We start from the raw sequence: 56,832 nt of genomic DNA, 5'->3' as shown, positions 1-56,832 counted from the left end.
ACAATATCGCGCAGATAGTTGGGATCCTGCTTGATTTTCGGCTGTTCATTTTTCAGCCGGGTAAAAGTTTTGGCTGCGGCTTCATTCATCAGCTTATACGGGTTGCTCTGATCCGTATCCGCTGCCGTGGCGGCCAGGGGAGCGATTGCCAGCAGGGCAACCATCAGAAAACGTTTCAACATCGTGTTTTACCTCTCTGGATTATTCCGTTGTGGCAGGCGCAGGTGCACGCTCGCCATCCTGTGACTGATTCTCTTTGCTGCCGTCGCCGCTTTTGTAAAGGAACTGACCAATCAAATCCTCAAGCACCAGGGCAGATTTGGTGTCGCGCAACGTTCCGCCATCTTTCAGCATAGCTGAACCGAGATCCGGATCGTCAAAGCCCAGATTCAGCGCCAGAAACTGTTCGCCCAGCAAACCCTGCGTACGAATAGCCAGAGAACTGGTATCCGGGATTTTGTCGACATACTGTTCGCTGATATCCATGGTCACGCGCGGCGACAGGCTTTTCTCATCCAGTGAAATATCCGTTACGCGGCCAATGACGACGCCGCCAATTTTTACAGGTGAACTGATTTTCAGGCCGCCAATATTGTCAAAGGTAGCGTAGAGCTTCCACGTGGGCTCGGTGCCCAGCGATTTGAGATCGGCCACGCGCAGACTGAGAAACAGCAGCGCCACCAGCGCCGCCAGCATAAATACCCCTACCCAAATTTCATTTTTCTTGCTTTGCATTGCATCAGTTCCCAAACATCAGTGCGGTCAGCACAAAATCAAGCCCAAGCACCGCCAGTGAAGCGTGTACGACGGTACGCGTTGTTGCCCGGCTGATACCTTCCGACGTCGGAATCGCATCGTAGCCGTTAAACAGCGCAATCCAGGTTACCGTAATGGCAAAAACTGCGCTCTTGATCAGGCAGTTAAGGACATCATTATGAAAATCTACCGCGCTTTGCATCGCGGACCAGAAAAAGCCGGGATCGATACCTTTCCAGCCAACGCCAACCAGTGCACCACCGGCAATACCGACGGCCGTAAAAATCAGCGTTAACAGCGGCATACTGATAAAACCCGCCCAGAAGCGTGGCGAGACCACGCGGCGCAGCGGATCCACCGCCATCATCTCCATACTGGAGAGCTGCTCTGTGGCTTTCATCAGACCAATCTCTGCCGTCAGCGCCGAGCCGGCTCGTCCGGCAAACAGCAGCGCCGTGACAACCGGCCCCAACTCACGCAGCAGCGACAGCGCCACCAGCATGCCAAGGCTGGTCTCCGCGCTGTAGGTGGTCAGCACCAGATATCCCTGCAGTCCCAGCACCATGCCGATAAACAGACCAGAAACCACAATAATCAGCAGCGAGAGTACGCCAACGCTATAAAGCTGCCTGATCAACAATGGAGCATGGCGGCGAAAAGCGGGTTTTCCCACCAGCGCATGAAACAGCATCAGACCGGCGCGACCAAAGGTCGCACAGCTGTTTATTCCCCGACGCCCGAACGACGCCAGTGCCTGTAACACCATGAGTTTACTCTCTCCCTGTCCGGGTCAAATCACTAAGATAGTCGCCGGCGGCGAAACGAAACGGCACCGGACCATCAGCATGCCCATCAATAAACTGGCGTACGCGCGGATCGGCGTTCTCCTTCAGCTGCCGGGTGCTGCCTTCAGCAATGATTTTTTGCCCGGCAACAATATAGGCGTGATCGGCGATGCTCAGGACTTCAGGCACATCATGCGATACCACAATACAGGTCACGCCCAGCGAGTGGTTCAGCTCATCAATCAGCTTGACCAGCACGCCCATAGTTATTGGATCCTGCCCCACAAACGGCTCATCAAACATAATGAGTTCCGGTTCCAGCGCAATGGCACGTGCCAGCGCAGCACGTCGCGCCATCCCGCCGGAGAGCTCTGCCGGCATAAGTTTTGCCGCGCCGCGCAGTCCGACCGCTTCAAGCTTCATCATCACCGTGCTGTGCAGCAGTTCCGGCGGCAGCTGAGTGTGCTCGCGTAGCGGCCAGGCGACGTTTTCATAGACGTTAAGATCGGTAAAGAGCGCGCCTGACTGAAACAGCATGCTCATTTTCTTACGGGCTTCATAGAGCTTGCGCCGTGACAGGCTGGGAATATTCTGGCCCTGAAACCAGATTTCGCCGTGGTCAGGCTGCAGCTGACCGCCAATCAGGCGTAACAGCGTTGTTTTTCCGATGCCGGAAGGTCCCATAATCGCGGTCACTTTGCCCGCCGGAACCGTAAGTGAAATATCATCGAATATCGTGCGATCGCCACGGGTGAAACTCACACCGCGCACCTCGACCAGATTCGTTTGCTGCTGAGTCATTATTACCTCGTTAAGCGGGTCGGGCGTACTAAATGGGGTGGATGGTAGCCTGGTAAACCGCAATTCACGATAGTTTTACAGAAACTTACCGGTTCAGTGTGGCGAAAACGGTCATTAAATTTACTTTTGTCGCTCAGAGAGTCAAAATCAGCGGCTGACTCTCCCCGCATCTCAGGTTTTTTTGCCGGCCAGGGTCCGCCGGCACCGTATCCATCAAGGATTTTTCATGTTTGTAGCTACCGCCCTGTTGTTTATCGGATTGCTGTTACTGGTTTACGGGGCCGATCGACTGGTCTTCAGCGCCGCCATTCTGTGCCGCTCATTCGGTATTCCGCCGCTGATTATCGGCATGACGGTAGTCAGTATCGGCACATCGCTACCGGAGCTGATTATTTCGTTTTCAGCTGCGCAACATGGACAGATGGATTTGGCCGTAGGCACCGCGCTGGGCTCAAACATTACGAATATCCTGTTAATTCTGGGTGGCGCCGCGCTGCTTCATCCTTTAACCGTACACTCCAATTTGATTCGGCGCGAACTTCCGCTGCTGCTGCTGGTCTCTTTGCTGAGCGGCATTATGCTGTTTGATAATTACCTGAGCCGGCTGGATGGTGTCGCGCTGTTGCTGATGGCGCTGTTCTATCTGCTGATCGTGATCCGCATTGCCCGCCGCGCCGGACATGACAACAGCGATACACTCACCCGGGAACAGCTGGCAGAACTGCCGCGCGATGAAGCGGGTAACACGGTAGCCTTTCTCTGGCTGGCGGTCGCGCTGATTATATTGCCGATGTCGACCCGTATGGTCATCGACAATGCCACCGTCTTTGCTGATTACTTTGGCGTAAGCGAGCTGGTGATGGGGCTGACGCTTATCGCGGTAGGGACCAGCCTTCCGGAGCTGGCCACGGTTGTCGCGGGTGCGCTGAAAGGTGAAGATGATATGGCGATTGGTAATCTGATCGGCGCCAATATTTTCAACCTGGCGATTGTTCTTGGCCTGCCCGCGCTGTTTCATCCGGGCGAGGTCAATCCGCTCGCGTTTAGCCGTGATTACTGGGTCATGCTCGGCGTCAGCGTAGTGTTTGCCCTGTTTTGTCTGCTGCGTAAGCGGCGCGTCGGCCGGATAGCCGGCGCGCTGTTACTGAGCGGATTTCTTCTCTGGGTGCTATGGCTGTGGCTCAGCCCCACCCTTCTTACTGGCTATTAAGGATGCACTGATATGTCACAGCAGCATGCAGAGTTTGATTTTCAGCAGGCGGGTAAAAAGGTTCTGCGCATCGAACGTGAAGGACTTGAACAGCTTGATCAGTATATCAATGACGACTTCAGCCGCGCCTGCCAGCTGCTTTATGCCTGCCAGGGAAAAGTCGTGGTGATGGGCATGGGCAAGTCAGGACATATCGGTAAGAAAATGGCCGCGACCTTTGCCAGCACCGGCACCGCCTCCTTTTTTGTGCATCCGGGTGAGGCGAGCCATGGCGACCTCGGCATGGTGAGCGCCAGCGATGTGGTTATCGCCATCTCGAACAGCGGCGAGTCGGCAGAGATCCTGGCGCTGATCCCGGTGCTGAAGCGACAGAAAGTGCAGCTGATCTGTATGACCAGCCGCCCGGAGAGCGCCATGGGCCGCGCGGCAGATGTTCACCTGTGTGTGAAAGTGCCGCAGGAAGCGTGCCCGCTGGGACTGGCGCCAACGTCCAGCACCACGGCAACGCTGGTGATGGGCGATGCGCTGGCGGTGGCGCTGCTTGAGGCGCGCGGTTTTACGCCAGAGGATTTTGCTCTGTCGCATCCTGGCGGCGCGCTGGGTCGTAAACTGCTGCTGCACGTCAGCGACATTATGCATAGCGGCGATGAAATTCCGCACGTCACGCGCGAGGCGTCGCTGCGTGATGCCCTGCTGGAGATCACGCGCAAAAACCTCGGTCTCACGGTGATCGTTGATGACTTAATGAAAATTGAAGGGATTTTTACCGATGGCGATCTGCGCCGTATTTTTGATATGGGCGTCGATTTTCAGTCAGCGCGTATTCAGGACGTCATGACGCGTGGCGGCATCCGCGTCCGGCCAAATATGCTGGCGGTAGAGGCCTTAAATCTGATGCAAAATAAAAATATCACTGCCGTCCTGGTAGCCGATGAAGATCGGCTGCTGGGCGTCGTCCACATGCATGACATGCTGCGCGCTGGCGTAGTCTGAACAGGAAATGTAAATGAACGCTGAAAATGCGCTGGTTGCCACCTGCTATGGTCCGGTATCAGCTGAAGTCATGGCACGGGCAGCGCAAATCCGCCTGCTGATTTGTGATGTCGATGGCGTCATGTCAGACGGCCTGATCTATATGGGAAACAGCGGTGAAGAGCTGAAGGCGTTTAATGTGCGGGATGGCTACGGCATACGTTGCCTGCTGACCTCCGGCATCGAAGTCGCTATTATAACCGGCCGTCGCGCTAAGCTGCTGGAAGATCGCTGTGAAACGCTGGGCATTACGCATCTTTACCAGGGACAATCAGATAAGCTTTTGGCGTGGCGCGAACTTCTGGATAAACTGTCACTGGACAGCACGCAGGTTGCCTATATTGGCGACGATCTGATCGACTGGCCGGTCATGGCGCAGGCGGGTCTGAGTGTTGCCGTAGCGGATGCACATCCGGTCTTGCTGCCGCGTGCAGACTATGTCACACGCATCGGCGGCGGACGCGGTGCGGTACGCGAAATATGCGACCTGATATTACTGGCGCAGAATAAATTTGAGGATGCCAGAGGGCAATCAGTATGAGTAAAAGCAGGCGTTGGATAACGCTGATTCTGGCTCTGGTCGCGCTGATATTGATCGGCTGGAACCTGACGAATCAGGATGAGAGTGCCACGCCGTTGGCTTCAAACGATCAGGAGCCAACCTACACCAGCGCGAACTCTAATACCGTGGTATACAACCCAACGGGTGCACTGGCCTACAAGCTTGTCTCCGATAAAGTGACCTATTTTTCAGCTGATGAAGTCAGCTGGTTTGATCGTCCCGTTATGACAACCTTTGATGAAAACAAAGTGCCAACCTGGTCAGTACGGGCGGACAAAGCAAAGCTAACGAAAGATCGTATGCTTTATCTGTATGGCCACGTTGAAGTACATACGCTGACGCAGGATTCTCAGCTGGAACGCATTATCACTGATAACGCGCAGGTCAATCTGGTGACCCAGGATGTCATGTCTGACGACCAGGTGACGCTATTTGGCCGCAGTTTTAACTCCACGGGCATGAAGATGCGCGGCAATTTGCGGACAAAAAACGCCGAACTGCTTGAAAAGGTCAAAACCTCTTATGAAATTCAAAATGAACAAAAATAGCGTTAACGCGCTGCTGCTGGGATCGCTGCTGATTGGCAGCCTGCCCGCGCTGGCTGTCACCGGCGACTCAGAAAAACCGGTTAATATCGACTCCGTTAATCAGGCGCTGGATCTGCAGGGCAACGTGGCGACCTTTACCGGCAATGTTATTGTCACGCAGGGCACGATTAAAATTACAGCGGATAAAGTCGTGGTAACCCGTCCCGGCGGCGACAGCAACAAAACTATTGTTGATGCCTATGGCAATCCGGCTACGTTTTATCAGATGCAGGACAACGGCAAGCCGGTTAAAGGCCATGCCGCTAAGCTGCACTATGAGCTGGCCAACGATTTTGTCGAGCTGACCGGTAATGCTTTTATTGAACAGCAGGACAGCAACATCAAAGGCGATCGCATCACCTATCTGGTGAAAGAGCAGAAAATGCAGGCCTATAGTCAGGGTCAAAGCAAACGCGTCACCACGGTGCTGGTTCCTTCACAGCTGCAGGATAAAAACGGTTCCGCTGCGAGCCCTAAAAAGAGTAACTGACCGATGGCAACTTTAGTCGCTGAAAATCTGGCCAAAGCGTATAAAGGCCGCCGCGTAGTGGAAGATGTCAGCCTGCAGGTTAAATCGGGCGAGATTGTCGGACTGCTGGGTCCTAACGGCGCCGGTAAGACCACGACATTTTATATGGTGGTCGGCATTGTCCCGCGCGATGCGGGCCGCATTATTATCGATGATGAGGATATCAGTATCCTGCCCCTGCACGCCCGTGCGCGTCGTGGTATCGGATATCTGCCGCAGGAAGCCTCTATTTTCCGGCGGCTGAGCGTGTATGACAATCTGATGGGCGTGCTGCAGATCCGCGACGATCTGACCGAAGAGCAGCGCCAGGATCGCGCCAATGAGCTGATGGAAGAGTTCCATATTGAGCATCTGCGCAACAGCCTGGGCCAGGCGCTCTCCGGGGGAGAACGTCGCCGCGTTGAAATTGCACGCGCGCTGGCAGCGAATCCAAAGTTCATTCTGCTGGATGAGCCGTTCGCCGGGGTTGACCCCATCTCCGTTATCGATATCAAAAAGATCATCGAACATTTGCGCGACAGCGGCCTCGGTGTCCTGATCACCGACCATAACGTGCGTGAAACGCTGGCTGTTTGCGAACGCGCCTATATTGTCAGCCAGGGCAATCTGATTGCACACGGCACGCCGGATGAAATTCTGGCAGATGAGCAGGTTAAGCGGGTTTATTTGGGCGAAGAGTTCAGACTCTGATAAGGTGTCGATTAACCCGATATTCGCTTAGGACATTCAAGCCGGATTATGAAGCAAGGTTTGCAACTCAGGTTCAGCCAACAGCTGGCGATGACCCCCCAGCTGCAACAGGCCATTCGCCTGCTGCAGCTCTCTACGCTTGAACTCCAGCAGGAGCTCCAGCTGGCGCTGGAGAGCAATCCGCTGCTTGAGCAGACCGATATTCATGATGAAGTGGACGCACGCGAAACGCAGGAAAGCGATACGTTAGATACCCGTGAGGCGCTGGAACAGAAAGAGATGCCTGACGAGCTGCCGCTGGATGCGTCGTGGGATGAAATTTATACCGCCGGCACCCCTTCCGGCACCGGAACAGATTATCAGGATGATGAACTGCCGGTGTATCAGGGAGAAACCACGCAGTCGCTGCAGGATTACCTGATGTGGCAGGTGGAGCTGACCCCGTTTACCGATACCGATCGCGCTATTGCGACATCGATTGTTGATGCGATCGACACGACCGGTTATCTCACCGTGACGCTGCAGGAAATTTGCGACAGTATCGGCGACGATGAGCTGACGCTGGATGAGGTAGAGGCGGTTCTCAAGCGCGTCCAGCGGTTTGATCCGGTTGGCGTAGGCGCGCGCGATCTGCGCGACTGTCTGCTGGTTCAGCTATCGCAATATGCGGCTGACGCTCCTATGCTAAAAGAGGCGCGCCTGATTGTCAGTGAACATCTCGATCTGCTGGCTAATCACGACTTCCGCAGCCTGATGCGGGTGACCCGCCTGAAAGAAGAGGTGCTGAAAGAGGCGATGCTGTTGATACAGTCGCTCGATCCGCGCCCCGGACAATCGATTAATACGGGTGAACCGGAATACGTTATTCCGGATGTGCTGGTGCGCAAAGCGGGCGCACGCTGGATAGTGGAACTGAATGCTGAAAGCCTGCCGCGTCTGCGGATAAACCAGCACTATGCCGCCATGGGCGGTTCAGCGCGCAGCGATAGCGACAGCCAGTTTATTCGCAATAATCTGCAGGAAGCGCGCTGGCTCATTAAAAGCCTGGAGAGTCGTAATGACACTCTGCTCAAGGTTACCCGCTGTATCGTTGCGCAGCAGCAGGCGTTTTTTGAGCAGGGCGAAGAGTATATGCGTCCGATGGTGCTGGCAGATATCGCGCAACAGGTCGATATGCACGAGTCCACCATCTCACGCGTGACCACGCAAAAATATCTGCACAGTCCGCGTGGTATTTTTGAGCTGAAATATTTTTTCTCCAGCCATGTCAGCACGGAAGGCGGCGGCGAAGCCTCGTCTACGGCCATTCGTGCGCTGGTAAAAAAACTGGTCGCGGCAGAAAATCCCGCAAAGCCCTTGAGCGACAGCAAACTGACCGCCATGTTATCTGAACAGGGTATTATGGTAGCGCGACGTACGGTTGCGAAGTATCGCGAGTCTTTATCTATACCGCCATCAAACCAGCGTAAACAGCTGGTTTGACCGAACTCAGAAGGAAGACCTATGCAGCTAAACCTTACCGGACTCAATGTCGAAATCACTGACCCGCTGCGCGAATTTGTGAACAGCAAATTTGGCAAACTTGAACACTATTACGATCGCATCAATCAGGTTTATATTGTTCTGAAAGTGGAGAAAGTGACTCAGATTGCAGAGGCAACTCTGCACGTTAACGGCGGTGAGCTGCACGCCACAGCGGAAGCGGAAGATATGTACGCGGCCATTGACGGGCTGGTTGATAAGCTGGCACGTCAGCTGACCAAACATAAAGACAAACTGAAAAAACACTAACCTTCACGTTTGCAGAGCGCTGACCCGTTCAGCGCTCAGGGAAAAATGGGGCGGAAGAGCGCCCCGTTTTATCATCTGCGCAAGCGCCAGCAGGGCTTTTCGCTCTGTGGCTATGTGAACTCGCAAGTGAAACCACGATGAACAACGATCTGACACTGGAATTGAGCTCGGTTCTGACGCCTGACTGCACCCGCAGCGGCGTACACTGCCAGAGTAAAAAACGCGCGCTGGAGATTATCAGCGAACTGGCGGCTAAGCAGCTCAATCTGCCGCACCAGACGCTTTTCGAAGCGATTCTGACCCGCGAGCGTATGGGCAGTACCGGCATTGGCAACGGCATTGCTATTCCGCATGGCAAACTGGAAGAGGACACGCTGCGGGCGGTGGGGGTGTTTATCAGCCTCGATCAGCCAATTGCTTTTGACGCCGTGGATAATCAGCCGGTCGATCTGCTGTTCGCTCTGCTGGTGCCTGCCGATCAGTGTAAGACGCACCTTCATACCCTGTCGCTGGTCGCAAAACGCCTGGCAGATAAGACGGTCTGCCGTCGCCTGCGTGCGGCCCAGAGTGATCAAGAGCTCTACGCCATTATCACAGAAGCTCAGGAAGCGCATTCGTAATCAGTACATAGCGTTACCGGTCTGCAGGCCGGATAAAACAGGGGAGAATAGTGATGGTGCTGATGATCGTCAGTGGTCGATCAGGCTCAGGTAAATCAGTTGCGCTGCGTGCCCTGGAGGATATGGGCTTTTACTGTGTCGACAATCTGCCGGTAGTCCTGCTGCCTGAGCTGGCGAATACGCTGACAGAGCGGAATATTTCGGCGGCGGTGAGTATTGATGTACGCAACATGCCGGAGTCGCAGGAAGTCTTTGAGCTGGCGTTAAATAATCTGCCTGACTCTTTCTCTCCTCAGCTGCTGTTTCTGGATGCCGATCGCAATACGCTGATCCGGCGCTACAGCGACACCCGTCGCCTGCATCCGCTCTCCAGCAAAAACCTGTCGCTGGAAAGCGCCATTGATGAAGAGAACGATCTGCTGGAGCCGCTGCGCTCGCGTGCCGATCTGATTATTGATACCTCAGAGATGTCAGTGCATGAGCTGGCTGAGATGCTGCGCACCCGCCTGCTGGGCAAGCGCGAACGCGAACTCACGATGGTGTTTGAGTCGTTCGGTTTCAAACACGGTATCCCGATCGATGCCGACTACGTGTTTGACGTGCGCTTTTTGCCTAACCCGCACTGGGATCCCAAGCTGCGTCCGATGACGGGCCTCGATCGACCGGTGGCGGCGTTCCTGGATCGGCATACAGAAGTACATAATTTTATCTACCAGACGCGCAGCTATCTTGAGCTATGGCTGCCGATGCTGGAAACCAACAACCGCAGCTACCTTACTGTGGCGATCGGCTGTACCGGTGGCAAACATCGTTCCGTGTATATCGCCGAGCAGCTGGCTGACTATTTCCGTTCGCGCGGTAAAAACGTGCAGTCGCGTCATCGCACACTGGAAAAGCGTAAATCATGACCGTAAAGCAAACCGTCGAAATCCGTAACAAGCTGGGTATGCATGCGCGCCCGGCGATGAAGCTGTTTGAGCTGGTGCAGAGCTTTGACGCGGATGTTCTGCTGCGCAATGAAGCGGGCACCGAGGCTGAGGCGAGCAGCGTTATTGCGCTGCTGATGCTGGATTCAGCAAAAGGCGGTCATATTGAAATTGAAGCCAGCGGACCGCAGGAAACTGCGGCGCTGGCCGCCGTTATTGAGCTGTTTGAATCGGGCTTTGACGAAGAGTAAAGGTTTTAGTGTAGCCGGTAGCGATTCAGGAAACCCTCCCCTCCCAGCTGGCGCATCTGACGCATGATCCACTGCTGACGCTGGCGAACATAGCCTGAAGGCGCATCCGCGCGAAAACGGATCGGATTAGGCAATACTGCAGCCAGCAGGGCAGCCTCTGCGATAGTCAGGCGGCTGGCGGGCTTATGGAAATAGTGCTGCGCTGCGGCTTCAGCGCCAAAAACGCCGGGACCGAACTCAGCGATATTAAGATAGACCGTCAGAATACGACGTTTACTCCAGACGGTTTCAATGCCAACCGTCATCCCCGCCTCCAGCCCTTTACGTAGCCAGCTACGTCCGTCCCACAAAAAGAGATTTTTCGCGGTCTGCTGAGAAAGCGTTGACGCGCCACGCATGCGCTCGCCGCTGCTGTTGTCGAGCACCTGCTGAATAGCGCCAACGTCAAAACCCCAGTGCTCAGGGAATTTCTGATCTTCGGCGGCAATCACGGCCAGCGCCATCCACGGGGAGATGTTATCCATGCTGACCCACTCTGAATGTGCGACATAACTGATATCTCCGTGCAGCCAGGCGCCTGCCTGACGTTCCGCCATAACCGCGGAAAAAGGCACGGGTAAAAAAGCGAAAACGGCAATTCCTCCGATCCAGAGTACTGCCCATGCCAGCAGACATTTAACCATCAGCGACCTGAAAAGGCTGAACCCTTTCCCTCTGTATTTTTTCATTACCTCTTCCTGTATCCCTTCCCTGTATTAATTAATCACTCTGGTCATGATTGCGTCCAGTGCCCATTGTTATACCTGCCTGCATGCTGCCAGCCGGTTTCCGGAGCTGAAAAAGCGTTCAGGCCAGCCGCGGCTCTTCTGCTGATACCCTGAAACATCAAAGACTTCCATCTTTAAGGAATCGGTTCCATGCATAAAAATCGCGCAAAGCAAACTTCAGACCGCCGTTAACCTGTACTAATAGTCATGTTAATAAGACTTTCATATAGCTTAACATTTGCAAGGAATAGCTTAGCGTTTCCTGACTATCGTCTGCTATGAGATCGGTTTCAGACACATATTATGCTGCCAGAAAGCCGAATCCCCCGGCAATTGTCCGTAAATCAAATTTTACACTCTGACCGGCCTGTTTTTCAGAACGACCGATCTGGAAGTTTAACCGCCTGCTTTCCAAAACGTTTCGGATAAATGTGATGCAATACGGCTATTTTTATTACAAAACAATAGCATAAAGACTATTTTCCTGATAACAATCCGTCCCCGGATAGCTATCCGGGCTTTCGCCGCTTCCCTCAATCCTGATGGCGAAAAATCAGCCAAAACCAGTTGATATTGGTTAAATAACAAACAAATCAGCGGGGAAATTGATTCCCCGCTTGACAGTGTTGTCAAATTAATGTTTTCTGTAGCGGAACGTTGTTCAACATCACACAATTTAATGAATCTTGTCGCGCAGGCTGGCAAATTTGCTAAGGTGATTTTGTAACGTTAACCAATACCTGACTGCTGCTTTTTACTTCAATTAACCATAACAGCAGCAGTCACTTTTTCCCTGGTGTTGGCGCAGTATTCGCGCACCCCGGTTTCGACCGGGGTCATTTTTTTTAGCGCTTCTGATTTTCCCGCCCGGCAACCCATTCACGCAGTACGGCAACATCCTGTCGCCACTCCTGCTTCAGTTCATCGATCCACTCCTGCACATTGTCCCACCAGGCCGGCAGTTCCGGTGACTGGATCTGTTTTGCCAGCTGCTGCAGATGCAGCAAGCCTACCGATCCTGCGGCACCTTTAATTTTGTGCCCCTCTTCGGCAATGCCTTTTTGATCGCGCGCCATCATATTGGAATCAAGCACATCAAGATAACCAGGCATCATCTGTTCAAACATTGTCAGGCTCTGTGTAATCAGGCCAGGCCCGACCAGCTCGATATACTGCTCCAGCATCGCCACATCCAGCAGCATGCGCGACTGCGTATCCGCTACAGGCATATCTGTCTCTTCTGCCTCGCCCTGATAATCCCAGAATTTTTTGATCACCGCCGTCAGCGCCGGCACCGCCAGCGGTTTACTGAGTACTTCATCCATTCCGGCATCGAGATACTCTTTTTTATCTTTAAGTACGTTGGCCGTCAGCGCGACCAGCGGCGGCAGCTGCACGCCCTTATGCTGCTGATGGATAGCGCGCGCAACGTCCAGTCCGGTCATATCCGGCAGCTGAATATCCAGCAGCACCAGGTCAAACTCCTGCGGATCAAACAGGCTTAGCGCGTCATGGCCGTTCATGGCGACCTCAACGCTGCAGCCGAGCTTCTCCAGCACCGAGCGGGCGACAATCACATTCAGTTCAATATCTTCCACCAGCAGTACGTGCAGCGCCGGCAGCGGCAGGCTGTCATCCAGGCCGGTATCTTCCACTTCGTCAGCCACGCGCGGCGCGTTAATCTCAACCACAAAGCAGGAGCCTTTACCCGGCGCGCTGCTGACTGTGATATCTCCGCCCATCGCCTGCGCCAGGCGGCGCGATACCGCCAGCCCGATACCGGTACCGGTCGCGGGTTTGCCGCCGTGCTGATCTTTGACCTGATAATACATGGCAAAGATTTTGTCCTGCTCCTCCTGCGGAATACCCATTCCTGAATCCTGCACTTCAAAGCGCAGCGTTTCATTCGCGCTGTACGCGACCCGCACGACAATCTCTCCCTCGCGGGTGAATTTCACGGCGTTTCCAATCAGGTTCCACAGGATCTGCCGTAAGCGCGTGCCGTCAGCCAGAATTTTATGCGGCAGCGGCAGCGCGGGCTGCATAACAAACTTCAGATCTTTCGGCTGGGCCAGCAGGCCGGATAAGTTTTCGAGATCGGCAAGGAAACCGGTGAAATCAAGCGGCTGGTTATCCAGCTGAACTTTGCGCCGCTCGATTTTGTCCACTTCGATTACATCGTTAAAGATATTGCCCAGCGTAATGGCTGAGACGTGAATCGTTTTCAGGTACTTCAGCTGCTCCTGGCTGAGCTCGGTATCCAGCAGAATACGGCTCAGACCCACGATGCCGTTCAGCGGCGTGCGCAGCTCGTGGCTGATCGTTGAAATAAAGGTGGTTTTCTCCCGGCTGGCGTTCTCCAGCGCATCCTGATAGCGCTTACGCTCCGTGATATCGCGTCCGAATCCCATCAGGCCGCTGCGCTTGCCCACCCGATCGTAATAGGGCACTTTACGGATTTCAAAACAGGCTTTGCGCCCGTCCGGATACTGCAGCCACTGCTCATAGGTGAGCGATACGTTATGGCGAAACACCTTTTCGTCTGTTTCCAGTACCTTGGTCGCTGCCTCATCATCATAAATATCGCGCGGCGTCAGTCCGATCAGCTGTTTTTCACTTAGGCCGGTCAGCAGCTCCATGGCGCGGTTGCAGCCGGAGAACTGTTTGTCGATATTACGGTAGAAGACCAGATCGGGCGATGCATCCAGAAATGAGCGCAGGAAAGAGGATTGCTGCTCCAGCTCAATCTGCGCCTGCTCGCGGCGCGCCATCTCTTCACGCAGCTTATCCATCACCTGTTTACGCGCCTCTTCTGCGCTGATGCGATCGCTGATCTCCTGATTCAGCTGCGTGATGGTCTGTTTCATCTGCTGATTAAGCTCGAGATCGCGCGTGCGCATCTCTTCCAGCTTATCAACCAGCTTCGTTAGCCGCTGACGCGACTCCTCCAGCTGATCGACCACGACTGACAGGAAATAGACCGCCCAGGGCGTAATCAGCAGACCAAAGAAGACCGAGCGCACCACGTCGATACTTTCCACGTGCCCGCGCAGTACCATAGTGACCGCCATCTGGACAATCATCGCCAGCACCACCAGCGCCGACGCCAGCAGCAGTGAAAAGCGCACCAGACCGAGTTTGACCATCAGGTCGACATAATATTGAGCTAACAGACGAATTTGTTTCATGGCAGATCCCCTGAACGAATGGCGCCATCATAACGTAATTAGCCTGCGTCTGCCCGGGCTGACCGGGATATTGCGCCCGCCTGACGCCCCATCATAGTGCATCCGCGCCCGGCCTGAACGTTATCTGGCTCGCGCTGAGTAAAGCACTTGACTAATTTGCACAGGTGAATAATCTGAAAGGCCGTCTGCGCGCAGCTAAGCGTCAGACCTTATTGCTCTCTTTCGCCTGTGGCAGCTGATTTCTCAGCATACTGCCACCCCTCCTTATTGCATACTGATTCACATTTAACGAAATTTTACTCAGTTACCTTCTGATTAGTTTTGCTTATACAGACCTATATTTAATTCAAAACAGACGCCATAAGAAAAACAGATACATGACATGCCGGTCTGCACAGCTACGATATTTTATGCTGCTATAAGCAGCACTGCCAGCAGGGTAAAGTAATATCGCCGCCTGCAGATAGTGAGACGGCTCACACTTAGCAGGGGTTTAAATCGGCGCTTATTGACATAAATTTACTGTTAAAAAACATAAAATTCATAAGGTTAACCTCTTTTTTCTGCAGATATAGGGCTCAGCGCTCTCTATTTGACCTCTGTGCGCTTTCCCGATAAGTTGAAATTCCGCTGGATGCTTTCCAGTCGGGACTGTGTCTCGACATATCTATGCAGCAAGAAGACTCCCTCTGGATGCAAGTTATCTCCCGTTAGAGACCGGATTGAAGAGCAACTCATCAAGGACGTTATACCCGGATCCTGAGAGTCATTGCTCGGTGTGGCGACGCCCGCGTACAGCGCGGAAAAAACCAGTGAAACAGCACGCGTCAGCGCTCTGTGCCTGAAACAGAACAGGCAATGTCTAAAGCAGTTTAAGGAGACTCTCAATGTCCACGCAAAAACCTCATTCCTATGGTTTGTACGACCCGGCCGCAGGCAGCGATAGCTGTGGTGTAGGTTTTATTACCCGCAAGGACGGCGAGCAGACACATGACATTCTGCAGATGGCGCACAGCGCACTCTGCACCGTGCCGCATCGCGGCGGGATGTCCGCAGAGGGTGTCGGTGATGGTGCCGGCGTTAACGTCGATCTCTCGCTTAACTTTTTCCGTAAATTAACCGGCCAGGCGCTGGAAGCTGGCCAGTTTGGCGTAGGCAACTTTTTTGTCCCGAAAGATGCCGCGCTGCGGGCTAATGCCGAACGTCTGGTTGAAGAGACGCTGGCCGCATGGAATTTCCCGGTGCTGCTGAAGCGCGATATGCCGCTGGATAATAGCGTAACCCGCCCTGCCGCCGTGGCGTTTCAGCTGCCGATTGTGCAGTGGGTGTTTGCCGCTCCGCCTGCGCTGACGAATCAGACTGACTTCGAACGTCAGATCTACCGGGCGCTGCTGGATATCGAAGCGCGCGCGTTCACCGAAAGTGAGTTTGGCGGCCTCTATCCGCTCTCACTCTCTTCCCGCACGCAGGTGTTTAAAGCGCGTCTGAACTCGAATGAAGTGATCCCTTACTTTAAAGACCTCACCGACAGCGATCACCAGGTGCGCGGACTCTTTTTCCATACCCGCTTCTCGACCAATACCGATCCCCATACCACTATGGCACAGCCGTTCCGCCTGATGGCGCATAACGGCGAGCTGAATACCGATCGTAAAAACCGCATTGCTGAAGCGGCGCTGATGCTGGCGCGCGGTAAAAAAATTGTCCGCCCTAAAGGCCAGTCTGACAGCTCGCGTCTTGACCAGAGCATCCACAGCCGCCTGATGGAAGACGATCTCGACCTGATCACCGCCGTGGTCTCCATGATGCCCCCGGCGTGGGAGAACGACAGTTCACTCTCCGCTGACGTGCGTGCGATGCTGGAGTACTTTTCGCTGTATGAAGAGAAAAATGATGGTCCGGCCGCGCTGATTTTCGGCAACGGCGAGGTCATCGGTGCCCGTCTGGATCGCCTGGGCCTGCGTCCGCTGCGTTCAGTGGAAACTGCCGACTATATCGGTGCCATGTCAGAAGCGGGCCAGATTGCCTTTCCGCCAGAAAGCGTACTGCGTCGCGGCCGCATCGAAGCGGGCGGTATGCTCTATTACGATCACAAAGAGAAGCGCGCCTATACCACGACCGAAGCGCTGGAAAAACTGGCGGCCGCAAAAGATTATCGTGCCCTGCTGCAGGCGGCGCGCGTCGAGCTGCATGAGCTGCCGGAAATTCCGGCCGAGAAGCTTGGCTCTCCGCTGCGCTATCGCGGCGATCTCAAAACCTACCAGCGTTTTGTCGCCTACTACTACAACCAGGAAAGCTTCAAGTTCATGATGGATCCGATGCTGCAGACCGGTGCGGAGAAGATCTCCGCAATGGGTTACGGCAACGCCATCAACGGCCTTTCCGATCATGAAGGCGGCATGGCGCACTACTTTTCGCAGCGCTTTGCGCAGGTGACCAACCCGCCGCTCGACTCTATCCGTGAAGCTGACGGCATGACGCTGCGCGTGGCGCTGGGCGCAAAACCCCATCTTGGCCGTAGCAAAGGGCAGCAGATTATTGTTCCCAGTCCGATCCTGACCCACCTTGATATGCTGCGCCTGCGCGAGCAGAACGTGGCACCTTACGCGCGCTTTGAAATGCTCTATGAGCCGGTGACCGGCAAAGATATCGTCAGCCGCGCCGCTAATGCCAGCGCGCTGGAAAAAGCGATAGATAATCTGGCTCAGCAGGTGGTGGATTTCGCCCGTACGCAGGGCGGCATTGCCGTGATCACCGATCGTCACGTATCAACCACGCATGCCGCCATGCCGATGCTGCTGGTGATCTCCGCCATTAACCAGCGTCTGGTGCAGGAAGGGCTGCGTCTGGATGTCTCTCTGGTGGTTGAGAGCGGTCAGAGCATCTCGTCGCACCATATCGCTGCCACGCTCGGCTTCGGTGCTTCCGCCGTCTATCCGCTGGGCGTACAGATGCGCGCAGAAGAGAAATTTGGTGAAGGCGAAGAGGGTAATAAGGCGTTCAGGCGCTATGCCAAAGCCGCTGAGAAAGCGCTGATGAAGACCATGGGTAAAGTGGGCCTCTGCACCGTCGAGAGCTACAGCTGCGGTGAGTTTTTTGAGCCTAATTTTCTCGATACTGAAGATCCGGTGCTGAAAAAATATTTTCCGAATATCAAAACCCCGGTGGGTGGCGCAGGCTTCCCGGCGATCGCCCAGATGGCAGTAGACTGGCATCAAAGCGCGCTGAAAATCCAGGGTGAAGCGGAAGTGCCGCTGCTTGGCCTGTTCAAAGAGCGTGCGGAAGGTGCCGGTCACTCCTACGGCACCATCGCCGTGCGAACCTTTATCGATATGACTGAACAGCCGATCCGCTTTGCCGATAAGGCGCGCGAAGAGGATAACTTTATCCGTCTGATGACGCTCGCCAGGCTGGAAAACGCGTTTGGTATTAAAGCGGACGCATTCAAAGAGAGCAGCTTTGAACGGATCCCGAATGCGGTCATCGATACCTTTGCCATTACGCCGGATTACCGTCAGTTCTCCAGCCTGATGCATGCTGAGCGCAAACGCCGTCCGGCAGCGCTGCGTGACATTCTTGCCCTGCCCTGCGATCTGACCCACGTTGACAGTGAAGCGGAGTTTGGCCGCAAGCTGGGCCGCTATTCGCTGGTGAACAATGGTTTCGCCATCCGTGGCCTGCAGTGTCAGACGGTGGCGGGCAGCCTGAACCAGTTTGAACTGCGCCTGATCGACGCGATTGCCGGTCTGAAACCGGAGCAGGAGCGTCTGGCGGCGCTGGCGCGTGCGCTCAGCACCCGCTTCCGGGATGACATTGAGAGCAGCAGCGTGGAAGAGAGCGTGCTGCGCATTACCGCCTATGGTAAGGCCGCAGAGTATCTGGCAAAAATTTTCACGGCGCAGCCTTCGCTGCCGCTGGAGGAGATTCAGCCGGCACACGAAATCACCCGCACCTTCGCTTCCGGTGCAATGAGCCACGGAGCGCTGGTTGCGCCTGCGCATGAAGCCGTCGCGCACGGCACCAATATGGTGGGCGGCATGAGTAACTGCGGTGAAGGCGGCGAGCACTATTCGCGTCACGGCACCATCCGCGCCTCGCGCATTAAACAGCTGGCTTCAGGACGTTTTGGTGTCTGGGCGGCCTACCTGGCCGATCCGATGCTGGAAGAGCTGGAGATCAAAATTGGTCAGGGTGCAAAACCTGGCGAAGGCGGTCAGCTGCCGGCGCCTAAAGTCACGGTAGAGATTGCTGCCGCACGCGGCGGCACGCCGGGTGTGGAGCTGGTGTCGCCTCCGCCTCACCATGACACCTACTCCATTGAGGATCTGGCACAGCTGATCCACGACTGCAAAGCCGCGCGCGTGCGCGTTATTGTCAAACTGGTCTCTTCAGAAGGTATCGGCACCATTGCGGTGGGCGTAGCCAAAGCCGGCGCCGACGTCATTAACGTGGCGGGCAACACCGGCGGAACCGGTGCGGCATCGGTAACCAGCCTGAAATATACCGGCCGCGTGGCAGAAATCGGTATTGCTGAAGTTCATCAGGCGCTGTGCGCCAATGGCCTGCGTGACAAAGTACAGCTCCGCTGCTCCGGCGCGCAGCAGACCGGCAGCGACGTGATTAAATCCGCGCTGCTGGGCGGCGATAGCTTTGAGTTTGGTACCACGGCACTGATGATGCTGAAGTGCGTGATGGCGAAAAACTGCAACGTGAAGTGCCCGGCGGGCTTAACCACCAATGCCGAAGCCTTTGATGGCGATCCGCGTCAGCTGGCGCAGTACTTCATTAACGTGGCGCAGGAAGTGCGCGAGTTTCTCGCCCGCCTCGGCCTGCGCTCGCTGCGTGAGGCGCGCGGCCGGGCCGATCTGCTGCACCTGATGGATCATCCGCTGGAAGTGGGCAAACTCGATCTGCGCGCCATGCTGACGGTAGTACCGGAACAGAAAATCGCGCATCCGGTCTATCTGGAAAAAGATTTTACGCTCGACGACGGCTGGGTAACGGAAGTGACGGCGCAGCTGGTTGAGCAGGCGGGCCGTGAGGTTACTCTGGGCAACGGCGTGACGCTGAATAACCGCAATAAAAGCGTTGGCGGACAGCTGGCTATCGATATCGAGCGCCTGCTGAACCATACGCTACCGGCTGAGCAGCGCCTCCTGCTGCCGGCGGTGCTGAAGGACGATCGCGGGCGCCACTACCTGGCGCCACGTACGGTGCAAATCCATACCCAGGGCGCAGCCGGACAATCATTCGGGGCGTTCTGTAACGACGGCATGCTGATGCAGCACTACGGCACCTGTAACGATGGCGTAGGCAAAGGTCAGTGCGGCGGTGAGCTGGTGGTGATGTCACCAGGCGGCGGCGCACAGGATAGCGATGGCAACGTGCTGATCGGCAACTTTGCGCTGTTTGGTGCCACCGGCGGCCGGCTGTTTGTGCAGGGCCAGGCGGGCGATCGCTTCGCGGTACGTAACTCCGGCGCCACCGCCGTGGTGGAAGGCGTGGGCGATTTCTGCTGTGAATATATGACCAACGGCGCCATCCTTAACCTCGGCACCTTTGGCAAAGGCTTTGGCAACGGCATGAGCGGCGGCTTCGCTTATCAGTATGACCCGTACGGCAACCTTGCCGGCCATGCGGCGGGAGACTCCGTACTCTTTGGTTCCATTGCGGATGATAACGAGATGGCGCGCGTGCATAAGCAGGCGGTACTGACCATGCTGAACTGGCATCTGGAAGCGACCCGCTCGCCACGCGCCGCCTGGCTGCTGGCGAACTGGGAGAGCGAATGTCAGCACTTTGTGTATGTTATGCCGCGTTCGCTGCTGCTCTACCAGGATGGTGGTGAGATCCTGAAAGCAAAATCGCGCAAAGATCTGCTGGAAGAGCTTTCAACCTCGCTGGCTGCGCACCAGGTAGCCAAATTTAAAGCGGCGTGGCGCAGCGGCAAAACCATTGCTGACGGGGCCGTACCCGCCTACGGTGCGACCGATACGCAGGAGATGTTTATCCTGCTTAACAACTACACCGTGCTGAGCTTTGCGCAGCAGCTGGCGCTGGGCAAGCTGCCGAAAGGCACCGCAGTGGAAGATCCGGCGGTTGAAAAAGCGGTACGCAATCTGCTGATGACCGAGGATTTTGCGCTGGTCAGTAAGCTGCAGCGGCACGCCCGCGCGGCAATTGAGAGCTACAGCGATGATGAGCTGGCAAGCCTGATCGCGGCAAAACGCATGGCTGATTACAAAGCGGCATTAACGCAGCGTAATATCCGCTCTATGGATAGCCTGGCGACCTATGGCTGGATCATCTATCAGGATGCGCGCCATCGCGAGGTGCTGGGTCACCTGCCGGACTTTGAAGAGCTGTTTGCGCGTGCAGCGCTGCCGGAAATTGCCGCTGCGGTCGGAAAACTATCCTGATCGCGTCAGCCCGGCATTTGAGCCTTAAGAGTGAACATTACTAACAGGATTGAGTACCCGTATCATGAAGATTCCTTACATTCCTGAAGACGCACCGTTTAACGGTGAGCAGAAATACTGGCTGGCGGGTTTTCTCGCCGGTCTCCACTCGCGCCTGTTAGTGCTGGAAGATAAGCAGACGGCGCCTGCCGCTGGCGCCAGCGCAACTACGCAGCTGCACATTCTGTACGGCTCCCAGACCGGAAATGCCGAAGCGCTGGCCCAGACCGCGGCTAAAGCGGCTCGTGCCAAAGGTCTGGTCCCGGTGGTGCAGGCGCTGGGTGAGGTCGATCTCGAAGTCTTCACCACCATGCGTCATGTGCTGATTGTGACCTCAACCTATGGTGAAGGTGAGATGCCTGACAACGCGCAGCTGTTCTGGCAGGCGATTTCAGCCAGCACCGCACCGCGCCTGGAGCAGATGCACTTTGCCGTGCTGGCAATTGGCGATACCGGCTACGACGGTTTCTGCCAGGCGGGTAAATTCATCGATATGCGTCTTGAACAGCTGGGTGCGCGCCGCGTAGTGGATCGCATCGACTGCGATATCGATTTTGAAGAGCCATCCGATGCCTGGATTGGCAGCGCGATGCCGCAGTTTGCCGCCAGCGCCGGCAGCAGCGGCACCGTGCTGGAGAGCGCACCGGAAGCGCCGGTGATCCCCGGCAGCAATAAGCAGAATCCTTATGCGGCTGCGCTGACCACCAATAAACGCCTCTCCGGCGAACAGTCGGCCAAAGATATCCGCCACTTTGAATTTGATCTCAGCGGTAGCGGTCTGAAATATGAAGCGGGCGATGCGCTGGGGATTATTCCGGTCAACGACGCCGCGCTGGTCACGCTGCTGCTGACTGAGCTAAAAGCGGACTATGAAACACCGGTACCGGGCTTCGATCGTAATCTGGGCGATCTGCTGACCTATCAGTTTGAAATCGCCGAGCCGTCACGCAAGCTCATTGAGTGGATTGGCCAGCACACCGCCAACCAGGAGCTGCTGCATGTGCTGCAGCACGACGATAAAGATACGCTGGCCAACTGGCTGTGGGGCAAAGACAGCCTCGATCTGCTGCAGCTGGAGCTGAAGCGCAGCCTGTCGGTGCCGGAATTTGTGGCGATGCTGCGGCCGCTGCAGCACCGCGCTTACTCCATCTCCTCCAGCGCCAAAGCGCATCCCAATCAGGTGCACCTGACCATCGCCTCTGTGCGCTATCACAGCGGCGGACGCGAGCGTAAAGGCGTCTGTTCCACTTATCTGGCAGAGCGCGTACGCCGTGGCGAGAAGCCGGCTATTTTTATTTCGCCTAATAAAGCGTTCCGCGTGCCGGCTGATGGCAATGCACCGCTGATCATGGTCGGACCGGGTACCGGTATTGCGCCGTTTCGCGCGTTTCTGCAGGAGCGTCAGGCAACGGAAGCAAAAGGCAAAAACTGGCTCTTTTTCGGCGATCAGCATCAGGAGCATGACTATATCTACAGTGATGAGCTGCACGGCTGGCAGCAGAGCGGTCTGCTGACGCACCTCGATCTCGCCTTCTCGCGCGATCAGGAAGAGAAAATCTATGTTCAGAACCGGATGCTGGAGAAAGGCGCTGAGCTCTACGCCTGGCTGCAGGAAGGCGCATACTTTTACGTCTGCGGTGATGCATCGCGCATGGCGAAAGATGTCGACGCCGCATTGTATGAAGTGGTACGCCAGGCTGGCGGTCTGTCCGGTGAACGTGCCGCAGCGTATATCGACCAGCTGAAGAAAGAAAAACGCTATCTGCGCGACGTCTACTGAGTTACAGCATAAAAAAACGGGCCATCAGGCCCGTTTTTTCTGCGCGAAAAGATTACTTAACGACGCGCAGTGAAGGACGTCCGCCGCGCGGCGGTGGCTCGTCATCAGGGGAATGATCCTCATCCTGAGCATCATCCGGACGATCGCCATCGATAACGGACATGACCGTCTCTTCCTGACCCGCTTCCTGATCGTCCATCGCCTGATCGTAGACCGGCTCCGGTTCGAACATGGTGCCCGCACCATTTTCACGCGCGTAGATTGCCATTACAGCAGCCATCGGCACGGAAACCTGACGCGGCACGCCGCCAAAGCGCGCGTTGAAGCGCACTTCGTCATTGGAGAGATCGAGATTGCCTACCGCACGCGGCGCAATATTCAGCACGATCTGTCCGTCGCGCGCATACTCCAGCGGGACCTGTACGCCAGGCAAATTGATATCCACCACCAGATGCGGCGTCAGCTGATTATCCAGCAGCCAGTCGTAAAATGCCCGCAGCAGATAGGGGCGACGCGCGGTGAGTTGCGACATTTCCATACTTAGCCCCGAGCCTGCAGGCGCATTTCCCGCTCAGCTTCCGTCAGTGAGGCGAGGAAGGAGTCGCGTTCAAATACGCGTGTCATATAACCTTTCAGCTCTTTCGAGCCGGCACCGCTCAGATCAACGCCCATCTGCGGCAGACGCCACAGCAGCGGCGCCAGGTAGCAATCCACCAGGCTGAACTCTTCGCTCATAAAGAACGGCGTGCGCGCAAACAGCGGCGCAATCGCCAGCAGCTCTTCACGCAGCTGTTTACGCGCGGCATCTGCCTCAGCGCCGCTGGTGGTTTCGATGGTACGCAGCAGGCTATACCAGTCCTGCTCAATGCGGTGCATCATCAGGCGGCTTTCACCACGCGCAACCGGATAAACCGGCATCAGCGGAGGATGCGGGAAACGCTCATCCAGGTACTCCATGATGATGCGTGATTCATACAGCGTCAGTTCACGGTCAACCAGCGTAGGTACGGTGCGATACGGGTTGAGGTCAATCAGATCCTGCGGCAGATTATCTGGTTCAACCTGCTCGATCTCCACGCTGACGCCCTTTTCAGCCAGTACGATACGTACCTGATGGCTGAAAATGTCAGTCGGACCAGAAAACAGCGTCATTACCGAACGTTTGTTGGCAGCGACAGCCATGAAAACCTCCAAGTTTGTTCACAAAAATATACTGCGAATAGCCAACCACACGGCGACTCACCCGATCATCAGACTCGCACACTGCCGGGCAGCGCTGATATCCGGCTCATGTCCGGAGCGGAGCGTCAGTTCAGGCCGCGACTCGCGGGCGCAAAGTGTCAGTGAGTTTACCAGATTTTAAGCAGCTTGTGGGGCGGGGTTGCGCATTTGCGGGCAAATAGCCGGGAAAGCTCGCGTTTTTACACTGCTTTACCGGGATAACAGCCAATAAAAAAACCCGCCGAAGCGGGTTTTTTGAGCCAATTGACACTGCCGAAGCAGTAAGCAATTAACGCTTGGAGAACTGAGGACGACGACGTGCTTTACGCAGGCCGACTTTCTTACGTTCAACCTGACGAGCATCACGGGTAACAAAGCCCGCTTTGCGCAGTTCTGCACGCAGAGATTCGTCGTATTCCATCAGAGCGCGGGTGATACCGTGACGGATCGCACCAGCCTGACCAGAAATACCACCACCTTTAACGGTGATGTACAGATCCAGTTTACCAACCATATCAACCAGCTCCAGCGGCTGACGCACGACCATGCGTGCAGTCTCGCGACCGAAGTACTGCTCCAGAGAGCGCTGGTTAATTACGATGTTACCGCTACCCGGCTTGATAAAGACGCGAGCGGCAGAGCTTTTGCGGCGACCAGTGCCGTAGTTTTGAGTTTCAGCCATTGCCTATAATCCCGATTAAATGTCAAGAACTTGCGGTTGCTGCGCCGCGTGGTTGTGCTCGTTGCCTGCGTAAACTTTCAGTTTACGGTACATAGCACGACCCAGTGGGCCTTTTGGCAGCATGCCTTTAACCGCGATTTCAATCACACGCTCAGGACGGCGGGCAATCATCTCTTCGAAGGTCGCCTGCTTGATACCACCGATGTGACCAGTGTGGTGATAGTAAATCTTGTCGGTACGCTTGTTGCCGGTTACAGCAACTTTGTCCGCGTTCAGAACGATGATGTAATCACCGGTGTCAACGTGCGGAGTATATTCCGCTTTGTGCTTACCACGCAGACGGCGCGCCAGTTCAGTCGCCAGGCGACCCAAGGTTTTGCCAGTTGCGTCAACAACATACCAGTCACGCTGTACGGTTTCTGGTTTAGCTGTAAAAGTTTTCATTGAAAAGCTTACCCAAATAAAAGTTACACGTTGGTGAAATCCCAAACGCTAAGTTAACGATTGAGGCTCACGCGACCATTTCGCCCAGCAAGCCCACCCCCTCAGGTAGAGTTACCGGATCACACAGCTTTCCGGGAAAAGAAATGCTGTGCTGTAACGTGGGGTCGCAAGATTATAGAGAAGTCAGATTTAAAAATCGAACCTTTTTGCGACAAAATTCACGATTTCTGGCCGGGCGTCACGGCAGATGCGGCAGCCGGAGATACTCCTCGCTCTGCATCTCCTGCAGGCGTGACAGGCAGCGCTGATACTCGAACTTCAGCCGGGTTCCCTGATAAATTTCAAACAGCGAGGTTTCCGCTGCCACCACCAGTTTGACGTGGCGTTCATAAAATTCATCCACCAGTGCCAGAAAGCGGCGCGCCTGATCTTCAGTTTTATAAATCATCACCGGTACATCAAACAGCAGCACGCTATGGAAACGCCGCGATAGCTCAATGTAGTCGTGCTGGCTGCGCCCCGCCCCGCACAGCGTCAGGAAATCAATGGCGAGTACGCCTTCATGTACTCCACGGGTGGGCATCTCCCGGTGATTGATCTCCAGCACCGGCGCATCATCGGGTGCTCCGCCCGCCAGCGCACGAAACATGCGCGTCATCTCCGCCTGTGTGGCGTCATTAAGCGGATGGTTCCACAGATGTGCTGACGTCAGCGTACGCAGGCGATAGTCGATGCCGGCATCCACGTTCATCACCTCACAGTGCTGTTTAATCTGCTCAATAGCGGGCAGGAAGCGCGCGCGCTGCAGACCGTTGCGGTAGAGATCGTCCGGCGGAATATTGGAGGTGGCGACCAGGGCGATACCGCGTGCGAACAGTGCCTCCATCAGCGTACCCAGCAGCATGGCATCGGTAATGTCGGAGACAAAAAACTCATCAAAGCAGAGGATATCGGTCTCTGCTTTAAAACGGTCAGCCACAATCTGCAGCGGATCGCTTTGTCCCTGCAGCTGCGTCAGCTCTTCATGTACCCGCAGCATAAAACGATGAAAGTGCAGCCGCAGTTTGCGATCGCCAGGAATTGACTGAAAAAACAGGTCCATGACCCAGGTTTTTCCCCGGCCGACGCCGCCCCACATATAGAGACCGCGTACCGGTGCTTCCGGCGCTGCCTTCTCTTTGCCGACCAGTCGGGAGAGGCGTCCCAGCAGACCGCGGCCGCTATTCTCACGCGGCTGCTGACGGGCAATCAACCCTTGCTGGATAGCGTCTAAGCGGGTTATAGCTTCACGTTGTACGTCGTCCGGGCGGAACTCGCCCTGCGACAGCGCCTGCTCATAGCGCGCAAGCGGAGATGAGGTTTGCATGGTTCTCTCAGAATCCCTGAAAAGTCCGATTCACGTGTCGGTTGCTGAAAATTAGGCCGCTCTACACTAAGCGATACAGTCCGATAGTTCCACTTCCTGCAGATTAACGGGTATAGTGACTTATAGTGAAGCTGAAGTTGAAGTTGAAGCAATGCCCTACGAAGCAACGGAAATTACACGGGAGTTATTATGACCTGGGAATACGGGCTGATTGGTTTAGTGATTGGCATTATTGTCGGCGCAGTCGCTATGCGTTTTGGCAACAAAAAATTGCGCGAACAGCGCAGCATGCAGTATGAACTGGAAAAATCAAAAGCGGAGCTGGCAGATTATCGCGAAGAGCTCACCAACCATTTTGCCCAGAGCGCAGAGCTGCTGGACAATATGGCGCGCGATTACCGCCAGCTTTATCAGCACATGGCAAAAGGATCCAACGATCTGCTGCCTAATCTGCCGGGTGAAAAAAATCCGTTCGCCTATCAGCTGACGGAAGCGGAAGCGGATAACGATCAGGCGCCGGTGCAGATCCCGCGCGACTACTCTGAAGGCGCTTCCGGGTTACTGCGCGGCAGCGATCGCACTACCCCGCCCCGCAGTTAATCTTTTCAGGGCACCGCCTCATGCGGTGCCCTTTTTGTTTCGAACACTTGCAGTAAACGACTGTCACACTTTCTGTACTCCCCTATTCGCAGCGAGAGCCTGATAACCCATGAAAAAACAAACAAAACTATTAAGCGCACTGGCGCTGAGTATCAGCATGAGCCTGGCCGCAACGTCAGGCGCGATGGCCGCGCTTCCGGCACAGATTCAGGGGCAGGCGCTGCCAAGCCTGGCACCGATGCTGGAGAAAGTGCTGCCGGCGGTGGTCAGCGTACACGTTGAGGGCAGCGACAGTGGTCAGCAGGCGCAGGAGATCCCGGAACCGCTGAAGCGTTTTTTCGGCCAGGCGCCAGGTCAGTCGCAGCCTCAGCCATTTGAAGGCCTCGGTTCCGGCGTCATTATCGATGCGGCAAAAGGCTATATTCTGACGAATAATCACGTTGTAAACGGCGCGGACAAAATCAGCGTCCAGCTCAGCGACGGCAACGAATATGATGCCAAACTGATTGGCCACGACGAGCAGACAGATATCGCTCTGATTCAGGTTGAAGGGGCTAAGAACCTGACGCAGGTGAAAATCGCCGATTCTGATGCGCTGAAAGTCGGCGACTTTGCGGTAGCCATCGGTAATCCGTTTGGTCTGGGTCAGACAGCCACCTCCGGGATCATCTCGGCACTCGGCCGCAGCGGCCTTAATCTTGAAGGACTGGAGAACTTTATTCAGACGGATGCGGCGATTAACCGCGGTAACTCCGGCGGCGCGCTGGTCAACCTGAACGGTGAGCTTATCGGTATTAATACCGCGATTCTGGCATCAAGCGGCGGCAATATTGGTATCGGCTTTGCCATCCCCAGTGATATGGCGATCAACCTGGCGCAGCAGCTGATTCAGTTCGGCGAAGTGAAGCGCGGTCAGCTGGGTATCAAAGGCACCGAGATGACGGCGGATATTGCGAAAGCGTTTAACGTTGACGCGCAGCGCGGCGCATTTGTCTCTGAAGTGTTGCCAAAATCGGCCGCGGAGAAAGCGGGGATAAAATCGGGCGATATCATCACCTCTATCAACGATAAGCCGATCGCCAGCTTCGCCGAGCTGCGCGTTAAAGTAGGCACCACGCCGCCAGGCCAGCAGGTGAAAATCGGTCTGCTGCGCGACGGTAAGCCGGTCAGCGTGACCGTTACGCTGGAGCAGAGCGCGCAGAGCACCGCCAGCGCGCAGCTGATGTCTCCTGCTTTGCAGGGCGCGCAGCTGAGCGACGGAGCCACCAAAACAGGCGATAAAGGCATTAAAGTCGACGCCATCGAAAAAGGCACGCCGGCTGAGCAGGTCGGTCTGCAGAAAGATGATGTGATTGTGGGCGTAAACCGTACCCGGGTGCAGAGCCTTGCCGAGATGCGTAAAGTGCTGGAGGGCAAACCGCCGGTGCTGGCGCTGAATGTGGTACGCGGCGACGAGAGTATCTACCTGCTTCTGAGATAATCCCCCCGACAGGCGGACAAGCAGGTGTGTGTCCGCCTTTCTCATGTTATTCTGCCCTGCGATCTCACCTGGCTTGAAATAACACCATGTTTCTTAAACTTTTGCGTGCAGTGGTGATGGGCCTGATCGTAGCAGGCTTGCTGCTTGTTGCGATCCCGGCGCTGCGGATGGGCAGCGACGTCACTTTTGATCATGAAAGCAGCGCTGACGAAACCCCTTTCAGTTTTAATCCGGGGGTGCGCCGCGCCGTGCCCGCCGTAGTCAATGTCTACAACCGCAGCGCCCACGGTAACAATAATCGCGGTATCACCACGCTCGGCTCGGGTGTGATCATGAACGCGAAAGGGTACATCCTTACCAACAAACACGTTATCAATAACGCCGATCAGATCATCGTGGCGCTGCAGGATGGCCGCTTTTTTGAAGCGACCCTGGTGGGCTCCGACGCCATGACCGATTTAGCCGTGCTCAAAATCAGCGCCTCAGGCCTGCCGGTTATCCCGATTAACCCTGCGCGGCTGGCGCACATTGGTGACGTCGTGATGGCGATAGGCAACCCCTATAATCTCGGGCAGACGGTCACACAGGGCATTATCAGCGCGACCGGACGCGTCGGCCTGAGCTCTTCCGGCCGGCAAAATTTCCTGCAGACCGATGCCTCAATTAATCAGGGCAATTCAGGCGGCGCGCTGATCAATTCGCTGGGCGAGCTGATGGGTATCAACACGCTGACCTTTGATAAAAGCAACGACGGAGAAACACCGGAAGGCATCGGCTTCGCTATTCCTACCGCGCTGGCGGCCAAAATCATGGATAAGCTGATCCGCGACGGGCGGGTGATCCGCGGCTATATCGGCATTACCGGACGTGAACTGCCGCCGCTGCACGGCCAGGGCAGCAATCTCGATCGCGTACAGGGTATTATTGTTAACAGCGTCGCGCCGGGCGGTCCGGCCGATAGCGCCGGGATCCAGGCCAACGATGTGCTGCTGCAGGTTAATGGCAAGCCTGCGCTCTCCGCGCAGGAGACGATGGATCAGGTGGCGGAGATCCGCCCCGGTTCAGTGATTGATGTGCAGGTGCTGCGCAATGAGCAAAAAATGACGCTGCCGGTTACGATCCAGGAATTTCCGGAAGCTGCCGCCCCCGTCACCACCGCCCAGTAAGCCGCGGCGCCAGCCGGCGCCGCGCTTAACCTGACGTTCTCAGCTTCTGTCGACCGGAAACGCGATCACATCGCTCAGCGCGCTGGCTTTCAGCGCCAGCATAATCAGGCGATCCACGCCCAGCGCCACGCCGGAACAGGCTGGCATACCATGCGCCAGGGCATCCAGCAGATAGTGGTCAATCGGATGCTGCGGCAGCCCGCGCGCCGCACGACGACGGTTATCCTGTTCAAAACGCTGACGCTGCTCACGGCTGTCGGTCAGCTCGCGAAAACCGTTCGCCAGCTCAACCCCTTTGTAATAGACCTCGAAGCGTTCAGCAACGCGATGATCTTCCGTGCTGATCTCCGCCAACGCAGCCTGACTTGCCGGGAAGTGATAGACAAAGCAGGGTTTGTCGTTGCCAATTTTCGGCTCTACGCCCAGCATAAACAGCAGCTGCAGCAGCGTATCGCGATCCTCTTCACGCTGCGCCAGCTCCCCCTCGCCGAGCTTTGTCGCGGCTTCGCGCAGCTGCGTTTTATCCGCAGAGAGCGGATCAATCTCCAGATGACGGATAAACGCCTGCTGATAAGAGAGGGATTCTGCAGTGTCGCACTCCAGCACCTGCTGCAGCAGATCGTCCACCTCGTTCATCAGGCGATACATATCGTAGTGCGGGCGGTACCACTCCAGCATGGTGAATTCAGGATTGTGATGACGCCCCGCCTCTTCATTACGGAAGCAGCGACCCATCTGGTAGATCGGCCCGCTGCCAGCGGCCAGCAGCCGTTTCATATGGTATTCCGGGCTGGTCATCAGCCAGAGATCGCGGCCTTCGCTGGCGCCGGGTCCGACAAAACGCGTCTGAAACGGCACCAGATGGATATCGGTAATGGTGGCCTGGCTCATCGCCGGGGTATCCACTTCCAGCACGCCGCGATCGGCAAAGAAACGCCTGATTTCCGCCAGAATCGCGGCGCGTTTCAACAAATTGGCAATGGGTGCGCTCGGCTGCCAGCTTGCCGTTTCGCTCATGGTGATGACTCCTCATACAAATAAGGGGTGGAAGTCTACCCGGAACAGAAGCAGCAAACAACGAGGCGTAGCGGAAGAGAAGCTGGCAGATCAGAGGAAAAAAGAGCGGTGCGAAAGCTTTCGCACCGGCAGATTTTACTGGGTGCTGCGCTGAATTGCCTGACCACCCGCTTCGACATCCTCACCGACGCCGCGCGTGGTGTTACAGCCGCTCAGTACCGAAGAGAGCACCAGCACAGAGAAAATTGCGACAATACTTTTCTTAAACATAGCCATATCCTTGTTGGTTGCAGTAAAAGTACAGCTTTTAAAGCATAGTCTGCTTCTGCAACCCTGGTAGCTGCGCCCCGGAAAAATTCACGCCGCCATCGCGTTTCGCGGCCATAAAAAAAGGCGCATCACCGATGCGCCTGATTGAGTACTGATGTCGTGCTTATTTTACGCGGGAAACGTATTCACCCGAGCGGGTGTCAACTTTCACCACTTCGCCAATCTGAACGAAGAGTGGCACTTTGATCACTGCGCCGGTAGACAGGGTCGCTGGCTTGCCGCCGGTTCCGGCGGTGTCGCCTTTCAGGCCCGGATCGGTTTCGGTGATTTCTGCTTCGATGAAGTTTGGCGGCTGAACGGCAATCGGTTTATCGTTCCACAGGGTTACGATACACTCTGCGTTGTCCTGCAGCCACTTGGTCACGTCATCCAGTACTTTGGCTTCAACCTGGTACTGTTCAAACGACTCAGGGTGCATGAAGTAGAAGAAGTCACCGTCGTTGTAAGAGTACTGCAGCGTCATATCACGAACGTCTGCGCCTTCGGCAGAGTCGGTAGATTTGAAGGTCTTCTCAACGCGAGAACCGGTCAGCAGACGACGCATTTTAACGCGTGCGAAAGCCTGGCCTTTACCCGGTTTTACGAATTCACTGGATTCGATGGCATACGGTTCGCCTTCGAACATGATTTTAAGACCGGAACGAAAATCGTTGCTAAGATAAGTCGCCATAAAGGCCCTCTGTAGATATTAACTGGTAATAGCCAAAAAAATGGCACACATTGTAACCCTAAATTCCCCTGTCAGAGAAGATTGGTTGCAGCAACTTGCTGATGTTGTCACCGATCCTGCTGAATTACTGCAACTTTTAGGCCTCGAACATCATCAGGAATTAGCTGCCGGCCACGCTGCACGCCAGCTTTTTGCCCTGCGCGTGCCGCGCGCCTTCATTCAGCGCATGCGCCACGGCGATGCCGGTGACCCTCTGCTGCTGCAGGTGCTGACCAGCCGCCAGGAGTTTACCGATGCGCCGGGCTACACTACCGATCCGCTCGATGAGCAGAGCAGCGTGGTGCCGGGCCTGCTGCACAAGTATAAAAACCGCGCGCTGCTGCTGGTCAAAGGGGGCTGTGCGGTAAACTGCCGCTACTGTTTCCGCCGTCACTTTCCTTATCAGGATAATCAGGGCAACAAGCGTAACTGGCAGGCGGCGATCGACTACATTGCCGCGCACCCGGAGCTGGATGAGATTATCTTTTCCGGCGGCGATCCGCTGATGGCTAAAGATCATGAGCTGGCCTGGCTGATTGCGGCGCTGGAGCAGATCCCGCATCTGAAGCGCCTGCGTATTCACAGCCGGCTGCCGGTGGTGATCCCGGCGCGCATTACGGAAACGCTGTGTCAGCTGCTGGCTGACACCCGCCTGCAGGTGCTGCTGGTAAGCCATATCAATCATGCGCAGGAGATTGATGAGGCGCTGCGCGCGCGTCTGCAGCTGCTGAAGCGATCGGGCGTGACGCTGCTGAATCAGAGCGTGCTGCTGCGCGGCGTTAATGATAATGCGGATGCGCTGGCTGAGCTAAGTAATGCGCTGTTTGATGCCGGCATTCTGCCCTACTATCTCCACGTGCTCGACAAAGTTCAGGGCGCTGCCCACTTCTTTGTTTCAGACGCCGAAGCGCGCGCGCTGATGCGTCAGCTGCTCAGCCGGGTCTCCGGCTATATGGTTCCCAGACTGGCGCGTGAGATTGGCGGTGAGCCGAGCAAAACCCCGCTGGACCTTCAGCTGCGTCAGGAGTAACGCTCGCTCTCCGGTGCGCATGAATGCGCACCCTACAAAGACGTGCCGCAATTGATGCGTACCCTGCAAACAGACGTGCCGCAACTGATACGCACCCTGCAAGCAGACGTGCCGCAACTGATGCGCACCCTGCAAACAGACGTGCCACAATTGATGCGCACCCGGCGTGCTTATGTAGGGTCGCCATTAATGGCGACCATAGCGGCTCGTAACCCCCACATTCCGCTGCAAATAAAAAAAGCCGCTCTCGCGGCTTTTTTATTGCTGCTCTGCTATTACGGACACTTGTAAACCTGGCCGGTCATTTTGCTGTCGAGCGGCGCGAACGCAGAAAGCAGATTCTGCGTCGGGCTGGTGGCACCATAAATAACGTTGCCGCCCATTTCAGCCGCCCGGTTGCGCAGATCGTTGGCAGCACCGCGCAGCGCGCTATTTTCGCCGCCCGCCCCGCTCAGCCAGTTGCTCTGTGAGCCGGTGACGTTGCCCAGAAGCTGACATTGACTTGCTGGCTGCTCATCGACAAACGTGACGCGTTCGCCAGCGGCGCTCAGCTGATTTGAGCTGCTGCAACCCGCCAGCAGCATGATGCCCGCTGCCAGTCCGGGCAAGAGGTTAATCCGCATTGTAATCCCCATTTTATTATCATCAGTGTCGGGCGGCAGCGTAGCAGAAAAGCGCACTTTTTTTCTGAACATTCATTGCCCTGAACCCACAAAGCCGAAAGATCGCGTCCCTACTTATACCCTGTTCGCCAGCAAAAGAAAAACCCCCGACCGTTTCCGGTCGGGGGTTTCGCAGATAGCTTACGCTGTCGGGGACAATTACATCATGCCGCCCATACCGCCCATGCCACCCATACCGCCTGCGCCCGCGCCTAAATCAGGTGCGTCGCCTTTAGGCAGATCGGTAACCATGCACTCGGTAGTGATCATCAGACCAGCTACAGAGGCCGCGTACTGCAGCGCAGAACGGGTTACTTTGGTCGGGTCCAGGATGCCGAAGTCGATCATGTTGCCGTACTCTTCGGTCTGCGCGTTGTAACCGTAGTTACCGTCGCCCGCTTTCACGTTGTTTGCCACAACGGAAGGCTCTTCACCGGCGTTGGAAACGATCTGACGCAGCGGAGCTTCCATTGCGCGCAGCGCAACTTTGATACCGACGTTCTGATCTTCGTTCTGACCACGCAGATCGGTCAGCTGAGCCGCAACGCGAACCAGCGCGACGCCGCCGCCTGCTACCACGCCTTCTTCTACCGCAGCACGGGTAGCGTGCAGGGCATCTTCAACGCGCGCTTTCTTCTCTTTCATTTCCACTTCAGTAGCGGCACCTACTTTCAGTACGGCTACGCCGCCTGCCAGTTTCGCTACGCGCTCCTGCAGCTTCTCTTTATCGTAATCTGAGGTCGCTTCTTCGATCTGCTGACGGATCTGCGATACGCGGCCAGAGATAGCACCCTGATCGCCCACGCCATCAATGATGGTGGTGGTATCTTTGTTGATCACAACGCGCTTCGCCTGACCCAGATCTTCCAGCGTGGATTTCTCCAGCTCCATACCGATCTCTTCAGAGATCACGGTACCGCCGGTCAGGATAGCGATATCCTGCAGCATCGCTTTACGACGGTCGCCAAAGCCTGGTGCTTTAACCGCAGCCACTTTCACGATACCGCGCATGGTGTTCACCACCAGCGTTGCCAGTGCTTCACCTTCCACATCTTCCGCGATGATCAGCAGTGGTTTGCCCGCTTTCGCAACGGCTTCCAGTACTGGCAGCATTTCACGGATGTTGGAGATTTTTTTGTCAGCCAGCAGAATGAACGGGCTTTCCAGCTCAACTGCGCCGGTTTCTGGCTTGTTGATGAAGTAAGGAGAGAGGTAGCCGCGATCGAACTGCATACCTTCCACTACGTCCAGCTCGTCCTGCAGGCCGGTGCCTTCTTCAACGGTGATAACGCCTTCTTTACCCACTTTTTCCATCGCCTGGGCGATCAGGGTACCAACGCTCTCATCGGAGTTAGCAGAAATCGTACCTACCTGCGCGATTGCACGGGTGTCCTGGCAAGGTACAGACAGCGCTTTCAGCTGCTCAACAGCAGCGATAACAGCTTTATCGATACCGCGCTTCAGATCCATCGGGTTCATGCCGGCCGCAACGGCTTTCAGGCCTTCGTTAACGATAGACTGTGCCAGTACGGTTGCGGTGGTGGTGCCGTCGCCTGCTGCATCGTTTGCTTTAGACGCGACTTCTTTCACCATCTGTGCACCCATGTTCTCGAACTTATCTTCCAGCTCGATTTCACGCGCAACAGAAACACCATCTTTAGTGATGGTCGGTGCACCAAAAGATTTATCCAGAACCACGTTACGGCCTTTCGGGCCCAGGGTAACTTTTACTGCATCTGCCAGTACGTTCACGCCACGCAGCATTTTTACGCGTGCGTCATTACCGAATTTTACGTCTTTAGCTGCCATTTCAAATTTCCCTTAAATTCGTTTCGTTCAGTGAATTACGCGTAAATTACGCTTCGACAATCGCCAGGATGTCGCTTTCAGAGATGATCAGAACTTCTTCGTTGTCGATTTTCTCGGTTTTTGCACCGTAGCCTTCGCTGAAAATCACCAGATCACCCACTTTCACGTCCAGCGGCTTGATCTCGCCGTTGTCCAGGATGCGGCCATTGCCAACAGCCAGAACTTCACCACGGGTTGATTTGCCAGCTGCAGAGCCGGTCAGGACGATACCGCCTGCTGATTTAGCTTCAACTTCTTTACGCTTGACGATAACGCGATCGTGCAACGGACGAATTTTCATTTGGTAGCTCTCCTTTGAGAAGTCCAATCATTCATTTTTGGGTTGAACGCCGGGCTTGAGGGTTCCGGCCTCGTGCAGGAAGAGATAGGGGCAGACAAGAGAGTTTCAAGGGGAAAAAAATAAAAAAATTTTTGTTTGTGCTACAAACGCTTAAAAAGAATACAAATAAGGCGGCTTGCGCCGCCTCGCTTACCTCAGCGATCTTTATCGTGGCCGATGCGATCCTGATCTTTACGCTCAAATTCACCATCCATCGTTACGCCGCTGTCGGGTCCCTGCCCCGGACCGCGCCAGACGCGCAGATGCGGCATCAGCCTCAGCGTCAGGAGCTTTTGCACTGGCGGCAGCAGCAGCAGCAGGCCGAGAAAATCGGTAAAGAAGCCGGGCAGCAGCAGCAGCACACCAGCGATGATCAGCGAGACGCTTTTAATCATCTCCGCTGCCGGGCTTTCGTTACGCGCAAGCTTCTCCTGCATCAGCATAAAGTTTTTCATGCCCTGATTTTTCACCAGCGACACACCGATACAGGAGGTGAAAATCACCAGCAGCATCGTCAGCAGCACGCCCAGCGCATGTGCCACCTGGATAAACAGCGTGATCTCAATCCACGCCAGGACAAAAAAGAGTAAAAACGGTAACCAGCGCACTGGTGTCTCCTGTGAGTTGGGCCGCCTCGCGACAGGCCAGGCGGCAGAAACAGAGCGATCGTAACGATCATAGGTAGTGAGATGGGCACCCGCGCGGTGGATTTCAACCGCACCGGCCAAATAATTCCTTTTGACATAAAAGTGAGAGATACATCACATATCGTTATTACCACTTGCCGGGCAAATGTCCGTAAAGTGATCTGTGTACGAGCATTTCTGCCGTGACAGAATATGATCGTGCCCGCCAGCCCGAAGATGGATAAAATGTCGGCACTGGTATTCCACGACAATATAATTGCTTCACCTGCGTGTTATTCGCTCTCCATCCATGCCGGATGCGTGGCGGTATCAGAGCAGCAATAATAAGAAGGTAATCATGGCGAACAACATTCGTATCGAAGAAGACCTGTTAGGCATGCGCGAAGTGCCGGCGGATGCTTACTACGGTGTTCATACTCTGCGTGCGATTGAAAATTTCTATATCAGTAGCAGTAAAATCAGCGACATTCCTGAATTTGTCCGCGGCATGGTGATGGTTAAAAAAGCAGCCGCGCTGGCTAACAAAGAGCTGCAGACGATCCCGCGCAACATTGCGAATACCATTATTCAGGCCTGCGATGAGGTGCTGAACAACGGCAAATGCATGGATCAGTTCCCGGTAGATGTTTACCAGGGCGGCGCCGGCACCTCGGTGAACATGAATACCAACGAAGTGCTGGCAAACATCGGCCTGGAGCTGATGGGTCACCAGAAAGGTGAGTATCAGTATCTGAACCCCAACGACCACGTTAACAAATGCCAGTCAACCAATGATGCCTACCCGACCGGCTTCCGGATTGCGGTTTACGCCTCTATTCTCAAGCTGCTGGATGCGATTGCCCAGCTGAGCGAAGGCTTCCAGCGCAAAGCCGTGGAGTTTGAAAACATTCTGAAGATGGGCCGCACCCAGCTGCAGGATGCAGTGCCGATGTCGCTGGGCCAGGAGTTCCACGCGTTTAACGTGCTGCTGAATGAAGAGACCCGCAATATTCTGCGCACCGCCGAGCTGTTGCTGGAAGTGAACCTTGGCGCAACCGCAATCGGTACCCGCCTCAACACGCCGGATGGCTATCAGCAGCTGGCCGTGCAGCGCCTGGCAGAAGTCAGCAATCTGCCGGTGGTGCCGGCGGAAGATCTGATTGAAGCAACGTCCGACTGCGGCGCCTACGTCATGGTGCATTCAGCGCTGAAGCGTCTGGCGGTGAAGCTGTCAAAAATCTGCAACGACCTGCGTCTGCTCTCTTCCGGTCCGCGCGCCGGCCTGAACGAAATCAACCTGCCGGAACTGCAGGCGGGCTCCTCGATCATGCCAGCCAAAGTCAATCCGGTGGTGCCGGAAGTGGTGAATCAGGTCTGTTTTAAGGTTATCGGCAACGATACCACGGTGACCATGGCGTCTGAGGCGGGTCAGCTGCAGCTCAACGTGATGGAACCGGTGATTGGCCAGGCGCTGTTTGAATCCGTCAGCATCCTGACCAACGCCTGCTATAACCTGCTGGAAAAATGCGTTAACGGCATTACGGCGAACAAAGCAGTCTGCGAAGCGTACGTATTCAACTCTATCGGTATTGTCACCTATCTCAACCCCTACATCGGCCATCACAACGGCGATATCGTGGGTAAAGTCTGTGCTGAAACCGGCAAAAGCGTACGTGAAGTGGTGCTGGAACGCGGCCTGCTGACCGAAGCGGAGCTGGATGATATCTTCTCCGTCCAGAACCTGATGCATCCGACCTATAAAGCGAAACGCTATACCGACGAAAACGAACAGTAATCTGTTTCCGATCACGTCGTCCCGGGCACGCCTGTATACAATACGGCGTGCTTTTTTTATATGTGGCGACTACAACATTCAGGGGGCACGTTCTGCAGCCTGAGGAGAGAAACGGATGATAGCAGTGGAACTGGCAGTGGTATTCATGGCGATCTGGCTCGGTGCCCGCCTGGGCGGTATCGGAATCGGCTTTGCCGGCGGTCTGGGAGTGCTGATATTGACGCTGGTGTGCGGCATGAAGCCCGGCGCAATCCCGTTTGATGTGATCGAAATTATTATGGCCGTTATCGCCGCGATTGCTGCCATGCAGGTCGCAGGCGGTATGGATTACCTGGTCGGGCTGGCGGAAAAGCTGCTGCGCCGCCATCCGCGCTACGTGACTTTTCTGGCGCCGCTGGTGACCTATCTGATGACGCTGCTGGCCGGCACCGGCCACACCGCTTTTTCCACGCTGCCGGTTATCGCTGAAGTTGCTAAAGAGCAGGGCGTCAGGCCATCGCGTCCGCTCTCTATCGCGGTGGTGGCCTCACAGATTGCGATCACCGCCTCTCCGCTCTCTGCGGCAGTGGTATTTTTTGCCTCCATACTGGAACCCCGCGGCGTCAGCTATCTGGCGCTGCTGGGCGTGGCGCTGCCCTCAACGATGGCGGCAATCTTCTGCGCGGCAGTGATCACCAACTTTCTGGGTACAGAGCTGAAGGATGATGCAATCTATCAGGCGCGACTTGCCAGAGGCGACGTGACGCTGCGCGGTGAGAAAGTGTATACCACCCGACCCGGCGCGCGCCGCGCCGTATTGCTGTTTCTGACCGGCATTGTGGCAGTGGTGCTCTATGCCACCGCCATCAGCGACAGCGTGGGCCTGCTCGCCAGCCCGGTGCTGCCGCGTAACGAAGCGATCGTCGTGTTTATGCTCACGGTCGCTACGCTGATCTGTCTGACCTGCCGCGTGGACAGCAGTGAGATCCTCAGCGCCAGTACGTTTAAATCGGGCATGAGCGCCTGCATCTGCGTCATGGGCGTGGCGTGGCTGGGCGATACCTTTGTCAAAGCGCACCTGAGCGAGATCCAGACTCTGGCGGGTGACATGCTGCAGCGCTATCCCTGGATGCTGGCGCTGGTGCTGTTTTTTGCCGCCACCTTGCTTTATTCGCAGGCGGCAACCACCAAAGCATTGATGCCGGCAGCACTGATGCTCGGCGTCTCGCCGCTGGCGGCAGTAGCCTCGTTTGCTGCGGTATCAGCGCTCTTTGTCCTGCCTACCTATCCGACGCTGCTGGCCGCGGTGGAAATGGATGACACCGGTTCGACGCGAATCGGCAAGTTTGTCTTTAACCACTCCTTTATCATTCCGGGCATACTGGCCATCGCCTTTTCCGTGGCGTTTGGCTTTCTGTTTGGCAGTCTGATCCTCTGACGCCGTTACATTATGAAATCCTGTGCCGAAGCGGTCGTGCTATGCTCACCGCTTCTGCACTACCGGAGTTGATTAATCTGTTATGGCTGCATCTCTTTCCCGCCTGCTGACGCTCTGCCTGACGCTGCTGCTTTGCCTGTCGGCTCAGGCCGATCTCTTTGCGCCGAAATCCACCAGCCGCTTTGTGCCGGTCGATCAGGCCTTTCAGTTTGATTTTTCTCAGCGGGGCTCAACGCTGACGCTGAACTGGCAGGTCAGGCCCGGCTACTATCTCTATCGTCAGCAGATGAAGATTACGGCTCAGCACGCGCAGCTGGCCCCGCTGACGCTGCCGGCTGGCGAAACGCATGAAGATGAATTTTATGGCAAAAGCGAGATCTATCGTCAGGCGGTGACGCTGCCGGTGACGCTGCAGCGGGCGGATGCGGGCGCCACGCTGACGGTGACGTATCAGGGCTGCGCCGCGGCCGGATTCTGCTACCCGCCGGAGAGCCGTACCGTTCCGCTGAGCGCCGTCAGCAGCGGCAGCGCGCCGGTTACGGCGCAGCCTGCCGCCACGCCGCTGCCCTTCTCGCCGCTCTGGGCACTGCTGATCGGTATCGGCGTCGCCTTTACCCCCTGTGTCCTGCCGATGTACCCGCTGATTTCCGGCATTATCCTCGGCGGCGCACGCCGCTACAGCGTCGGCCGGCTGCTGGCGCTGGCGCTGGTCTATGTGCAGGGCATGGCGCTGACCTACACGCTTTTGGGCGTTGTGGTCGCGGCGGCCGGGCTGCGCTTTCAGGCGGCGCTGCAGCATCCATACGTCCTGGCGGGTCTGTCGCTGCTGTTTATTCTGCTGGCGCTGTCGATGTTTGGCCTGTTTTCGCTGCAGCTGCCCGCCAGCCTGCAGACGCGTCTTGCGCTCTGGAGCAATCAGCAGCGCGGCGGCTCGCTGCCTGGCGTATTTGTCATGGGCGCGCTGGCCGGGCTTATCTGCTCCCCCTGCACCACGGCGCCGCTCAGCGCGATCCTGCTGTATATCGCACAGAGCGGAAACCTGTGGGCCGGCGCCGGCACGCTGTGGCTCTACGCCGTGGGAATGGGGCTGCCGCTGATCGCCGTCACGCTTTTTGGCCATCGGCTACTGCCCAAAAGCGGCCAGTGGATGCAGACGGTAAAAGAGGCATTCGGGTTTGTTATCCTGGCGCTTCCGGTATTTCTGCTGGAGCGTATCCTCGGCGACACCTGGGGTTTGCGGCTCTGGAGTCTGCTGGGCGTAGCGTTTTTCAGCTGGGCATTTATTCACAGCATCAACGCGCGCGGCAAGTGGCGCGTCGTGCCGCTGGTGATGTTAGGGGCAGCGCTGATTATGGCGCGGCCGCTGCAGGAGTGGGCGTTTGGCGCTACGGCAAGCCAGAGCGTGGCACACCTGCCCTTTAAGCGCATCAGCAGCAGCGCGGAGCTTGAGCAGGCGCTGCAGCAGGCACCGGGGCGCATCACCATGCTCGATCTCTATGCCGACTGGTGTGTCGCCTGCAAAGAGTTTGAAAAATATACCTTCAGCGATCCGGCAGTCGCCAGCGCGCTTGCTGACGTGCAGCTGCTGCAGGCGGATGTCACCGCAAACAGCGCGCAGGACAATGCCCTGCTGAAGCAGCTGCAGGTGGCGGGATTACCGACCATTCTGTTTTTTGACGCGCAGGGTCGCGAGATCCCCGATTCGCGTATCAGCGGCTTTCTGCGTGCGGCAGCGTTTCGCGCGCATTTGCAGAATCTGCCGCGTTAAACGACACTGGTTCAGCCACTGCCCGCTCATCGACGAGCGGGCCGATATTCCAGAGGAGAGTCATGTGCAACGCGAACAAATTCTGGAGCATGCGCTGAATGTGCTCGAACAACACGGCCTGGCGGCCACCCTGTCGCTGCCACAGCTGGCAGGTGAAACCGGCCTCAGCACCGGACAGCTGACCCGCTACTGGCCCGACTGCGATGCGCTGCTCTATGATGCACTGCGCTATCACGGTCAGCAGATCGACAGCTGGCGGCGTCAGGTACAGCTGGATGAGCGGCTCACTCCGGCGCAAAAGCTGATGGCGCGCTATGACGTGCTGGCAGAGTATGTCAGCAAAGGCCGGTTTCCCGGCTGCCTGTTTATTGCTGCCTGCAGCTTCTATCCGCAGCCTGACCAGCCGGTGCACCAGCTGGCGGAGCAGCAGAAGCGAAACTCATGGCAGTTTACCCATGAGATCCTGGTTGAGCTGGCGCTGGATAATCCCGCGATGGTGGCCGATCAGATGGAGCTGATCCTCGAGGGCTGCCTGAGCAAACTGCTGGTGAAACGCAACGTACAGGATGTGGCGACCGCCCGGCGCCTGGCGGAAGATGTATTCAGCATTGCGCTCTGTCGTCAGAACGGCGCACTCGCCTGAAAACGGGCTGACATGCCTGAAAAGCAGGCAGTCAGTCACGGATAGCGCGCTTTTTTGCTAAAACCCGTTGACGATCTGCGGCCATTAAGGTTTAATGCGCCCCGTTGCCCGAATAGCTCAGTCGGTAGAGCAGCGGATTGAAAATCCGCGTGTCCCTGGTTCGATTCCGGGTTCGGGCACCACAATTCAGAAAACCCGGCCTTATGGCCGGGTTTTTGCTTTTCTGCTTTATTCATTCTGCTTTGCCTGCTGCTCCTGTAGCCGGTGCCGTCCTGATGGTTTTACATCAGCAAAATCGTAGAACGCGCCGACTTCCCTTCCTATAGTGGCTGATAAACACATTCTCCGTCTGCCTGGCGTTTCTGCATCAGCTTCCGCCTGTCCGGAACAACGCTGGCAGCGGAATAGCGCAGGAGAAGCGACAGCATGAAAATTGCTTTTGACGTGGATGTTATCCGGGATCTCGGCATTACCCGGATGGTGCATCAGGTGGCGGAATGGGGCTATAAATATATTGAGCAATCACCCCATCCGCAGATCAATCCCTTTTATAAACACCCCAAAGCCAGCCGCGAAATCCTGCGTGAATATAAAAATGCGCTGAACGCCACCGGCACCGAAATCTCTTCCTTCATCACGGTTTATCGCTGGTCGGGACCCGACGAGCTGCGGCGTCAGGCGGCGGTAAAAAACTGGAAGCGCATGATTGAGATTGCGGTTGAGATGGGCGTGCAGGTTATCAATACCGAACTCTCCGGCAACCCTAATGAGCCAGAAATCTGCGAAGAGATGTTCTACCGCTCTATGGAGGAGCTGCTGCCGATCGTTGAGCGGGAAGGGATCCGCATTGAAATCCAGGCGCACCCGTGGGATTTCTGCGAAGAGAACAATGAAACAGCGGATATCGTGAAGTCGTTTCGCAGCGATAACGTGAAGTATATCTATAGTGCGCCCCACACCTTCTATTATGACAAAGGCAAAGGGGATGTGAAAAACATGCTGCACTACGCTGGCGACGATCTGTCGCATATGCTGATCGCCGATACCATGAACCACACCAAACACTGCCGCTACATTGTGAATCCGCCCGGCGTGGACGCAACCATCCATCAGCACGTCGCGGTGGGAGAAGGCGAAGTCAACTTCGATGCGCTGTTTGAAGCGCTGCGCGAGATGGATTTTGCCCGGCGCAGCTTCAAAGTCGGCGGTGAGTCGATTATCTCAGCGGCGCTGTTCGGCTATCCGGAGAAGATGCGCTATCAGGCGGTAGAGACGCGCGAACTGATTGAGCGCGAACTGCTGAACCTCTGATTGCCGCATCGGGTAGTATTCTCCCCCTGGGCCCTGCAGGGGGAAACGCACCGCTTACATCGCGCCAGGCATCACCGCGCCCTTCTGCAGCGGCACTATTATCATCGCCATATCAACAGCAAAGCTGCGGATCTCCTCCTTTAGCTCACACTTCAGAATGCCCTGTCTTGTCAAAATATTCCGTTCTGGCAGGCTGTCAGAACGCAGTTTTTTGATGGAATTCACTCGAATGAAAGCAACCACGCTGGCCGGACTGGCTAAGCGCGCAGGCGTTGGCGTCGCAACCGTGGATCGGGTCCTGAACGATCGAGGGGGCGTCTCGCCCGCGATGACGCGAAAAGTGCTGCAGGCGGCCCGAGAGGCGGGCTTAAAACGTATTCTGCCGGAGGAGCATCGTCACAGCTGGCAGATTGAGGTCATCCTGAGCGGCAACGGCTCATTCTTCTTTCAGCAGCTGGCGCAGGAGTTTGCCCGTCTGGCAGATGCGCTGGGCTACCGGCGGGTCCGGCTGCATCGCACGCTTATCCCGGAAGATGCGCCGGAGAAGCTGGCGGCCCATATCGATGCCGGCAGTAAAAGAATGGACGGGCTGATTGTTTTTGCCCACGCCAGCCCGCTGATTTATCAGGCGCTGGCCAGCTGCCAGGCGCGGGGCGTGCCGGTCATCACGCTGGTGAGCGATCTGCCGGACGCGCCGCGGCTCTGCCATGTCGGTATCGATCAATACAAAGCGGGACGCACGGCGGGCCTGATGCTCGGCAGCATGGCGGCCAGTACAGGGGATGTGGTGCTGATCAGCGGTCGCGCTGACTACCTCGCGCACCAGCAGCGTATTGAAGGTTTTCAGCAGGTGCTGGCTGAGCGCTTTCCACAGTTGCGACTGCGTGAGATCCTCGCCGGCCAGGACGATCGCGAACGCATCAGCCGGCTGCTGGAAAAAACGCTGGCGGGATCGCGCCAGATCGCCGGACTCTATAACACCGGCATGGGCAATACCCAGATTTATGAAGCGCTGGCGCGCCACCGGCTGTGCGGCAGCACGGTTTATGTGACGCATGAACTTTATGCAACTACGCGCCAGCTGCTGCAGCAGCGCATCCTGACCCTGACCCTCGATCAGAACACGCAGCGCCACGCTGAACTCGCTCTGACCCTGCTGCTGCGGCATCTGGAAGAGCGCGAGCAGCCTGATACTTACGCGCCGGGCAAAGTCGACTTTATGCTCTATACCCAGGAGAACTGTACCTGATCCCGCAAACCCGCTCACCGCCAGCGCGGTTAAATCGGCGCGGAATTGCGCTGCTACACTCAGTGGCAGCGCAACGCTCACGACCATAAGGTGAAATGACGATGTCAGATAATCAGTATCAGCCCGCAAAAGTCTGGACCTGGGAACCGGAAGCCAAAGGCAACGGCGCCAGCACGAACCGCCCTGCCGCTGGCGCCACGCATGAGCAGGCGCTGCCGGTCGGGAAGCATCCGCTGCAGCTCTACTCGCTCGGTACGCCAAATGGTCAGAAGGTCACTATTCTGCTGGAGGAGCTGCTGGCGGTGGGCGTAAAAGAGGCGGAGTATGACGCCTGGCTCATCCGCATTGGTGAAGGCGATCAGTTCTCCAGCGGTTTTGTTGATGTGAACCCTAACTCTAAAATTCCGGCGCTGAGCGACCACTCCGTGACGCCACCGCAGCGGGTGTTTGAATCAGGTAATATCCTGCTCTATCTGGCGGAGAAGTTTGGCTACTTTATTCCGGAAGATGTGGCGGGCCGCACTGAAACCCTGAACTGGCTCTTCTGGCTGCAGGGTTCTGCACCCTATCTTGGCGGCGGCTTTGGCCATTTCTACCACTATGCACCGGAGAAAATTGAATACGCCATCAACCGCTTTACGCTGGAAGCGAAGCGTCAGCTGGATGTGCTGGATCGCCAGCTGGCGGATCACCGTTTCCTCGCAGGTGACGCCTATACCATTGCGGATATCGCGACCTGGCCCTGGTATGGCAACCTGGTGCTGAATGGCCTGTATGGTGCAGCAGAGTTTCTGGATGTGCAGGCTTACACCAACGTGGTGCGCTGGGCGAAAGAGATCGCGGAGCGTCCGGCGGTAGTACGCGGACGTAAAGTTAATCGCGCCTTTGCCGCTGAGCCGCAGGATCAGCTGCTGGAGCGGCATGACGCCAGCGATTTTGAACACAACACCGAAGATAAACGTCAGGCACGGGGAGAGAAGTAATGACCGCTTACATGGTAATGATTAAGGATGAGACGCTGGACAAAGATGAGCTGGCAACCTACTCACAGAAAGCGGGCGACGCGCGTGGCGATCATCAGATCACGCCGCTGGCTTTTTATGGCGAGCAGGAAGTGCTGGAAGGCCGGGATGCCGAAGGCGTTGTCGTTCTGGCATTTGCCGATATGGACGCCGCGCGCGCCTGGTATCACAGTCCGGCTTATCAGGAAGCGAAAGCGCACCGCGTGAAAGGCGCTAACTACCGCGTTATCCTGGTCAACGGGGTCGCATAACGCGCCGACGCCAGGCAGACCGGCTGCCGGTCTGCTGATGTGCCCGGCGGCGTGATGCTGCGCCGGGCACCCTCATCTACACGCCGCTTTCATTCTCCAGCTTTTGCCGTTTGCGCAGATGCGGGAAAAGCGTCATCCAGACGGCGACCACTATCAGCGTACCTATTCCGCCCAGCGCGGCCGCCGGTACCGCCCCCAGCCATGCGGCCAGCAGGCCAGATTCAAACTCCCCCAGCTGATTGGACGTATTGATAAAAATAGCGTTCACGGCGTTGACGCGACCACGCATATCATCCGGCGTATCGAGCTGGACCAGCGCACCGCGGATCACCATACTGACCATATCAAATCCCCCCAGCGCAGCCAGCGCCAGCAGCGACAGCCAGAGCTGAGTGGAGAGCGCAAACAGCAGCGTCGCCAGACCAAAACCGGCTACCGAGCCAAACATAATCATACCGACGTGCTTCTCCAGCTTATTACGGCTGAGCCAGACGCCCACCACAAGCGCACCGACTGATGGTGCGCCGCGCAGCATGCCCAGCCCCCACGGCCCGGTATGCAGAATATCCTGCGCAAAAATCGGCAGCAGCGCCGTGGCCCCGCCCAGCAGCACGGCAAACAGGTCAAGCGAGATCACGCCCAGCACATCTTTGCGCTCGCGAATAAAACGCACGCCAGCGAACATATTGGTCAGGTTCATCGGCATGCGCGACTGCGGCGGCCGCGCGTAGCGCAGGCGGCTAATCAGTACGATAGAGAAGAGATAGAACAGCGCGGAAACGCCATACACCACTTCAGGCCCGGCGACATAAAGCAGGCCGCCCAGCGTCGGGCCGACGATCACTGCCGCCTGACCGCCTACTGAACTGGCAGCCATCGCACGGGCCAGAACCGGCGGCGGCACCAGCGCCGGCAGCATAGAGGTGATAGCCGGCCACTCCAGCGCCTTTGCCACTGAGATCAGAAACACCAGTCCCCAGATCTCAACGCTTCCTGCCCAGTGCAGCAGCGTCAGCGCCACCAGCCCAAGCAGCGCTGCCCACTCAATCAGTTGTCCCACCAGAACAATGCGACGACGGTCGTGCTGATCGGCCAGATGACCAGCCGGCAGCGCCAGCAGTACCGAGGGTAAAAACTGCATTAAGCCGATCATACCCAGCGCCAGCGCACTGTGTGTCAGGGCATAGATTTGCCAGCTGACCGCCACTGAAAACATCTGAAAGCCGAATGACGAGCAGGTGCGCGCCAGCCAGAAAGCCACAAACGGTCGATGCCGCAGCAGAGAGTCTTCTGCAGCAGAGCTTTTTATACCTGTCATGCGATCCCATCCTGAAATGATTAACTGATTAGCGTCATTGCACTAATCTGGTCAGAAGCCAGGCAGTGACTTCTGTTATCGTTTTGTCTCTCTGAGCGTGCGTGATATCACTCTGGCAGGCAATGGCAGGTTGTGCGCTTTTGAAACAAAAACTTAACTGCCTGGCAGATAAACATTGGTCTCTATATATCAGGAGAGTGATTGTTATTGATTGAATACCGGTATTGATTTATTGATTACTGAATTAACAGCTTAATTATCCCTTTTAACGCCAGGAATATCTCTGTATCAGAGACAGGTAAAAAAAGGTGATTTAACACTCTCTTTCGATCTATATTAGCCGCCGGTAAATTTCAGTCATAACACGCATTTATAATAAAACATATCTTTCCGGTTAATAATTTTTTTGCAGAGATACATGAAAAACAGTACTTATAATCCTTATGTTACTGAGCGTATTCATCGCTTTGACAACACGCTGTGCGGCGTGTGTTATTCAGCACCCTTTATGCATTGCGAGCAGGACGCTGTTACATTACTTAATGGACATAACATAATTGCTTTGCATAATCAGTTGCCTGATACCCCTGAACTAATAATTATTCCGCTGGCGGGAAATAGCCTGATGGAATTTTTACGTGCCCCGGAAAATTATCCGATGCTGCAGGCTGCCCACGTCCGTCTGGCAATTGATTATGCAGGGCTGCTACAGGGTGGTGCCCCTCTGCTTGCCGTTGCGCACCACTTCTCATTCTGGCTGTGCGATCTCGCGCCGCCGGGAACAGAGTGGAAAAAGATCGTGGCGTTTCCATTTAGCGGTGTGGTTTTATCCGAGGATTTTTTTAACGATAATTACCTCAAGTTCAGCTTTCCGTTTTTAATTGAGTCTCTGAGAGAAAGAGAAGCAGACGTTATATTACGCACCGCACAGCTGACGCTGAATAGCGAACATTACCAGCGCCTGCAGTTAAGCGGCTGGCAGCAGCAGCGCACACCCGGCACGCTTTTTTAGGGTAACCGTTTACACAATCTGCTACTTCGCGGCGCAGCCACCTGATTTGATCGGAATTAACGCCGCTATTCCGCCATAAAATGTCGTGTGATTTGGTCCGACAGAGTTAAAACCGCTAAAAAAAGCAAACTCGTTAACGTTTTTAAGATAAAATTTAACGCAAAGGGATCATCTGGCGTCACGGAAGAACGCTGCGTGAACATTTCTGCTCACTTCGTACTCTATGTCGGGAAACAGCCTGAAGCGTTGTTTCCTTTGTTTTTCTATGGCAAAGAAAGAGGTCAATATTATGGGGAAAGCTTCCTCATCTTTTGGCGTAATCCGCCTGCTCACGGTGCTGTTCGCACTGCTGACGGGCGCGTTTATGCTGGTTGGTGGCATTTGGTTAGCCACCATTGGAGGTTCCTGGTACTACGTTATTGGCGGTGTGATGATGCTGATCACCGCTGTTCTGCTCTGGCGTCGCAGCAGCGCCGCGCTGCGGCTGTATGCGCTGCTGCTGCTTGGCACGCTGATCTGGGGCGTATGGGAAGTCGGCTTTGACTTCTGGGCGCTGGCACCGCGCACCGATGTACTGGTGATTTTCGGTATCTGGCTGATCCTGCCTTTCGTCTATCGCACGTTCAATCCTGCCGGCAGAGGCGCGATGCTGGTGGCGCTGATTGCCAGCGTACTGGTTCTGGCGTGGGCTGTTTTCCACGATCCGCAGGAGCTGAATGGCGAGCTGCCCGCTGCAGCGACCACCCCGCAGACTCAGCCTATCAGCAATATTGCTGATGCTGACTGGCCGGCGTACGCGCGCGATCAGCAGGGTACCCGCTTTTCTCCGCTGAAGCAGATCAATGCCAGCAACGTCAAAGAGCTGCAGGTTGCCTGGCAGTTCCAGACCGGCGATCTGAAAAATGCTAACGATCCGGGTGAAATCACTGATGAAGTGACGCCGATTAAAATCCGCGACACGCTCTATCTCTGCTCACCGCATCAAATCCTGTTTGCGCTGGATGCTACAACCGGTAAACAGAAGTGGAAGTTTGATCCGGCTCTGAAGCAGAATCCGACCTTCCAGCACATCACCTGCCGCGGCGTTTCCTATCATGAAACCCCTGCAGCAGCGGATAGCGCGGCAACTCAGCCGGCACTCTGCGCACGTCGCATCTATCTGCCGGTCAATGATGGTCGTCTGTTTGCTCTGGATGCGGAAACCGGCGAACGCTGCCCGGCATTTGGTAACAACGGTGAGCTGGACCTGCAGCACAAGCAGCCGGTTACCACCCCTGGTCAGTATGAACCGACCTCGCCACCGATTATCACCGATACCACTATCGTGATCGCCGGTGCCGTAACCGATAACTACTCTACCCGTGAGCCATCAGGTGTCATCCGCGGCTTTGACGTCAACACCGGCAAACTGCTGTGGGCATTCGATCCGGGCGCGAAAGATCCTAACGCGATTCCGGAAGATGAGCACACCTACACCCTGAATTCACCGAACTCATGGGCACCGGCGGTTTACGATCCGAAACTGGATATCGTTTATCTGCCAATGGGCGTCTCTACCCCGGATATCTGGGGCGGCAACCGTACGCCTGAGCAGGAGCGTTATGCGAACAGCGTTCTGGCGCTAAATGCCACCACCGGTAAGCTGGTCTGGTCTTATCAGACCGTGCATCACGACCTGTGGGATATGGACCTGCCTTCTCAGCCGACGCTGGCTGATATCACCGACAAAGATGGCAACACCGTTCCGGTGATCTACGCGCCGGCGAAAACCGGTAACATCTTTGTACTGGATCGCCGCAACGGCAAGCTGGTTGTACCGGCACCGGAAACCCCGGTTCCGCAGGGCGCAGCGAAAGGTGACCACGTATCACCGACGCAGCCTTACTCTGAGCTGACCTACCGTCCTAAGCAGAATCTGACTGACAAGGATATGTGGGGCGCGACGATGTTCGACCAGCTGGTGTGCCGCGTGATCTTCAAGCGCCTGCGCTATGAAGGTCCGTTCACGCCGCCGTCTGAACAGGGTACGCTGGTCTTCCCGGGTAACCTCGGTATGTTTGAATGGGGTGGTATCGCCGTTGATCCACATCGTCAGATTGCCATCGCTAACCCAATGGCGCTGCCGTTTGTCTCGAAGCTGATCCCACGCGGACCGGGCAACCCGGCTGAGCCACCGAAAGGTGCGGAAGGCGGCTCCGGTACTGAAACCGGCGTGCAGCCGCAGTATGGCGTGCCGTTTGGCGTTGAGCTGAATCCATTCCTGTCACCTTTCGGCCTGCCGTGCAAACAGCCAGCCTGGGGTTATATTTCTGCGGTGGATCTGAAAACCAACGAAACCGTATGGAAAAAACGCATTGGTACCGTGCGCGACAGCGCGCCACTGCCGCTGCCGTTTAAGATGGGTATGCCAATGCTGGGCGGCCCAATCACCACGGCGGGACACGTTGCCTTTATCGGCGCAACGGCAGATAACTATCTGCGTGCGTTTGATACCAACACCGGTGAAATGCTGTGGCAGGCGCGTCTGCCAGCCGGTGGTCAGGCAACGCCGATGACCTATGAAGCGAACGGCAAGCAGTACGTTGTCATTGCAGCTGGCGGTCACGGTTCGTTTGGCACCAAACTGGGCGACTACGTGGTTGCCTATGCGCTGCCTGATACGAAATAACCTTTCGTAAAAGCAGAATAAATCAGGCGGGCCGGTGGCCCGCCTTTTTTATGCGCTCTGTCTCTCCTGCACCACGCCGCGTACCAGTAAAGCACACAGCGCCATCATCAGCGCGGTGAGCAGAAACACCGGCTGCATGCCAAACGCTCCGCTCACGATCCCGCCGCAGAGCGGTCCGGTCACCTGCCCGGCATACTGTGCCGAGGTCGCATAGCCCAGCATTTTTCCCGTCTGCTGCTGCGGGACGTGGTGGCGTATCAGCGCGGTAATGCAGGGCAGCAGTCCGCCCAGCGCCACGCCCATCAGAAAACGCAGGCCGGTAAGCTGCCATACGTGGCTGATAAACGCCTGCGGGATCAGCAGCAGCGCGCTGGCCGCGAGCCCGGCAAGCAATACTCGCCCGTGCCCGATGCGGTCCGCCAGCCGCCCGGCCAGCGGCGCAGCAAGAATACTTCCCAGCGCCGCCGCCGCCATCACAATCCCGGCGTTGACGGTTATCGCGTGCTCGCCCTGCACAAACTGCGCAATATAGAGCGTGATAACAGGTTCCACTGACATCGTGGCAAACATCATCAGCATGGCCGTGAGCCACATCAGTCGCACCACCCGAAGATTCGCCGGCGGCTCATCAGCGGCCTGCCCTGCCGTGGCTGCGCCTTTGGGCTGCCGCGGTGCCTCTTTCAGCAGACACGCCGTGCCGAGAAACGCGAGGAAGATCGCCGCGCCCGTCAGCCAGAAGGTGTGACGGATGCCAATCAGCGGCGGCAATATTCCGCCCAGCAGCGGCCCCGCGACGTTGCCCGCCATAATGCCTGCTGAGAGGATACCCAGCGCCCAGCCGGTGTGAGCTTTTGGCGTCTGCGCAGCGACCAAAATCGTGGATCCGGAAGCGTATCCCCCCAGCAGCCCGGCCAGCAGGCGCAGCGCCACCAGCTGCCAGGGTGCGGTGGCCATACCAATCAGCGACATGGCTATCGCCATGCCGAGGCTGGCGCGGATCAGCATCAGTTTGCGTCCGTAGCGATCTGCCAGCCGGCCCCACAGCGGCGCCGTCAGCGCGGCGCTCAGAAACGTGGCCGCATAGGCGGCACCCGACCAGCGGGCGATCGCCGCCGGCTCCTCAACCCCAAGCTGCTGAACATAGATCGGCAGAAACGGCAGCAGCAGCGTCATGGCGACGATAGTGGTAAATGACCCCAGAGTGCAGACCAGCAGGTTGCACTTCCAGTGTTGCTGTTCAGCTGTTAATGATACTGAAGCGTATGACATACCCTCTCCCGGCGGTTGTTTTTATCAGGCTACCTGCGCGGAGAGAGAGAAAACAGAGGGTGCCGGAGAGTTACCTGCCAGCCTGCCACTGTTGCCAGCGAGCAACAGTCAGGGCACCTGCAGTGCGGTGATCAGCGCATCGCAAAGCTGTGTAACCGGAGAGGAGGGCTGCGGCTGCTCTTTCAGCAGCAGGTAGCTGTGAAAGCGGTCCATTTGCCAGTCGCTCAGCACCGGCTGGATATCGCCGCGCGCCAGCGCCTCACGCGTCATATAGGAGGGCAGATAGGCAATGCCGCCGCCGGCCAGCGCCGCGTTAAGCAACGCCATGCTGTTGTTGGCGCGGAAGCGGCTGCGCACCTCCAGCGCCAGCCGCTGCTTATCACGCCGGAACGGCAGAGCGGCGGTATGGGCCGGCCCGTGGAACAGCAGCAGGTTGTGGCGCGTCAGGGTACGGGGATGATCAATCAGCGGATGCGCGGCAAGGTAGCCGGGCGTAGCGTAAAGGCCCCAGTCGATGATACTGAGTTCGCGCCAGGCGCCTCCCTGCGGCGCGCGGCTGCGGACCACAATGGCGACATCGGCATCGGGGTGAGGGTCTTCGCTGGTTGTGAGATCCAGATCCACATGCAGATGAATATGCCGGCGAATAAAGGCGTCCACCACCGGCGCCACGCACTGGCAGCCAAAGGTTACCGGAGCCTGCAGGCGAAGATTGCCGGCTGGCAGCTGGTGCAGCTGCTGCACAAACGCATCCGCCTGATGCAGCTCATCCAGCATGCGCAGGCAGAATGGGTAGTACGCCTGCCCGTGGCCGGTCAGCGCAACATGACGTGTGGTACGCTGCAGCAGTTTGATCCCCAGCCGCACCTCCAGCCGGGCAATTTCACGGCTGACATAGGATTTAGAGACGCCGAGAATACGCGCGGCTTCGCTGAAACTTTGTTGCTCCGCCACGTGCGCAAACAGCAGCATGGCTGTCAGATTATCACCAGGGTTCATGGGTCCGGCTGTCAGAGAAACATGACCCGCAGCTTAAAAGGTATTGCGCCGTTCTGCACCCGATTTTCTTTCCGCTGCTGGCCGGTCATACGGCGACGGCAAAAGGCAGCAGCAGCCGCTCCGGCTCAACGCGACGCTGACGACGCAGCTGGCCTGGCGTAATGCGAAAATAATTTTTAAAGGTGCGGGTGTAGGCCTGCTGCGTATCAAAACCGTAGTTCATGGCGACCTGTAAAATGGCGTCGTCGCTGTTAAGCAGCGTTAATGCCGATTCAGTCAGACGGCGCTGGCGGATATACTCAGCCAGTGAAAAACCGGTGTGCTGACGAAACAGACGCTGCAGATGCCAGCGTGAATAGCCCGATCGACGCGCCACCTCATCCAGATGCAGATCGTGACCTAAGTTATCTTCAATCCACTCCAGTAAACTACGGATAAACTCTCGCTGATTCATCGCACCCTCCGGCTTAACAGACTGTTCCTGAAGAGCCACTGTAGCGCAGGAGATTTATCCCTTAATTAGCGAAGAATTAGCGCAGAATTAGCAAAGCGCGCAGCGGTAAAATTCAGCGGTGATAATTTTTCGCTAAGAATGCAGCGTTACACTGCCCCACACTGATAAGGAGACTCCATGCGCGTGCTGCTGGTAGAAGATGATGAGATGATTGGTGCCAACCTGCAGCAGGCCCTGGAAGCCGCAGGCTGGTCGGTGGACTGGGTGCGCGACGGCCGGTTTGCCTCGCACGCCTGGTCGGAAAGCAATTACACCTGCGTGCTGCTCGATCTTGGCCTGCCGCGTGAGGATGGTATCGACGTATTGCGGCGTGCCCGCGCCCGCGGTGATATGACGCCGGTGCTGGTGCTGACCGCCAGGGACAGCGTTGCCCAGCGCATTCAGGGGCTGGATAGCGGCGCGGATGATTATCTGCTCAAGCCCTTTGATCTGCAGGAGGTGCTGGCACGTATGCGCGCTATCACCCGACGCCGCCACGGTGCCGCCGACTCGCTGCTCGGCAGCGGCGACGTGCAGCTGGATATGATGACGCGGGAAGTGCTCTATAAGGGCCAGCGTGAACAGCTTACCGCTCGCGAATATGCACTGCTCTATGCGCTGCTGGAGCGGCCCGGCGCGATCCTTTCACGCGAACAGCTGGAGAATCGCATCTATGGCTGGGGCGAAGAGGTCACCAGCAACGCCGTTGATGTGCTGATCCACGGCATGCGGCGTAAACTGGGCAACGAAGCGATTCGCAACGTGCGCGGCCTTGGCTGGCGGGTACCGGCACAATGAAAAATTTTACGTTTCTGCGCTCCCTGCGCAATAAGCTGCTGATGAGCCTGGTGCTGCTGCATCTGGCGATGATTGGTGGCGTGACCTGGTACTTTTTCCACTGCTACGGCGACATGATGGGCTCAATGAAGGACGATCAGCTCGCAAAAGTGGCCGACGTCTGGTCAGCCAGTCAGACCATGCCCGCGCTGATCCCGACGATCCTCGATCAGGACCGGCTCAAAAGCGCTTACATCGTCCAGCTGTGGGATACGCATAATCAGCTGCGTGCCAGCTCGTGGCCGGCGCTGAAAGCCCCGCTGCAGGCGGTGCACGGCTGGTCCGATTTACGCCTTGGCGACTGCGGTGACGATTGTGAATGGCGCGTCTATACCCGCCCTGGCGAAGCGGGCAGTGAAATCGGCACGGTTCAGGTGCTGCACAATATCGGCTATATGAAAAGCCTGATGGTAAAACGCGTGCTCTCGGCGGTGATCCCGCTGATCCTGATGATGCCGCTGTCGCTGCTGCTGATCTGGCTGATCGTACGCGCCATTACGCGCAATCTGCTGGTGGCATCCCGGCAGATCGCGGCGCAGGAGAGCCTGCACCCGCATACGGTATCGCCGGATGGCCTGCCTGACGAAGTGCTGCCGCTGGTCGCCGCCTATAATGCGCTGCTGGATAAACTGCGCGCCGCCTGGTCCGCCCAGCGGCAGTTTCTGGAGGATGCCGCGCATGAGCTGCGCACGCCGGTCACCGCCGTTACGCTGCAGCTGGAGAATCTGCGCCAGCATATTCAGCCCGGCGAGGCGCGCCGTCAGTTTGATCAGCTGGAAGCGGGCGTCAGCCGCACCCGTCATCTGGTGACGCAGCTGCTGGATGTGTCACGTCAGGAGGATCGGTCCGCGGTGCCGGTCGCGGAAACGATCGAACTCGACGATCTGCTGAAAGAGAGTATTGAGCAGCTGATGGTGGTTGCCGATAAGCGCGGCATCGATATCGGCTATAGCGGCAGCACGCGTTACCGGCTGCAGGCCAGCCGCTCTGAGCTGCGCACTCTGTTTGATAACGTCATCGGCAACGCAATGCTGCATACGCCAGAAGGAAGCCTGGTCGATGTGCTGCTGCACCGCACAGGCGATCGTACGGTGGTCGATATCGTCGATAACGGTTCCGGTATGCCGGAATCGTTTCTTGAGCGGGCGTTTGACCGCTTTACCCGTTCACCGGACGTGCAGGCGCAGGGCAGCGGTCTCGGCCTGTCGATTGTGCGCAGCGTGGCGCAGAAGCATCAGATGCAGGTGGCGCTCTCTAACTGTCTTACCCCTCAGGGCGAGCGCTGCGGACTGCGGGTGCGGGTGACGTTGCCATAGGGGCTGGCGCTGAGCCGCGCGGGGCTGATTGCGGCAGCGCGCGGCACCGGAGGGGTTCCGCCCGCCAGCGCAGGGGTGCGCTAAGCAGTGCGCGGCACTGAGGGGGTTCCGCCCGCCAGGCTTCTGGCAGTTTCAGCGGCATCTCCGCACGCGGACGGGCTAAGGGGCGGGTGGGCGCGCCCCTTAGCAATCCGCGCCCCGCGCCGTCCTCGCGAATTCCCGGGCTTATCCCTCCGGCCTTAACGGACCGCGCGAATTCGCTCCTGCTCACCCCGCGCTCTCGCCGGCGTCCTGCCGGCTCGCCCTGGCCGTCACTCTGCGCCCGGCGCTGCGGATAGCGCCCCTTTTCCCCGCCTGCAAATCCTTCATTTTTTCATTCTTAAAAGTAGCGAAACCTGAAGCTCAGGCGCAGAACTGCCAGCCATGAAAAAACAACATAAAGAAAAAAGACAATCAGCGGCGGGAAGCGCCATCCGGGTCCGCCGAGGGAGGGCACGGTTCCGGGATGAGCCGACAGGACGTCGGCGAAAGGGCGCGGTGAGCAGGAGCGAATGGCGGCCGGTCCCCGGGAAGCGGGCGTGAGTGAGGGAACCGCGCAGCGGCGGACGGGGCTGGCGCAGGGCCGGGGAGTGCAGAGGGCGCGGCCAGGCGTCCTCTGCCCGGTCGCCGTGCCGGGGCAAAGGCAGCCGCCGCAGCTGACGGCGAACGGAACCGGCCCCGGGCCCCGTAGCGAACGGAACCTGCCCCGGTGCAGCATCGCCGTGCCGGGGCACAGGCTGCTGCCGCCGCTGACGGCGAACGGAACCGCCTCCGTGGCGAACGGAACCGGCGCTTAACCCGGAACCGGTGCCCGTAGCAAACGGAACCGGCGTCCACGCCCCACTCCCAATCGTATCTCTTCGCGACCACGTAAACGGTTGCGGAGTTCCGTTCGCTGCAGATAGAATATGTGACAATTGTCACAAAATAACTGAATCCTATTGCAACACTTTTTGACAAATGTGATGAAAATCTATTTTCTAACGCTCTGTTACAGGCACATTACGCGGGCCTGAAGGCTGGCAGTCAGCACGCGTTATCGCCGCATACTGCTCAATACCCGGGAACGTACTCATTCGATCGTGGCATCTCTGCGGCGATCCTCAGCAAGTGGTCAAACAATAATGAAATTTAAATCGTTGATAGCAGGTGCATTACTGATTGGTAGCGG

General features: G+C 56.7%; 54 protein-coding genes and 1 tRNA gene (2 of these 55 running past the window's edge). 32 read left to right on the top strand and 23 right to left on the bottom strand.

Annotated elements, in window-relative coordinates:
* The 4 genes in view from mlaC to mlaF are tightly spaced (at most 19 nt apart) and all read right to left on the bottom strand, a layout consistent with a single transcriptional unit that may run on beyond the window.
* Positions 1-182, bottom strand: partial view of a phospholipid-binding protein MlaC gene (mlaC, locus tag FS690_RS08365; protein ID WP_039382232.1) — the start only. 457 nt of this gene lie to the left of the window's left edge; the window shows 182 of its 639 coding nt (coding positions 1-182); its start codon is at positions 180-182; its stop codon lies beyond the left edge, outside the window.
* A gap of 19 nt (positions 183-201) precedes the next feature.
* A complete protein-coding gene (mlaD, locus tag FS690_RS08360; RefSeq protein WP_039382230.1) occupies positions 202-735 on the bottom strand; it encodes an outer membrane lipid asymmetry maintenance protein MlaD in 534 nt (177 codons plus the stop codon).
* A 4-nt stretch (positions 736-739) separates the two neighbouring features.
* The gene (gene mlaE, locus FS690_RS08355; RefSeq protein WP_039382227.1) at positions 740-1,522 is read right to left on the bottom strand and encodes a lipid asymmetry maintenance ABC transporter permease subunit MlaE; all 783 of its coding nucleotides are present in this window, start codon (positions 1,520-1,522) and stop codon (positions 740-742) included.
* Between the two features lie 4 nt (positions 1,523-1,526).
* A complete protein-coding gene (mlaF, locus tag FS690_RS08350) occupies positions 1,527-2,342 on the bottom strand; it encodes a phospholipid ABC transporter ATP-binding protein MlaF (RefSeq protein ID WP_039382224.1) in 816 nt (271 codons plus the stop codon).
* A 226-nt stretch (positions 2,343-2,568) separates the two neighbouring features.
* On the opposite strand from mlaF, the gene FS690_RS08345 reads away from it, so the two are divergent.
* The 11 genes from FS690_RS08345 (at position 2,569) to npr (ending at position 10,540) form a co-directional block, all read left to right on the top strand.
* The gene (locus FS690_RS08345) at positions 2,569-3,552 is read left to right on the top strand and encodes a calcium/sodium antiporter (protein WP_039382222.1); all 984 of its coding nucleotides are present in this window, start codon (positions 2,569-2,571) and stop codon (positions 3,550-3,552) included.
* A gap of 12 nt (positions 3,553-3,564) precedes the next feature.
* Positions 3,565-4,545 (top strand): arabinose-5-phosphate isomerase KdsD, encoded by a 981-nt coding sequence (kdsD, locus tag FS690_RS08340; protein WP_039382218.1) that lies wholly within the window; start codon positions 3,565-3,567, stop codon positions 4,543-4,545.
* A 13-nt stretch (positions 4,546-4,558) separates the two neighbouring features.
* Complete coding sequence (gene kdsC, locus FS690_RS08335) at positions 4,559-5,125, top strand: 3-deoxy-manno-octulosonate-8-phosphatase KdsC (RefSeq protein ID WP_039382215.1); 567 nt, start codon at positions 4,559-4,561, stop codon at positions 5,123-5,125.
* Positions 5,122-5,694 (top strand): LPS export ABC transporter periplasmic protein LptC, encoded by a 573-nt coding sequence (gene lptC / locus FS690_RS08330; protein ID WP_065650292.1) that lies wholly within the window; start codon positions 5,122-5,124, stop codon positions 5,692-5,694. Before kdsC ends, lptC begins: the two co-directional genes overlap by 4 nt.
* Positions 5,669-6,223, top strand: coding sequence for a lipopolysaccharide ABC transporter substrate-binding protein LptA (lptA, locus tag FS690_RS08325; RefSeq protein WP_039382207.1), 555 nt, complete (start codon positions 5,669-5,671; stop codon positions 6,221-6,223). The genes lptC and lptA overlap by 26 nt, the downstream gene beginning before the upstream one ends.
* A 3-nt stretch (positions 6,224-6,226) precedes the next feature.
* Complete coding sequence (lptB, locus tag FS690_RS08320; protein ID WP_039382204.1) at positions 6,227-6,952, top strand: LPS export ABC transporter ATP-binding protein; 726 nt, start codon at positions 6,227-6,229, stop codon at positions 6,950-6,952.
* A gap of 48 nt (positions 6,953-7,000) precedes the next feature.
* Complete coding sequence (rpoN, locus tag FS690_RS08315) at positions 7,001-8,434, top strand: RNA polymerase factor sigma-54 (protein WP_039382200.1); 1,434 nt, start codon at positions 7,001-7,003, stop codon at positions 8,432-8,434.
* 21 nt (positions 8,435-8,455) lie between these two features.
* Complete coding sequence (gene hpf / locus FS690_RS08310; RefSeq protein ID WP_039382198.1) at positions 8,456-8,743, top strand: ribosome hibernation promoting factor; 288 nt, start codon at positions 8,456-8,458, stop codon at positions 8,741-8,743.
* 137 nt (positions 8,744-8,880) lie between these two features.
* On the top strand, positions 8,881-9,363 hold the full coding sequence (gene ptsN, locus FS690_RS08305) for a PTS IIA-like nitrogen regulatory protein PtsN (RefSeq protein ID WP_039382195.1): 483 nt from the start codon (positions 8,881-8,883) through the stop codon (positions 9,361-9,363).
* Between the two features lie 53 nt (positions 9,364-9,416).
* A complete protein-coding gene (gene rapZ / locus FS690_RS08300; RefSeq protein ID WP_039382191.1) occupies positions 9,417-10,271 on the top strand; it encodes an RNase adapter RapZ in 855 nt (284 codons plus the stop codon).
* The gene (gene npr / locus FS690_RS08295; protein ID WP_039382188.1) at positions 10,268-10,540 is read left to right on the top strand and encodes a PTS phosphocarrier protein NPr; all 273 of its coding nucleotides are present in this window, start codon (positions 10,268-10,270) and stop codon (positions 10,538-10,540) included. The genes rapZ and npr overlap by 4 nt, the downstream gene beginning before the upstream one ends.
* A 5-nt stretch (positions 10,541-10,545) precedes the next feature.
* On the opposite strand, the gene mtgA is transcribed toward npr, so the two are convergent.
* Positions 10,546-11,223, bottom strand: coding sequence for a monofunctional biosynthetic peptidoglycan transglycosylase (mtgA, locus tag FS690_RS08290; protein WP_369826812.1), 678 nt, complete (start codon positions 11,221-11,223; stop codon positions 10,546-10,548).
* Between the two features lie 929 nt (positions 11,224-12,152).
* Positions 12,153-14,495 carry an aerobic respiration two-component sensor histidine kinase ArcB gene (arcB, locus tag FS690_RS08285; protein WP_104085592.1) on the bottom strand — a complete coding sequence of 781 codons (2,343 nt, stop codon included), beginning with the start codon at positions 14,493-14,495 and terminating at the stop codon, positions 12,153-12,155.
* 887 nt (positions 14,496-15,382) lie between these two features.
* On the opposite strand from arcB, the gene FS690_RS08280 reads away from it, so the two are divergent.
* Together FS690_RS08280 and FS690_RS08275 are read left to right on the top strand one after the other, a co-directional pair.
* The gene (locus FS690_RS08280) at positions 15,383-20,914 is read left to right on the top strand and encodes a glutamate synthase-related protein (protein ID WP_039382177.1); all 5,532 of its coding nucleotides are present in this window, start codon (positions 15,383-15,385) and stop codon (positions 20,912-20,914) included.
* A gap of 64 nt (positions 20,915-20,978) precedes the next feature.
* Positions 20,979-22,733 carry a sulfite reductase subunit alpha gene (locus FS690_RS08275; protein ID WP_039382173.1) on the top strand — a complete coding sequence of 585 codons (1,755 nt, stop codon included), beginning with the start codon at positions 20,979-20,981 and terminating at the stop codon, positions 22,731-22,733.
* A 52-nt stretch (positions 22,734-22,785) separates the two neighbouring features.
* Here FS690_RS08275 and sspB read toward each other — a convergent pair whose 3' ends face one another.
* The 5 genes from sspB to zapE all read right to left on the bottom strand — a co-directional run bounded on the left by sspB (position 22,786) and on the right by zapE (position 26,446).
* The gene (gene sspB, locus FS690_RS08270; protein ID WP_039382169.1) at positions 22,786-23,271 is read right to left on the bottom strand and encodes a ClpXP protease specificity-enhancing factor; all 486 of its coding nucleotides are present in this window, start codon (positions 23,269-23,271) and stop codon (positions 22,786-22,788) included.
* Positions 23,272-23,273: 2 nt separating this feature from the next.
* Positions 23,274-23,915, bottom strand: coding sequence for a stringent starvation protein SspA (sspA, locus tag FS690_RS08265; RefSeq protein ID WP_039382163.1), 642 nt, complete (start codon positions 23,913-23,915; stop codon positions 23,274-23,276).
* A 328-nt stretch (positions 23,916-24,243) separates the two neighbouring features.
* Positions 24,244-24,636, bottom strand: coding sequence for a 30S ribosomal protein S9 (gene rpsI, locus FS690_RS08260; RefSeq protein WP_039382160.1), 393 nt, complete (start codon positions 24,634-24,636; stop codon positions 24,244-24,246).
* Between the two features lie 15 nt (positions 24,637-24,651).
* Positions 24,652-25,080, bottom strand: coding sequence for a 50S ribosomal protein L13 (rplM, locus tag FS690_RS08255; RefSeq protein ID WP_039382157.1), 429 nt, complete (start codon positions 25,078-25,080; stop codon positions 24,652-24,654).
* A gap of 238 nt (positions 25,081-25,318) precedes the next feature.
* Positions 25,319-26,446, bottom strand: coding sequence for a cell division protein ZapE (gene zapE / locus FS690_RS08250; RefSeq protein ID WP_094110669.1), 1,128 nt, complete (start codon positions 26,444-26,446; stop codon positions 25,319-25,321).
* Positions 26,447-26,635: 189 nt separating this feature from the next.
* On the opposite strand from zapE, the gene zapG reads away from it, so the two are divergent.
* The 3 genes from zapG (at position 26,636) to degS (ending at position 29,692) form a co-directional block, all read left to right on the top strand.
* Positions 26,636-27,046 carry a Z-ring associated protein ZapG gene (gene zapG, locus FS690_RS08245; RefSeq protein WP_094110668.1) on the top strand — a complete coding sequence of 137 codons (411 nt, stop codon included), beginning with the start codon at positions 26,636-26,638 and terminating at the stop codon, positions 27,044-27,046.
* Positions 27,047-27,155: 109 nt separating this feature from the next.
* On the top strand, positions 27,156-28,526 hold the full coding sequence (degQ, locus tag FS690_RS08240; protein WP_145339387.1) for a serine endoprotease DegQ: 1,371 nt from the start codon (positions 27,156-27,158) through the stop codon (positions 28,524-28,526).
* 86 nt (positions 28,527-28,612) lie between these two features.
* Complete coding sequence (degS, locus tag FS690_RS08235) at positions 28,613-29,692, top strand: outer membrane-stress sensor serine endopeptidase DegS (RefSeq protein WP_039382147.1); 1,080 nt, start codon at positions 28,613-28,615, stop codon at positions 29,690-29,692.
* Positions 29,693-29,731: 39 nt separating this feature from the next.
* Here degS and epmA read toward each other — a convergent pair whose 3' ends face one another.
* The 3 genes from epmA to efp all read right to left on the bottom strand — a co-directional run bounded on the left by epmA (position 29,732) and on the right by efp (position 31,709).
* The gene (gene epmA / locus FS690_RS08230) at positions 29,732-30,709 is read right to left on the bottom strand and encodes an elongation factor P--(R)-beta-lysine ligase (protein ID WP_039382145.1); all 978 of its coding nucleotides are present in this window, start codon (positions 30,707-30,709) and stop codon (positions 29,732-29,734) included.
* A 135-nt stretch (positions 30,710-30,844) separates the two neighbouring features.
* A complete protein-coding gene (locus FS690_RS08225; protein WP_039382142.1) occupies positions 30,845-30,979 on the bottom strand; it encodes an entericidin A/B family lipoprotein in 135 nt (44 codons plus the stop codon).
* A 163-nt stretch (positions 30,980-31,142) separates the two neighbouring features.
* Positions 31,143-31,709, bottom strand: a complete 567-nt coding sequence (gene efp, locus FS690_RS08220) for an elongation factor P (RefSeq protein ID WP_039382139.1) — start codon at positions 31,707-31,709, stop codon at positions 31,143-31,145.
* A gap of 40 nt (positions 31,710-31,749) precedes the next feature.
* On the opposite strand from efp, the gene epmB reads away from it, so the two are divergent.
* Both epmB and FS690_RS08210 read left to right on the top strand, forming a co-directional pair.
* Positions 31,750-32,778 (top strand): EF-P beta-lysylation protein EpmB, encoded by a 1,029-nt coding sequence (gene epmB, locus FS690_RS08215; RefSeq protein ID WP_039382136.1) that lies wholly within the window; start codon positions 31,750-31,752, stop codon positions 32,776-32,778.
* A gap of 54 nt (positions 32,779-32,832) precedes the next feature.
* Positions 32,833-33,069 (top strand): hypothetical protein, encoded by a 237-nt coding sequence (locus tag FS690_RS08210; RefSeq protein WP_145339385.1) that lies wholly within the window; start codon positions 32,833-32,835, stop codon positions 33,067-33,069.
* Here the strand turns inward: FS690_RS08210 and FS690_RS08205 are convergent.
* The 4 genes from FS690_RS08205 to FS690_RS08190 form a co-directional block, all read right to left on the bottom strand.
* Complete coding sequence (locus FS690_RS08205) at positions 33,054-33,401, bottom strand: DUF4156 domain-containing protein (RefSeq protein ID WP_039385686.1); 348 nt, start codon at positions 33,399-33,401, stop codon at positions 33,054-33,056. The two genes, FS690_RS08210 and FS690_RS08205, sit on opposite strands and share 16 nt — an antisense overlap.
* Positions 33,402-33,599: 198 nt before the next feature.
* Positions 33,600-35,249 (bottom strand): chaperonin GroEL, encoded by a 1,650-nt coding sequence (gene groL, locus FS690_RS08200; protein WP_104085595.1) that lies wholly within the window; start codon positions 35,247-35,249, stop codon positions 33,600-33,602.
* 46 nt (positions 35,250-35,295) lie between these two features.
* Positions 35,296-35,589: a co-chaperone GroES gene (locus tag FS690_RS08195; protein WP_039382130.1), complete on the bottom strand. Its 294-nt coding sequence runs from the start codon at positions 35,587-35,589 to the stop codon at positions 35,296-35,298.
* Positions 35,590-35,783: 194 nt separating this feature from the next.
* Positions 35,784-36,236, bottom strand: coding sequence for an FxsA family protein (locus tag FS690_RS08190; protein WP_039382127.1), 453 nt, complete (start codon positions 36,234-36,236; stop codon positions 35,784-35,786).
* A 376-nt stretch (positions 36,237-36,612) separates the two neighbouring features.
* Between FS690_RS08190 and aspA the strand changes: the two genes are divergently transcribed.
* The 6 genes from aspA (at position 36,613) to FS690_RS08160 (ending at position 43,188) form a co-directional block, all read left to right on the top strand.
* Entirely contained in the window at positions 36,613-38,049 is a 1,437-nt protein-coding gene (gene aspA / locus FS690_RS08185) for an aspartate ammonia-lyase (protein WP_039382126.1), read from the top strand.
* 115 nt (positions 38,050-38,164) lie between these two features.
* On the top strand, positions 38,165-39,466 hold the full coding sequence (locus FS690_RS08180) for an anaerobic C4-dicarboxylate transporter (RefSeq protein ID WP_071669144.1): 1,302 nt from the start codon (positions 38,165-38,167) through the stop codon (positions 39,464-39,466).
* Between the two features lie 82 nt (positions 39,467-39,548).
* Positions 39,549-41,234: a protein-disulfide reductase DsbD gene (locus FS690_RS08175; protein WP_145339383.1), complete on the top strand. Its 1,686-nt coding sequence runs from the start codon at positions 39,549-39,551 to the stop codon at positions 41,232-41,234.
* A 64-nt stretch (positions 41,235-41,298) separates the two neighbouring features.
* Positions 41,299-41,877, top strand: a complete 579-nt coding sequence (locus FS690_RS08170; RefSeq protein ID WP_145339381.1) for a transcriptional regulator — start codon at positions 41,299-41,301, stop codon at positions 41,875-41,877.
* Positions 41,878-41,983: 106 nt separating this feature from the next.
* Positions 41,984-42,059, top strand: a tRNA-Phe gene (locus FS690_RS08165).
* Positions 42,060-42,303: 244 nt separating this feature from the next.
* Entirely contained in the window at positions 42,304-43,188 is an 885-nt protein-coding gene (locus FS690_RS08160) for a sugar phosphate isomerase/epimerase family protein (protein WP_039382117.1), read from the top strand.
* A gap of 54 nt (positions 43,189-43,242) precedes the next feature.
* On the opposite strand, the gene FS690_RS18360 is transcribed toward FS690_RS08160, so the two are convergent.
* Complete coding sequence (locus tag FS690_RS18360) at positions 43,243-43,413, bottom strand: hypothetical protein (RefSeq protein WP_186368981.1); 171 nt, start codon at positions 43,411-43,413, stop codon at positions 43,243-43,245.
* A gap of 4 nt (positions 43,414-43,417) precedes the next feature.
* On the opposite strand from FS690_RS18360, the gene FS690_RS08155 reads away from it, so the two are divergent.
* The 3 genes from FS690_RS08155 to FS690_RS08145 all read left to right on the top strand — a co-directional run bounded on the left by FS690_RS08155 (position 43,418) and on the right by FS690_RS08145 (position 45,710).
* Positions 43,418-44,437 (top strand): LacI family DNA-binding transcriptional regulator, encoded by a 1,020-nt coding sequence (locus tag FS690_RS08155; RefSeq protein WP_039382113.1) that lies wholly within the window; start codon positions 43,418-43,420, stop codon positions 44,435-44,437.
* Between the two features lie 101 nt (positions 44,438-44,538).
* Positions 44,539-45,420, top strand: a complete 882-nt coding sequence (gene yghU / locus FS690_RS08150) for a glutathione-dependent disulfide-bond oxidoreductase (protein ID WP_108570032.1) — start codon at positions 44,539-44,541, stop codon at positions 45,418-45,420.
* A complete protein-coding gene (locus FS690_RS08145; RefSeq protein WP_039382107.1) occupies positions 45,420-45,710 on the top strand; it encodes a DUF1330 domain-containing protein in 291 nt (96 codons plus the stop codon). Before yghU ends, FS690_RS08145 begins: the two co-directional genes overlap by 1 nt.
* A gap of 76 nt (positions 45,711-45,786) precedes the next feature.
* On the opposite strand, the gene FS690_RS08140 is transcribed toward FS690_RS08145, so the two are convergent.
* Positions 45,787-47,028 (bottom strand): MFS transporter, encoded by a 1,242-nt coding sequence (locus FS690_RS08140; RefSeq protein WP_039382105.1) that lies wholly within the window; start codon positions 47,026-47,028, stop codon positions 45,787-45,789.
* 418 nt (positions 47,029-47,446) lie between these two features.
* On the opposite strand from FS690_RS08140, the gene FS690_RS08135 reads away from it, so the two are divergent.
* On the top strand, positions 47,447-48,040 hold the full coding sequence (locus FS690_RS08135; protein WP_145339379.1) for a hypothetical protein: 594 nt from the start codon (positions 47,447-47,449) through the stop codon (positions 48,038-48,040).
* A gap of 289 nt (positions 48,041-48,329) precedes the next feature.
* Positions 48,330-50,708 carry a glucose/quinate/shikimate family membrane-bound PQQ-dependent dehydrogenase gene (locus tag FS690_RS08130; protein WP_145339378.1) on the top strand — a complete coding sequence of 793 codons (2,379 nt, stop codon included), beginning with the start codon at positions 48,330-48,332 and terminating at the stop codon, positions 50,706-50,708.
* Positions 50,709-50,756: 48 nt separating this feature from the next.
* Here FS690_RS08130 and FS690_RS08125 read toward each other — a convergent pair whose 3' ends face one another.
* From FS690_RS08125 to FS690_RS08115, 3 genes are all read right to left on the bottom strand, one after another.
* Entirely contained in the window at positions 50,757-51,977 is a 1,221-nt protein-coding gene (locus tag FS690_RS08125) for an MFS transporter (protein ID WP_145339376.1), read from the bottom strand.
* A gap of 108 nt (positions 51,978-52,085) precedes the next feature.
* The gene (locus FS690_RS08120) at positions 52,086-52,976 is read right to left on the bottom strand and encodes a LysR family transcriptional regulator (protein WP_071669146.1); all 891 of its coding nucleotides are present in this window, start codon (positions 52,974-52,976) and stop codon (positions 52,086-52,088) included.
* An 85-nt stretch (positions 52,977-53,061) separates the two neighbouring features.
* Positions 53,062-53,430: a helix-turn-helix domain-containing protein gene (locus tag FS690_RS08115; RefSeq protein ID WP_039382095.1), complete on the bottom strand. Its 369-nt coding sequence runs from the start codon at positions 53,428-53,430 to the stop codon at positions 53,062-53,064.
* A gap of 177 nt (positions 53,431-53,607) precedes the next feature.
* On the opposite strand from FS690_RS08115, the gene FS690_RS08110 reads away from it, so the two are divergent.
* The 3 genes from FS690_RS08110 to FS690_RS08100 form a co-directional block, all read left to right on the top strand.
* Positions 53,608-54,267 (top strand): response regulator, encoded by a 660-nt coding sequence (locus tag FS690_RS08110; protein ID WP_039382093.1) that lies wholly within the window; start codon positions 53,608-53,610, stop codon positions 54,265-54,267.
* Positions 54,264-55,622: a HAMP domain-containing sensor histidine kinase gene (locus FS690_RS08105; protein WP_071669147.1), complete on the top strand. Its 1,359-nt coding sequence runs from the start codon at positions 54,264-54,266 to the stop codon at positions 55,620-55,622. The genes FS690_RS08110 and FS690_RS08105 overlap by 4 nt, the downstream gene beginning before the upstream one ends.
* 1,163 nt (positions 55,623-56,785) lie before the next feature.
* Positions 56,786-56,832: the 5' end (the start) of a nucleoside-specific channel-forming protein Tsx gene (locus FS690_RS08100; RefSeq protein WP_145339374.1), read on the top strand. It continues 817 nt past the right edge of the window; only the first 47 of its 864 coding nucleotides appear in the window; it begins with the start codon at positions 56,786-56,788; its stop codon lies beyond the right edge, outside the window.

It is taken from the genome of Pantoea sp. PSNIH1 (assembly GCF_007680655.1).
GTDB lineage: Bacteria > Pseudomonadota > Gammaproteobacteria > Enterobacterales > Enterobacteriaceae > Pantoea > Pantoea eucrina.
This window is presented reverse-complemented; position numbering and strand designations above follow the sequence as displayed.

Bases quoted from the DNA above. Each gene is read 5' to 3' on its own strand.
- FS690_RS08120 (WP_071669146.1), bottom strand. From the start codon at position 52,976: ATGAACCCTGGTGATAATCTGACAGCCATGCTGCTGTTTGCGCACGTG.
- rapZ (WP_039382191.1), top strand. From the start codon at position 9,417: ATGGTGCTGATGATCGTCAGTGGTCGATCAGGCTCAGGTAAATCAGTT.
- groL (WP_104085595.1), bottom strand. From the start codon at position 35,249: ATGGCAGCTAAAGACGTAAAATTCGGTAATGACGCACGCGTAAAAATG.
- mlaF (WP_039382224.1), bottom strand. From the start codon at position 2,342: ATGACTCAGCAGCAAACGAATCTGGTCGAGGTGCGCGGTGTGAGTTTC.
- sspA (WP_039382163.1), bottom strand. From the start codon at position 23,915: ATGGCTGTCGCTGCCAACAAACGTTCGGTAATGACGCTGTTTTCTGGT.
- mlaD (WP_039382230.1), bottom strand. From the start codon at position 735: ATGCAAAGCAAGAAAAATGAAATTTGGGTAGGGGTATTTATGCTGGCG.
- FS690_RS08145 (WP_039382107.1), top strand. From the start codon at position 45,420: ATGACCGCTTACATGGTAATGATTAAGGATGAGACGCTGGACAAAGAT.
- degQ (WP_145339387.1), top strand. From the start codon at position 27,156: ATGAAAAAACAAACAAAACTATTAAGCGCACTGGCGCTGAGTATCAGC.
- FS690_RS08115 (WP_039382095.1), bottom strand. From the start codon at position 53,430: ATGAATCAGCGAGAGTTTATCCGTAGTTTACTGGAGTGGATTGAAGAT.
- hpf (WP_039382198.1), top strand. From the start codon at position 8,456: ATGCAGCTAAACCTTACCGGACTCAATGTCGAAATCACTGACCCGCTG.
- efp (WP_039382139.1), bottom strand. From the start codon at position 31,709: ATGGCGACTTATCTTAGCAACGATTTTCGTTCCGGTCTTAAAATCATG.
- mlaE (WP_039382227.1), bottom strand. From the start codon at position 1,522: ATGGTGTTACAGGCACTGGCGTCGTTCGGGCGTCGGGGAATAAACAGC.
- FS690_RS08160 (WP_039382117.1), top strand. From the start codon at position 42,304: ATGAAAATTGCTTTTGACGTGGATGTTATCCGGGATCTCGGCATTACC.
- FS690_RS08205 (WP_039385686.1), bottom strand. From the start codon at position 33,401: ATGCGGATTAACCTCTTGCCCGGACTGGCAGCGGGCATCATGCTGCTG.
- FS690_RS08345 (WP_039382222.1), top strand. From the start codon at position 2,569: ATGTTTGTAGCTACCGCCCTGTTGTTTATCGGATTGCTGTTACTGGTT.
- FS690_RS08155 (WP_039382113.1), top strand. From the start codon at position 43,418: ATGAAAGCAACCACGCTGGCCGGACTGGCTAAGCGCGCAGGCGTTGGC.
- epmB (WP_039382136.1), top strand. From the start codon at position 31,750: ATGGCACACATTGTAACCCTAAATTCCCCTGTCAGAGAAGATTGGTTG.
- FS690_RS08130 (WP_145339378.1), top strand. From the start codon at position 48,330: ATGGGGAAAGCTTCCTCATCTTTTGGCGTAATCCGCCTGCTCACGGTG.
- kdsD (WP_039382218.1), top strand. From the start codon at position 3,565: ATGTCACAGCAGCATGCAGAGTTTGATTTTCAGCAGGCGGGTAAAAAG.
- FS690_RS08140 (WP_039382105.1), bottom strand. From the start codon at position 47,028: ATGACAGGTATAAAAAGCTCTGCTGCAGAAGACTCTCTGCTGCGGCAT.
- arcB (WP_104085592.1), bottom strand. From the start codon at position 14,495: ATGAAACAAATTCGTCTGTTAGCTCAATATTATGTCGACCTGATGGTC.
- mtgA (WP_369826812.1), bottom strand. From the start codon at position 11,223: ATGGTTAAATGTCTGCTGGCATGGGCAGTACTCTGGATCGGAGGAATT.
- FS690_RS08105 (WP_071669147.1), top strand. From the start codon at position 54,264: ATGAAAAATTTTACGTTTCTGCGCTCCCTGCGCAATAAGCTGCTGATG.
- rpsI (WP_039382160.1), bottom strand. From the start codon at position 24,636: ATGGCTGAAACTCAAAACTACGGCACTGGTCGCCGCAAAAGCTCTGCC.
- FS690_RS08210 (WP_145339385.1), top strand. From the start codon at position 32,833: ATGCGTACCCTGCAAACAGACGTGCCGCAACTGATACGCACCCTGCAA.
- rpoN (WP_039382200.1), top strand. From the start codon at position 7,001: ATGAAGCAAGGTTTGCAACTCAGGTTCAGCCAACAGCTGGCGATGACC.
- lptA (WP_039382207.1), top strand. From the start codon at position 5,669: ATGAAATTCAAAATGAACAAAAATAGCGTTAACGCGCTGCTGCTGGGA.
- npr (WP_039382188.1), top strand. From the start codon at position 10,268: ATGACCGTAAAGCAAACCGTCGAAATCCGTAACAAGCTGGGTATGCAT.
- lptC (WP_065650292.1), top strand. From the start codon at position 5,122: ATGAGTAAAAGCAGGCGTTGGATAACGCTGATTCTGGCTCTGGTCGCG.
- FS690_RS08125 (WP_145339376.1), bottom strand. From the start codon at position 51,977: ATGTCATACGCTTCAGTATCATTAACAGCTGAACAGCAACACTGGAAG.
- zapG (WP_094110668.1), top strand. From the start codon at position 26,636: ATGACCTGGGAATACGGGCTGATTGGTTTAGTGATTGGCATTATTGTC.
- FS690_RS08280 (WP_039382177.1), top strand. From the start codon at position 15,383: ATGTCCACGCAAAAACCTCATTCCTATGGTTTGTACGACCCGGCCGCA.
- lptB (WP_039382204.1), top strand. From the start codon at position 6,227: ATGGCAACTTTAGTCGCTGAAAATCTGGCCAAAGCGTATAAAGGCCGC.
- FS690_RS08110 (WP_039382093.1), top strand. From the start codon at position 53,608: ATGCGCGTGCTGCTGGTAGAAGATGATGAGATGATTGGTGCCAACCTG.
- rplM (WP_039382157.1), bottom strand. From the start codon at position 25,080: ATGAAAACTTTTACAGCTAAACCAGAAACCGTACAGCGTGACTGGTAT.
- FS690_RS08175 (WP_145339383.1), top strand. From the start codon at position 39,549: ATGGCTGCATCTCTTTCCCGCCTGCTGACGCTCTGCCTGACGCTGCTG.
- kdsC (WP_039382215.1), top strand. From the start codon at position 4,559: ATGAACGCTGAAAATGCGCTGGTTGCCACCTGCTATGGTCCGGTATCA.
- zapE (WP_094110669.1), bottom strand. From the start codon at position 26,446: ATGCAAACCTCATCTCCGCTTGCGCGCTATGAGCAGGCGCTGTCGCAG.
- yghU (WP_108570032.1), top strand. From the start codon at position 44,539: ATGTCAGATAATCAGTATCAGCCCGCAAAAGTCTGGACCTGGGAACCG.
- FS690_RS08135 (WP_145339379.1), top strand. From the start codon at position 47,447: ATGAAAAACAGTACTTATAATCCTTATGTTACTGAGCGTATTCATCGC.
- FS690_RS08275 (WP_039382173.1), top strand. From the start codon at position 20,979: ATGAAGATTCCTTACATTCCTGAAGACGCACCGTTTAACGGTGAGCAG.
- FS690_RS08195 (WP_039382130.1), bottom strand. From the start codon at position 35,589: ATGAAAATTCGTCCGTTGCACGATCGCGTTATCGTCAAGCGTAAAGAA.
- degS (WP_039382147.1), top strand. From the start codon at position 28,613: ATGTTTCTTAAACTTTTGCGTGCAGTGGTGATGGGCCTGATCGTAGCA.
- FS690_RS08180 (WP_071669144.1), top strand. From the start codon at position 38,165: ATGATAGCAGTGGAACTGGCAGTGGTATTCATGGCGATCTGGCTCGGT.
- FS690_RS08225 (WP_039382142.1), bottom strand. From the start codon at position 30,979: ATGTTTAAGAAAAGTATTGTCGCAATTTTCTCTGTGCTGGTGCTCTCT.
- ptsN (WP_039382195.1), top strand. From the start codon at position 8,881: ATGAACAACGATCTGACACTGGAATTGAGCTCGGTTCTGACGCCTGAC.
- sspB (WP_039382169.1), bottom strand. From the start codon at position 23,271: ATGGAAATGTCGCAACTCACCGCGCGTCGCCCCTATCTGCTGCGGGCA.
- epmA (WP_039382145.1), bottom strand. From the start codon at position 30,709: ATGAGCGAAACGGCAAGCTGGCAGCCGAGCGCACCCATTGCCAATTTG.
- aspA (WP_039382126.1), top strand. From the start codon at position 36,613: ATGGCGAACAACATTCGTATCGAAGAAGACCTGTTAGGCATGCGCGAA.